The following is a 55469-nucleotide window of genomic DNA, read 5'->3' as shown; positions in this document are numbered from 1 at the left end:
CTGTGGGACACGCTCGCCGGCAACGTGTTCGTCGACGGGCGCGAGAACGCGGCGCCGATGACCGGACAGGGCCGTCAGTTCCTCGTGATGGACGCCCTGCTCGACGACGAGGCGTCGCCCTGGTGGGTCAACGACGAGCTCGGCGTGGACGGCATGACCGACATGCTGAAGCGCTCGGCGATCGACGCGTACGAGCGACTCGTCGACGCCCAGGGCGACAACCCCTCGCGGTGGAACTGGGGGAGCCTCCACGCCCTTCCGCTCGAGAACGGCAGCTTCGGCAAGTCCGGCATCGCGGCGATCGAGTGGCTCTTCAACCGCGGGCCGTTCCCGGTCGGCGGCGGCTCGTCCGTCGTGAACGCGACGGGGTGGGACCTGACCCAGAGCTTCTCGACCGTCACCGTGCCGTCCATGCGCATGATCGTCGACCTGTCGGACTTCGACGCCTCGCGCTGGAACCAGCTCACCGGCGAGAGCGGTCACGCCTTCCACACGAACTACATCGACCAAGTGGAGTCGTGGCAGAAGGCGGAACTGACGCCCTGGGCGTTCACGCCCGAGGCGGTCGAGGCGACCACGACCGACACCCTCGTGCTGAAGCCCTGAGGGTCAGGCCTCCCGCTCGATCACGTATCCGCCGTCGGCGAGCGCCTGCGCCATGAAGGCGGCGTACCACTGCGGCCACGCCTCGTCGTAGACCCCGCCGAGCTCTTCGCTCTCGAAGCGGCCGTGTGCCGCGGCCGTGCGGGTGAGGAGGTCCCTGAGCAGCGCTTCGGCGTCGGGGAGCGGCATCCGTGTCATCTTCGGCGTCCTCTCCTGCTCAGCGCCCGGGGGCGCGCGTGACGATCTGCTGGATCACCCATCCGTTGCCGTCGGGGTCCGCGAACGAGGCGAACGTGCCGTAGCTGTCGGCGGACGGGTGCGGGCCGGCGACGCGGTTGTCGGTGCCGGCCCAGTGGAACACGCCGTCGGCGTCGTGCCAGAGGTCGCTGACCTCCGCGCCCCGCTCGACGAGCTCGGCCCGCGCCGCGGCGATGTCGGCGGTGATGAGGTGCAGCCCCTGGGTCGAGCCCGGCTCGGCCGTCGTGAGCTTGTCGCCGAAGATGATCGACGCCGCCGAACCCGGAGGGGTCACCTGCACCACGCGGAGCCCGCGCTCCGTGCGGAAGTCGGCGTCCAGACGGAAGCCGAGGCCCTCGTAGAAGGCCTTCGAACGGTCGACATCCGCGACGGGGATGACGACGACTTCGAGCTTCAGGTCCATGGGATTCTCCTTCGATCGGTGCGTTACCGGTTAGAACGGTGACAACGGTGCCAGACATTCCCGTTACCTGTCAAAATGGTGATGTGATCCACGCCTTCCCCTGCGGCACGCTCAGCCTCGACTTCGTCGGCACGCTGCGCGCGCGCCGCAACGACGACCCCACCGAGAAGCTCGCCGACCCGTCCGACCTCGATGCGTGGTTCGTCGAGTCCGGCCTCGTGCCCCGGGCCGAGGCATCCGTCCCCGAAGACCTGGGGGAAGCGATCGAGGTGCGCGAGGCGATCTACGCGCTGGTGTGGTCGCGCCTGCACGACGAGCCCCTCCCGGCCGAGGCCGTCGAGAGGCTGAACACCGCCGCCGCGACCCCGCCGCTCACCGCTGCGCTCACCCCGGAGGGATGGCTGCGCTCGGGCACACCGCGCCAGGCGCTGTCGCACATCGCCCGCGAGGCCGTCGAGATCATCGGCGGCGAACAGGCCGCGCTGCTGCGCGAGTGCGCGCGACCGGAATGCACGCAGGTGTACCTCGACCACTCGCGGGGTCATCGCCGCGAGTGGTGCTCGATGGCGACGTGCGGCAGCCGGATGAAGGCCAAGGCCTATCGCGAGCGGCAGAAGGCCGGCTCGGCCTGACGCGTCAGCCGCCCGAGGCGGGCGGGGTGCGCTTGGATTCGGCGAGCTCGTCCACGTACAGGCCGGTCTCGTCGATGGTGCCGTTGCGGTAGGCCTGACGCCCCACCATGTGCGCCGAGAGCGGGGCGGTGGCGAGCTGGATCAGCACGACGGGCACGAGGAACGCCACGACCGGCCATGACCGCAGCGACAGCGCGATCGCGAGGCAGATGAGGATGAGCCCGAGCACCTGCGGCTTGGTGGCGGCGTGCAGGCGGGTCGGCACGTCGCGGAACCGCAGCACGCCGATCGCGGCGGTCAGGCACAGCAGCGCGCCGATGAGGATCAGGATCACGGCGGCGAGGTCCAGCATGGCGTCCATCAGCGGTCCTGATCCCTTCTCGCGACGAACCGGGCGATCGAGATCGATCCGAACACGCCCACGGCGGCGATGATGAGCAGCACCGGAAGCGTGCGCGTGTGGTGGTTGATCGCCATCTCGGCGCCGAGCACGCACATCACCAGGGTGAGGAGCACATCGGATGCCACGGCCCGGTCGAGGATCGACGGGCCGATGACGATGCGCCACAGCGTGAGCAGCGCCGCGACCGCGAAGATCACGTAGATCGCGAGCAGCAGCACGTTCATCGGGAACCCCCTCGGGCCACGGTGCCATGCGGAGCGGCATCCCGCATCGCCTGGAGCTGCGCGTGCGAGCCGACCGCCCGCACGATGCGCTCCTCCCAGTGGTGCACGCTGGCGCGCTGCTTCGCGACGTCGGCGTCGCCGCGCACCCCGATGACGTGGAGGTAGAGGATGCGGCGATCGCGGTCGGTGTCGACGATGAGAGAGCCGGGGATGAGCGAGCATGTCACGCCGACGTGGGTCATGATGAGGTCGTCGTCGGTGACGAGCTGCGCGGCGATGATCGCGGTCCCCGGCTGCCGGCGGAAGTCGAGCACCTGCCAGGCGACCGTGAGCGAGCCGAGCACGACCGCCACCAGGAACTCCACGACGAACACCAGGCCCCACCAGAGGTTGACGCGGCCGGACAGCTCGACGGGCGGCAGGCGGAAGATCCGTGTCACGACGAGGGCGGCGACGAGGCCCGTGAGGAACGCGAGCCAGGTGAACTGGCCCCACAGCAGCATCCACAGGGCGATGAGCCACACGAAGAACGGCAGCTGCCGCCACGCCGTCGTGAAGGCGCGACGGAGCCGGCTCTGGGGCAGGTCGGGGCTCACGGCGCCTTCTCCGTTCCCGCGGCGTCGTCTTCGAGCTGGGTCAGCGAGACCGGCTGCAGCAGCGCCTCGCCGATGCGCGTGCAGACGTCGTACAGCGGACCGGCGAAGATCGTGAGCGCGACCGTGATGGCCACCATGCCGGTGGTCGCGGCGGTCATGATCTTCGGGATGACGCGACGCTCGGTCTCGATGCCGGCCGCGGGCGCCGAGCCCAGGTACGAGATGCGCGCCTCGGTCTCGGCCGAGTCCTCGTCCTCGCGCCAGAACGAGAGGTTCCACGCGCGCATGAGCGCGTAGAGGGTGAGGAGACTGGTGAGGATGCCGCCCACCATCAGCACCATCATGATCGGCGTGCCCACCTGCGCGGCGGCGTCGAAGAGCGCGAACTTGCCGATGAAGCCGGAGAACGGGGGAAGCCCGCCCAGGTTGATCGCGGGGATGAAGTACAGCACCGCGATCACGGGGGCCGCCTTCATGAGGCCCTTGACCCGGAGGATCGACGTCGAGCCCGCGCGGCGCTCGACGAGGCCGACGGCGAGGAACAGCGTCGTCTGCACCACGATGTGGTGGACCATGTAGTAGATCGTCGCGCCGATCGCGGCGGGCGTCGCGATCGCGAGCCCGAAGATCATGTAGCCGATGTGACTCACGAGCGTGAACGACAGGATTCGTTTCAGCTCCGCCTGCGCGACCGCGCCGAGCACACCCACGATCATCGTCGCCAGCGCCACCCACATCAGCAGCTGGTTCACGTCGTTGTCGAGGAACAGCTCGGTCTCGGTGCGGATGATCGCGTAGACGCCGACCTTGGTCAGGAGGCCCGCGAACACCGCGGTGACCGGAGCGGGCGCCGTCGGGTACGAGTCGGGCAGCCAGAACGACAGGGGGAAGACGGCCGCCTTGATGCTGAACGCGAGCAGCAGCATCAGGTGGAGGATCAGCTGCGTCTCCTGCGGCAGCTCGCCCATGCGCTCGGAGATCTGCACCATGTTCACGGTGCCCAGGGCGCCGTAGATCATGGCGATCGCGGCGAGGAAGAGGATCGACGACACCAGCGACACGACGATGTAGACGACGCCGGTGCGGATGCGCGACTCGGTCGAGCCGAGCGTGATGAGGACGTAGGACGCGACCAGCAGGATCTCGAAGCCGACGTAGAGGTTGAAGAGGTCGCCCGCGATGAACGCGTTGAAGATGCCCGCGCCCAGGATCAGGTACGAGGGATGGAAGATCGAGACCGGCGTGTCGTCGTCGCCGTCGGCAGCACCCTGACCGACCGAGAACAGGAGGACCGCGAGCAGGACGATGCTCGACACCACCACGAGGAGGGCCGCGAGCCGGTCGACGTACAGCACGATGCCGAACGGGATCGGCCAGCCGCCGACCGAGACGGCGATCGGCTGGTCGCCGGCGTCGACGACGTACAGCAGGATCGCGGCGATGATGGTCACGGCGCTCAGCGTGACGACCGACACGACGACCTGGGTCCTGCGGTGCCGGCCCGCGATGAGCGCGATGGCGGCACCCAGCAGGGGCAGCGTGACGAGCAGCGGGACGAGGGCGGGCGCGATCTGGGTCATGCGTCGTCACCCCGATCCCGCGACTCCGGGGAGGGACGGTCCACCGGGGCGTCATCGCGGAGGCCCGCGAAGTCGCGCGCGCCGAGGATCGTGATCGGCGCGGTGTCGGTACCGACGAAGTCGGTGGTCGCGTCGTCGTCGGCGTCCTCGATCTCGGTCTCCTCGTCCATCGTCTCCTCGACCTCGGCGGCGCGCTCGCGCACCTCGAGGTCGGCCTCGTCGTCCGCCACGGTGTCGGCCTGGCCGAGCTGCCACGACCGGTAGATCAGGGCGAGGAGGAACGCCGAGACGGCGAAGGTGATGACGATCGCGGTGAGCGTGAGGGCCTGCGGGAGCGGGTCCGACATGTCGTCGACGGATGCCGAGCCGAAGAACGGAGCGACCCCCGGGCGGCCCATCACGATGAGCAGCAGCAGGTTGGTCGCGTTGCCGAGCAGCAGGAATCCGATGAGCACGCGTGTGAGGCTGCGCTCGAGCATGGCGTAGACGCCGCACGCGAACAGCACCGCCATCACGACGATGAGGACGAGGGAGACGTTCACGGCACCGTCACCCCCTCCTGCTCGCGCGCTTCCTGCGCCTGGCGGTCGACCTCGGCGCCGAGGCTGCGCAGCACGTCGAGCACGAGCCCGATGACCACGAGGTAGACGCCGATGTCGAACAGCGTCGAGGTGACGAATTCCACGTGACCGAGCAGCGGCACGTTCCACTCCCAGAAGTAGCTCGTGAGCGGCTGGTCGCCGAAGAACACCGGCACGATCGCACAGGCGACGGCGATCGTCATGCCCGTGCCCAGCAGGCGTCCGGCGTCGGTCGGTGCGGCGGCGCCGAGCTCGTAGCGGCCGCCCGCGATGTAGCGCATGACGAGCGCCATGCCCGCGACGAGGCCGCCGGCGAAGCCGCCGCCGGGCAGGTTGTGACCCGCGAAGAGCAGGTACAGCGACACGATGATGATCGTGTGGAAGAGGATCCGCACGATCACCTCCAGCATGATCGAGCGGTTCTCGGGCCGTACGCGCTGGCCGCCGACGAGCCACGCCATGCGGCCGCCGCCGGCGCCGCGCGGCTGGACGCCCTCGGCGGTCTCGACCAGCGGACGCCGCGTGCGGGTCGCCCCGGTGGGCAGCGACGAGATCGCGCGCGACAGCGTGTCGGCGCGGTGGGTGACGAAGACGAGGGACGCCACACCCGTCGCCGCGAGGATCAGCACGGACAGCTCGCCCATGGTGTCCCAGCCGCGCAGGTCGACGAGGGCGACGTTCACCACGTTCTTGCCGTGGCCCAGCTTGTATGCGAGGTCGGGGAAGGCGTCCGAGATCGGCTTCTCGACGCGGGCGCTGGTGGCCACGATCGCGACGAGCGCCATCGTGATGCCGACGGCCGCGCCCAGCACCGCGCGCGCGACCGGCCAGACCGAGGCGTTGTGCTCGCCCAGGCGCGACGGGATCCGGCGCAGCACGAGTGCGAACGCCACGAGCGTCACCGTCTCGACGAGGATCTGGGTGAGCGCGAGGTCGGGAGCGCCGCTCGTCGCGAAGAGCAGCACCATGCCGAGGCCGGTCACCGACACCAGCACGACTCCCGTGTACCGCTTGCGTGCGCGGATCGCGATGAGTCCGGCCGCGATCATGGCGGGCGCCACGAGCAGCTGCGTGGGCGTCTGGTAGGCGTCCAGCTTCGCCTGCCAGTCCTCGCTCGCGAGCAGCGCGGTCGCCTCGGCCGCCACGAACACGACGAAGATCGTGCCGACGTAGACGGGCAGCGAACCACGCTGCGTGAGGCTCGTCGTGACGACCGACAGGCGCGCGATGACGCGCAGCGCACCGTTGTAGACCTCGGCCGCGGTGAACGGGAGCAGGCGCTTCGCGGGACGCCAGCCCCGCGTCGCCCAGAACACCACGACGCCGATCGCGATCGTCGCGAGCGAGATCCACAGCGCCGGCTCGAGGCCGTGCCAGAGGGCGAGATGCGCGGGATGCTCGGGCGCGGGGACGCCGGGCGTCGAGACCGGCGCCTGGTCGGCGTACGGCGCGAACGCCTTGTCGAGCCAGGGCGCGGCGACCCCCGCGATGACGGTGAGCCCCGAGAGCACGATCGGCGCCACGAGGAATCCGATCGGCGGGTCGGGCCATTCCGTGTCGGGCATGCGGTCGCCGTTCGCCGCGCGCTTCGTCGAGAACGCACCCCAGAGGAAACGGATGCCGTATCCCGCGGTCAGCACCGAGCCGAGGGCGATTCCGACCAGCGCCACCATCCCCCACACCGCGCCGCCGAGGGCCTCATGCAGCAGCGCGGCGAGGGCGCCCTCCTTGGCGACGAAGCCGATGGTGGGGATGATGCCGATCATCGACGCGACGGCGATGATCGAGAACGTCGCCATGACCGGCGCCTGCCGGCCGACGCCCGAGAGCTCCGTCAGGTCACGGGTGGACAGCTGGCGGTCGATGACGCCGACGACGAGGAACAGCGCCGACTTGAACAGGGCGTGGCTCAGCAGCAGCGCGAGACCTGCCAGCGCAGCATCCCGAGTCCCGTACCCGAGCACGACGGTCAGAAGGCCCAGCTGGCTCACGGTGCCGAAGGCGAGCACGCGCTTGAGGTCGGTCTCGCGCAGCGCCTGGAAGCCGCCGAGCAGCATCGTGAAGACGCCCAGGGCGATCACGATCGGCCGCCACGGCGGGGCGATCGCGAAGACGGGCGCGAAGCGGGCGATGAGGTAGATGCCCGCCTTCACCATGGCCGCCGCGTGCAGGTAGGCGCTCACCGGGGTCGGCGCGGCCATGGCGCCGGGGAGCCAGAAGTGGAACGGGAAGATCGCCGACTTGCTGAGCGCGCCGACGAGGATCATCACGAGCGCGGCGTCGACGATCGGGCCCGAGGGTGCTTCCGCGAGGATCGTCGAGATGCTCGACGTCCCGGCATCGACCACGAGCAGCACGACGCCGATCAGCATGACGAGTCCGCCGAGCGTCGTCACGAGAAGCGCCTGGAGCGCGGCACGACGGCTCGCCGCGCGCTTGTTGTAGTACCCGATGAGGAGGTACGACAGGACGCTCGTGACTTCCCAGAACATCACGAGGACGACGAGGTCGTCGGTGAGGACGAGTCCGTACATCGCCCCGGCGAACGCGAGCAGCACCGCCGCGAACTGCCCGAGGTTCTCCTTCTTGCCGCGGAAATACCAGCGGCAGTAGATCATCACGAGCGCCCCGACGCCGGTGACGACCAGCGTCATGAGCCACGACAGCGTATCCATCCGCATCGAGAGGTCGATCCCGAGCGGAGGGATCCAGGCGTATGTCTCGAACGGAATGTCCCCGGCGAGCACCTGAGGGGTGAGCACGGCCGCGTAGACGAAGCCCGCGATGGGGAGGATCGCCGCGACGTAGAACGCGCGGGCGCCGATGCGCGCCACGAGCCACGGGAGGAGGATCGGGACGACCGCGAACGCGCCGAGAACGAGGAGCATTCGGGCCTCCTCGGGGTCGTCGGCAGGCGCAAGTCAGAGGAGGACGGCGCAAAGCCCAGGCGATCGGGGTGTCAGGAACCATCCTAACCGGCGCATCGCACCCGATCGCCCGGACGGCATACATCGCCCCTCGTTCGAGGGCGTTTCCGCCGGTCTCAGGCGAGCGCGGGTGCGGGTCCCGTGGTGTTGCCCTCGCGGAAGGTGCACGTGAACCGGATCGACGCCGCGGGGATGCCCTCCAGCATCGCGGCGACGGCAGCACCCGCGGCGCGGCCCTTGTCGGTGGCGGGCTGCACGAGGGTGGTCAGCTCGTACGGAGCGAGGCCGTCGACGACGATGCCGTCGAAGCCGGTGACGCTCACGTCCTCCGGCACGCGCAGCCCGGCCTCCTCCGCCGCACGGATCACTCCGGCGGCGAGCAGGTCGCTCTGCGCGATGACGGCGGTGGGCCGCCGGTCGGGGTCGGCGAAGATCTCGCGGCCGGCCGCGAACCCCTCGTCGATGAAGCTGCCCGCGGCCGCGTAGGCGGTCGCGTCGGGGAACACGTCGAGGGCGCCGGCGAGCCGCTCGCGGGTGACGTCCACGGTCACCGCGGTGTCGTCGTGCAGCCAGCCGCGCTGCCAGTCCACGCGGGCCGGCAGGGTAACGATGGCGATCTCGCGGTGACCGAGCGCGCGCAGGTGGCTCGCGGCCTGGCGCTGGGCCTCACGATTGTCGAGACCGATGCGCGGCACGTCGTCGCCGGCATCCCCCTCGATGACGACGACCGGGATGCCGCGTGCCTTGACGGTCTCGAGCGACTCGCGCAGCAGGCCGCTGCAGCCGATGAGCACGGCGGCGTCGAGCGGGGCGGTCGTGAGCGACGGGCCGCTCCCGGTGGGCTCGTGGTCGCGCAGGAGCAGCAGTCCCGCGCCGAGCGGGGTGACGGCGTCGGCGAGGCCGTCCATCATGAGCGTCTTCACGGGGTCGAGGAACGCGGTGCCCAGGTGCTCCTCGAACACCACGCCGACGATCCCCGAGCGCCCGCGGCGCAGCGAGGCGGCGCGCGGGTCGGGGCCGGTGTAGCCGAGGGCGGAGGCCGCGTCGAGCACCCGGCGGCGGGTCGCATCCGACACCGGGGTCTTGCCGCTGAACACCACCGAGGCGGTCGACGGCGAGACGCCTGCCTCGCGGGCGACGTCCGAGATCGTGGCGCGGCGGATGCCGGTGTCCTGACGGCTCATGCTGTCACGATCGTAGCCCGTCGCGGACCCGTGATGTCGAATCGATTCGGCCGTCTCGAATCGATTCGGTAGCATGTGCGGATGGACACCGCGCTCACCCGTCGGCAGCTGGTCGCCTGGCGCACCGCGATCTTCACGATCTTCCTCATCATGGGAGTCGGCTTCGCGTCGTGGGCGTCGCGGCTGCCGGCGGTCAAGAACGACCTGGGCATCAACGACCTCCAGGTGGGCGTCCTGCTGTTCGTCTCGGGTGTCACGTCGATCTTGGGCCTCTCCCTGGCCAACGTGATCGTGGCACGGTGGGGGGCGCGCCGCGGAATGTTCGCGACCATCATCACCTTCGCGCTCGGCGTCGTGGTGGCGGGCGTGGGCGTGGAGTTCGTACAGTCGTACGTCGTCGCCGCCATCGGTCTCGGGCTCATGGGCCTCGGGATGAGTGCCACCGACGTCATGATGAACGTCGAGGCGGCTGCGGTGGAGCAGGCTTTCGAACGCACGCTCATGCCGCTGTTCCACGCCTTCTTCAGCCTCGGCACCGTCGCGGGCGCCGGACTGGGCGTGGCGATGGCCGCCCTGGGGATCGGCGTCGGCTGGCACCTCGGCGCCGCCGGACTCCTCGTCGCCGTCGCGGGACTGCTGTCGCTGCGCGCCGTGCCCGTGCGCGAGAGCGTGCACGACGATCCCGCGACGAGCGTCACTCGCCGCGAGCGCTTCGCCGAGATCGCGGCGGTCTGGCGCGACCCGCGCACCTACGCGATCGGCGCGATCATGCTCGGCATGGCGTTCGCCGAGGGCAGCGCCAACGACTGGCTCTCGATCGCGATGGTCGACGGCCACGACCAGACCGAGGCGGTCGGTGCCATCGCACTGACGGTGTTCTCGGTCGCGATGACGACGTTCCGCATCCTCGGCGGCCCGCTCGTCGACCGGATCGGCCGCGTCTGGTCGCTGCGCATCCTGTCGATCGCGGCGGGCGTGGGCCTGGTCATGTTCATCCTCGCGCCGAACCTGCCGATCGCCTTCATCGGCATCGCGCTGTGGGGTGCGGGCGCATCGCTCGGCTTCCCGCTCGGCATGTCCGCGGCGGCGGACGACCCGAAGAAGGCTGCCGCGTCCGTCTCGGCCGCTGCGACCATCGGCTACCTGGCGTTCCTGTGCGGCCCGCCGATCCTCGGCTGGATCAGCCACGAGATCGGCATCCTGCCGACCCTGTGGATCATCGTCGCCCTCATCGCGATGTCGGGGCTCGCCTCCGGCGCCGCGAAGCCGATCGCCGGCTCGAAGGTCGGCGCGGGCCACGCCCACCACTGACGCTCTGAAGTCGGGGCTCACGCCTCGCCGGCGGCGATCGCGACCGCGTGCGATCGGCTGCGGGCTCCGAGCTTGGCCAGCACGCTGGAGACGTGGGTCTTGACCGTCGCCAGCGAGATCCCGAGCTCGTCGGAGATCTGCCGGTTGGACCGGCCGGTGCGCATCCCCTCGAGCACCTCGCGCTCGCGCTCCGTGAGCAGGTCGAGCTCGCCGGTCTCCCGCGTCGCCAGCGGCGAGCGCGGGATCAGCGCCAGGGCCCGGCGCGTGACGCGAGGATCGAGCATCCCCTCCCCGGCCGCCACCCGACGGACGGCTTCGACGAGGGTCGCGGCATCCGTCGTCTTCAGAAGGAAGCCGGCCGCCCCGGCGCGCAGGGCGCCCTCGACGAGCTCGTCCTCATCGAAGCTGGTCAGCACGAGGACCTGAGCCGAGCCCGCCGCGACGATCTCGCGCGTCGCGGTCACCCCGTCGGTGCCCGGCATCCGGAGGTCCATGAGGACGACGTCGGGGCGAAGCGCGGCGGCGTTGCGCACGGCGACCGCGCCGTCGGCGGCCTCGCCGATCACCTCGAGCCCGTGGCTCTCCAGCATCAGCCGCAGCGCCTCCCGGATCGCGCCGTGGTCGTCGGCGAGCAGCACCCGCGGTGCGGCCACGCTCACGCGTGAACTCCCGCCGGGATCGTGGCTCGCACCGACCACCCGGCATCCGACGGACCGGCCTCCAACGCGCCGCCGAGCGCCCGCGCACGCTCCTGCAGCAGCTCGAGCCCCCAGCCGGTGCCCGGCATCGGCACGCCGGTCGCGGGGCGTCCGCCGCGCGATTCGACGCGCACGCGCACCTCACCGTGATGCGATTCCAGCACCACGTCGACCGCCGCCCCCGCGGCGTGGCGCACGCAGTTGGCGAGGGACTCCTGCACGATCCGCGCGACCGCCAGCTCGACGGACGAGGGGATGTCGCCGGGAAGCGTGTCGTCCAGCGTCACCGTCAGTCCCTGCCGACGGGCGTCGTCCACGAGCTCCGGGATGGCGCCGCGGTGCGGCGACACCACCGGCGCGTCGCCGGTACGCAGCACCGCGATCATGGAGCGCAGCGCCTGGTGGGCTTCGAGGCTGGAATCGCGCACCGCGACGAGCGCCGCGCGGTCGGCGCCGGCTCCGGGATCCGTCGACAGCGCGGCCTCGGCCCGGATCGCGATCGCCGCGACATGGCCTGCCACGAGGTCGTGCAGCTCGCGCGCCATCTGCTCCCGCTCGCGGCGCATCGCCGCGTCGCGATCCCGTGCCGCCAGTCGTTCGGCATCCTCGGCTCGCCCTTGATGCAGCGCCACCAGCTCGTGCGCCTGTGCCACCGATGTCGCGTACCAGTAGTCCATGCCCGCGAGAGCGCCCAACTGCAGGGCGACGACGACCGCGACGCGCACGTCGTCGGCGGCGGCGAGGGCGACGACGCCGATCCCGGCGACGGCGATCACGATGCCGAGGAGGATGCGGCGCCGGCCTGAGGCCGAGGCGGCGCGCGTCGCGGCGTACAGCAGGTCGAGCACCACGACGAGCGTGACCACGCCGCCGACGGTCATCAGATCGATCGCGAACAGCACCAGGGCGACGCCGAGCAGGGCCAGCGGAGCGCGCGCACGGAACGGCACCAGGGCGCACGCGGGCAACGCGGTGGCCAGCGACCACCACGGCGACACCTCGGCGGGGAGCACCGAGAAGACGGTCCACAGCCCGACGATCCCGAGCGCCGCCAGCACGATCGCGAGAACGGCCATCCCGGCCGCGTCGGCGATCGATCGATGCTCGCGCACCCATTCGACGACGGATGCTGCGACGCGCCGCTCCGATCCGTTCACGCCTTCATGCAATCACGGGCGCCGGGGCGAGGCATCCGTCCAAAGGAGGAGGCCACCGCAGAACGACTCGTCCCTCCGCCCGATCCGCGCACGCCCGCACGGCGCGAGGCTGGCGTCATGGAACTGCTCGCCGACGCCCCGCTCGCCCTCACGCTCGGCGTCCTCGCCCTCCTGGACGGACTGAGCGTCGGAACACTGCTCGTGCCGATCTTCCTGCTGCTCGCCCCCGGACGGACCCCGGTCGGACGTGTGCTGCTCTATCTCGGCACCATCGCGACCTTCTACCTCGCCGTCGGCATCCTCTTCATGCTCGGTCTGGTGAATCTGGTCGACGTTGCGCAGGGCTTCCTGTCGTCGCCGGCGGGTCAGGTCGTCCGCCTGATGGCCGGTGCGGCCCTGTTGCTCGTCGCCTTCCTCATCGGGAGAGGCTCCACACCTGCGTCCGGGTCCCGGGCGACGGGCGAACACGTGCGGGTCTCACCGATCACCGGCATGCCCGTCGCCGGGGCGGTCCCCGCCCCTGTGGCCGCAGCGGCGGAGACCGCTCGGTCGGAGCCGTCGGCGCGTCTGGTGCGGTGGCGCGATCGCCTCCTCGCGCCCGAGGCCTCCGGCGGTGCGGTGATGGCCGTCGCGGTCGGTGCGGGAGTGGTCGAGGTGGCCACGATGCTGCCCTACCTCGTGGCGATGGGCATGCTCGCCGAGGCGCCACTCGGGATGCCCGTGCGGATCGCCGCGCTGGCGGGGTACTGCGCCGTCATGATCCTCCCCGCCGTCGTGCTGCTGGTGCTGCGCATCGTGGCGGCGCCGGCCGTCGAGCGGCCGCTCGGACGCCTCGCGGCGTGGATGGAGCGCACGGGCCGCGAGAACACCGCGTGGATCATCGGCATCGTCGGGTTCCTGGTGGCTCGAGGAGCCGCCACCGAGCTGGGTCTCTTCGACAGGCTAGGTGCGCTGCTCGGCTGATCTCCGAGCCGGCCGCCGCGTACCCGTGCGTCAGAGCCGGTCGGCCACCGTCGCAGCCACCGTGAGCCACGCGTCGCGGGTCTCGGGCGACAGCGCGTCGAAGTCGATCGGGCCGCCGTCGACGAGCGACGGATCGAACGGCGCGTTCACGACCGCCGACGTCACCTGCTCGAAGTGCTGCGACAGGCGGGACTCGAGCTTGCGGTCCGGGCGCGAGGACGGGGCCGTGAGCACGGTGACCGCCTCGTCGATCTTCCTGCCGAAGCCCTTCTCGCGCAGGCCGTCCAGCAGCCACGCGGCACTGGCCGCGGTGTCCTCGCGCACGGTCGAGACGATCACGAGCTGGTCCGCGGCGGCGACGGCGGCGACCCAGTTCGAGGCGCGCATGTTGTTGCCGGTGTCGACGATCATCAGGCGGTAGTAGCGGCGCAGCAGGGCGTGGAGCCGGTCGAACGCCGCCGCGTCGATCGTCGAGGAGGCCGCGGCATCCTCGTCCGAGGCGAGCACGTCGAAGCGGGCGTCGACCTGCGTGCGGACGTAGTGGTCGAGCGCCGCGAGGCTGGACCCGCGGAAGTTCGAGGCCTCGTCGAGGTCCTCGAGGAGGTCGACGGCGGTGCGGTGATGCGGTGCGTGCTGCGCGCGCCAGCCGAGCGTGCCGCGGGTCTCGTTGTTGTCCCATGCGAGCGTCGCTCCGCCGCGCAGCGTGCCGAAGGTCGCCGCCAGCAGCAGGGTGCTCGTCGTCTTGTGCGCGCCGCCCTTGGGGTTGAGCACGACGATCGTGCGGGGGGCGTCGAGCCGGCGCTGCACGCGCTTCTCGCGGTCGAGGCGCGAGCGCTCGACACGGCCCGGCGCCGGCGAGATCAGGCCGCCGGTCGCGCGCCGCACGGCGCCCTGCCAGCCGGTCGTCGCCCGGGGGCGCCCTCCGCCGCCGCGCGAGTCGAGCAGATCCTGCACGGTCGGTCGCGCGATCTCCTCCGCGACCGGCGCGAGCGACGGCACGGCAGGCACCGGCGTCGGCGCCGTGACCGGAAGGGCCGCCACCGGCACGGGAGCGGGCGCCGGGGCGGGCGCCGCCTCGACGGCCGCTTCCTCCAGCGCCTCGTCGTACGAGCCGTCCGGGTGGACCACGAGCGGCCAGCGCGACGAGCCCTCGACGAGGGTCGCGTGCGCCGGCTCGCCGGCGGATGCCGCGAGCTGACGGATCTCCTCGACCACACGGTCGCGCAGCGCAAGGCTGTCGGGGGCGACGACCTCGGCCACGTCGCTGCCGACATGGAGCTCGGCGACGGTGCTGGACAGGATGTGGACGGTCGCGTCGGGCAGACGTGAGTTCATCGGTTCTTCTCCGGACGAAAGGGGTGGCGTGGGGGGCCGGGGTCTCAGGGCCGCGCGGCGAGGCGCAGGCAACGAGGGCAAAGGCTATCCGACGAGCCTGCGGGCAAGCTGACGCGGGCGGCTAGGCTCTTCGGGTGCGTCTTGTCATCGCCCGCTGCTCCGTCGACTACACCGGGCGGCTCAACGCCCACCTCCCCCTCGCCACGCGCCTGCTGGTGCACAAGGGCGACGGCTCGCTGCTGGTGCACTCCGACGGCGGCTCGTACAAGCCGCTCAACTGGATGAGCCCGCCGTGCCGGCTGGACGTCGAGGTGCCCGACGAGGAGTCGGCGTCCGCCGGCGTGCTCGAGCACTGGCGCGTGACGCACGCGAAGACCGGTGACGCGCTGCTCGTGCGCATCTACGAGGTCATCCACGACTCGTCGCACGAGCTCGGCATCGACCCGGGCCTTCAGAAGGACGGCGTCGAGGCCGACCTGCAGCGCCTCCTGGCCGAGCAGGTCGACGTCATCGGCGAGAACCTGACGCTCGTGCGCCGCGAGTTCCCGACCGCGATCGGCCCGGTGGACCTCCTGCTGCGCGACCCCGAAGGCGGCACGATCGCCGTCGAGGTCAAGCGCCGCGGCGACATCGACGGCGTCGAGCAGCTCACGCGCTACCTCGAACTGCTCGGCCGCGACCCGCACCTCGCCCCGGTGACCGGCGTCTTCGCCGCCCAGGAGATCAAACCCCAGGCCAAGGTGCTGGCCGCGGACCGCGGCATCCGTTGCGTCACCCTCGATTACGAGGGCATGAAGGGCATCGAGTCCGGCGCCCCCCGCCTCTTCTGACGCTCCCCCGCTCGGCGCCTGGCGCCCCCTCACTCCCGGTGAGAGGGTTGTGTTGTGTCCTGTGGACGGTACATACTGTCGCGGAGACAGTTCTTTACCCGAACGGATGCTGCAGCAATGACGCTCGACGACTTCCGGCGTGAGATCGCCGAACCTGCCATCGAATTCCGCCCCGAGCTGCGTTGGTGGCTCGCCGAGGGCCTGCACAGCGACGCGACGCTGCGCCGCGAGATCGACGACGCTCATCGCCTCGGCTTCGGCGGCATGGAGTTCCTCGCCATGGACGAGGGCGCGATCGACCACGCGCGCTACGGCTGGGGCTCCGAGGAGTGGGTGCACGACTCGCAGGTCGTGGTCGAGGAGACCACCCGCCGCGGCATGTCGGTGAGCTTCACGTCGGGCACCAACTGGTCCAACGCCAACCTCCCGACGATCACGCCCGACGACCGCGCCGCCGCGCAGGAGCTCGACGTGGCGTCCGAGACGCTCGCTCCCGGCGAGCGCCGCTCCGGTCCGCTCCCCCGGATCGACCTCGCGGCACCCGCCGCCGCCCGCCACCTTCCCGGTGAGCGCGGCACGATCCGCGACCAGCACCTCGTCGCCGTCGTCGCGGCCCGCGTGGTCGACGCCGATGCGGGGGTGCTGGATGCCTCGTCGCTCACCGAGCTGACGGCATCCGTCACCGACGACACGCTGGAGTGGACGGCACCGGACGGCGACGGCGACTGGCGCCTCTTCTCCTACTGGCTGCACGGGACCGGTCAGACCGCGGAGCCCTCGGCATCCGTCAACTACACCGTCAACTACATCGACCGCGACGGCGTCGACGCCGTCATCGCGTACTGGGACGAGGTCGTGCTGACTCCCGAGCTGCGGGCGCAGATCGCGCAGAACCCTCGCGCGCAGATGTACATGGACTCGCTGGAGCTGTCGACGTTCGGCGCCGGCGGCCTGTTCTGGGGTCACACCGTCGTCGACGAGTTCCGCGCCCGCCGCGGCTACGACGTGGTGCCGTGGCTGCCGTTCCTCACGCGCGACGTGCCGTTCATGGCGGTCTCGACGGTCTACCACCACCAGCCCGCCGACGACGCCGACCGCGTCACGGTCGACAAGGTGCGCCACGACCTCGTCGTCACCTTCACCGACCTGTACATCGAGAACATGCTGCGGCCGTTCGCGGAGTTCCTGCACGGCGTGGGCATGACCCTGCGCGCCGAGATCAGCTACGGGCTGCCGTTCGAGCTGACCCGCCCCGGCCCCGAGGTCGACGGCATCGAGACGGAGTCGCTGGAGTTCGGCGCGCAGATCGACGCGTACCGGCTGCTCGCCGGCCCCGCGCACCTGTTCGGCAAGCAGTACTCGTCCGAGACGGGTGCCACCACCCGCAACCACATGCTCGACCACCGGTTCTACGACCAGATCATCGCGACCCAGCTCGCCGCCGGCATCACCAAGACCGTGCTGCACGGGTGGGCCAGCCCTGCCGGCGCCGAAGGTGTGACCGAGTGGCCGGGGCACGAGGGCATGTGGCCGATGTTCTCCGAGCGCTTCGACACGCGCCAGCCGGGCTCCGAGTTCTACCCCCTCTGGACCGCCGCCATCGGCCGGCTGCAGTACGCGCTCCGGCGCGGCCGGCCGCGCATCGACGTCGGCATCCTTCGCACCGACCACTTCACCGACAACCTCGTCGGGCTCTCGCTGACCGGCGAGGGCGGCGAGCGCATCCCCGACGAGGTCGCGTACGGCACGATGTGGATGCGCGACCGCGACAACTTCTGGTGGCAGGACCTCGGCATGCAGGACGCCGGCATCACCTACGAGTTCTTCGACGGGTCCCTGCTCCTCCGCGACGACGTCTCGTTCGACGGCGACGAGGTGCAGCCTTCCGGCCCCGGCTATCGCGCCCTCGTCGTGTACCAGGAGACCCTCGACGCCGACGTCGCCGCCCGCCTGCTCGAGTGGGCGCGCCGCGGCCTGCGGATGGTGGTCGTCGACGGGGCCCGCGAGGTGCAGTCACTGATGGAGGGGCGTCACAACACCCACGAGATCGCGGCGGCGCGCACCCCCGGTCTGGACGGACGCGACGACGAGCTCGCCGCGATCATGGGGGAGCTGCGACGGATGCCGGGGGTCCGCGTCGCCGCGCCGTCCGGCGTCGTGACCGCCCTGGACGAGCTCGGCGCGGGCGGCCGCGCGCGCTTCGAGACCGACGATCCGCACGTGCTCACCCACCTGCGGGAGGACGACGGCCTCGTGGTCCTGTACGCGTACCACTTCCTCTACGAGACGACCGAGCCCACCACGGTGCGCATCGCGCTCGAGGGCATGGGAGCGGTGCACCGCCTCGACGCCTGGATCGGCGAGCTGCGTCCGCACCGCGGCGCGCAGCGCGATGACGACCGCACCCTGGTCGAGCTCACGCTCGCCCCCGGCGAGGTCGCGATCGTGGTGTTGGACACGACGACGGATGCTGCGGACTCGCCCGCGCCGGCCGTCACCGAGGTCGCCCGGGCCGACGCGTGGCGACTGGTCGTCGAGAGCTGGGACGCCGGCGAGCCCGAGGTGCTCGAGGAGGACCGCGGGCTCGGCTACGTGTCGCGCGAGGTGCGCCCGACGACCGCCGTGACGCGGCTCGACGCCGGCGGCATCGAGCTCGCGCCGTGGTCGGAGATCGCGGCCGTCGGTCCCGATGTCTCCGGCGTCGGCGAGTACACCGCCGTCCTCGCCGTCCCCGAGGTCGCGGACGGCGTGCGATACCTCCTCGATCTCGGCTCGACCGGCGGCGGGCTCGGGTCCGTGCGGGTCGGCGACGGCCCCGAGCGCGGGTTCGACACCGCGCACCCGGTCGTCGACGTCAGCGGCAGCATCCGTCCCGGTGACAACGCGGTCACCGTCCGCGTCTCGAGTTCGCTGAACAACCGGCTTCGCGCCCGTGGATACTATGAGCGCATCCCCGACATCGGGGCGCAGTTGACCGGCGAAGAGCGCATGCAGCACGCGGTCGTGCGCGAGTACGGACTCCTCGGCCCGGTGCGGCTGGTGCGCGAGGAGTGACGACCGGAACCGAGCGAGAGGAACGAGCAGGCGATGGCCAGAGGTGACGTCGACACCGGCGCCTCGGCGGACTTGACCCCGGTCATCGCGCCCGACCCGCTCGACCTCCGGCTGTCGCTCGCCTCGATCGTGCACTGGGCCGACAGCACCGGGGTGCGCCGCGACGTCATGTCGCGGGTCGCGTTCCCGGTGGACGACATGGGCATGTTCCTCGTCGTCAACCAGCTCTCGTACAACGGCGCGATGCGACCCGTCGACCTGTCGCTGGCGCTCGGGCAGACCGCGACGAACATGAGCAAGATCGTCGGCCGCCTCGTGGGCGCGGGCCTGGTGGTGCGCGTTGCGGCGCCCGATGACGACCGCGGAGTGCTCGTCGCGCTCACCGACGAAGGCCGCCGCATCGGCGAGCGCATCATGTCGACGGCCGAGTCCAACATGAGGACTCTCCTCGCCGACTGGTCCCCCGCCGAGATCGAGGATCTGCGGCGCATGATGGCGCGCCTCGCCCGCGTGCACCGCTCCGTCTCGGAGCGGAGGGCCGCCTCCGCATAGGCTGGTCCCTATGCCGACCCGATCGCCGTGGACCTGTGTGCTGTGGGACGTCGACGGAACGATCGTCGACGCGTCCGACGGCATCCTCCGTCGCCTCACGATCGCCCTCGAGCACTTCGGCAAGCGTCCGCCGACCCGCGCCGAGCTCGTGCACTGGATCGGCCCGCCGATGTACGAGTCGTTCCAGGTGAACGTCGGCATGACGCCCGAGCAGTCGGCCGAGGCCGTCGCCTTCTACCGCACGCTCGGCAAGGCGGACGGGTACACGACGGGCGCCAAGCTCTTCCCCGGAGTGGGTGAGCTGATCACGGATGTCGCGGCCGCCGGCATCCCGCAGGCGACCGCCAGTTCGAAGCCCGAGGTGCAGGTCGTCGCCCTCATGGACCACTTCGACCTGTCGACCTCGCTCACCGCGATCGTCGGTGCGACGCCGGACGAGAAGACGCTCAGCGCGAAGTCCGACATCGTCGCCGAAGCGCTGCGACGCCTCGCCGCCGCGGGCGTCGACACGAGTCGTCCCGTGCTCGTCGGCGATCGGCACCACGACGTCGACGGCGGCGCGGCCCAGGGCGTGCCGGTGATCTTCGTGCGGTGGGGCTTCAGTTGGCCGCACGAGTCCGAGGGCGCGCAGGCGGTCGTCGACGACGTCGACCAGCTCCGTGCGCTCCTGCTGTTCGGCGAGCACGCCGACGAGGGTGCGGCCGCGACCGCCGGCGTCGCCGATGCCTGAGCTCGCCGCCGCGATCCTGGGGTGGCTCGTGCCCGCCCTGGTCGTGTTCGGCGTGACGGCGATCGCCGTCGCCGTCGTCGTGTGGGCCGTGCGCCGCGCGCGTCGCTCCCCGCGAGCCCGCGCCGCCGCCGAGCGGGAGCGAGCCAAGGCGGGCGCGACGCTCGTGAAGCTCGACGACGAGGTCGGCGAGCTCGACCTCGAGGTCGGCCTCTCCGGCGCCCTCTACGGCGGAGACGCCCCCGCCTCGCTGCGGCGGGCACGCCTCACGGCGCAGCACGTCCGGGACGACGCCTTCGAGGAGTACCGCGCGATCAGCGATCCCGCCGTCGCCCCCCACGAGGTGCAGCGGGTCTCCGCGCGCATCGAGCGCCGCACGGGCGAGGCGCTGGCGATCGTCGCCGCCGCCCGCAAGGAGCACGGCGCGTGGGTCACGGCGAACGTGTCCGCGGCCGGGCAGATCGCCGCCGCCCGCCGCCGCCTCGCCGAACTCCACGCGTCGATGGGCGATCCGGCCGCGCTCGTCGCCGAGCTGTCATCCCGCTTCGCCGAGGACGAGTGGCGGGATGCCTCGCGCTCGGCGCACGCCGCGCTCTCCGAGGTGACCGCCGCCGAGCGCCACCTCGACGCCGCCGCCACCCGCGCCGCCGACCCGTCGCTGAGCGCCCTCCCCGATCTCGCCGCCGCCGAACGGGCCCTCCGCCAGGCGGAGGCGGACGCCCGCAATCTCGAGGAGACCCACCGCCTCGTGCTGCAGGCGGCCCTGGCCGTGCCCGACGAGATCGCGTCGGCGCGCACCGCGCTGCGCCAGGCCTCCGTCACGCGCGAGCACCTCGATGCGCCCGACGCCGCGCGGCTGGGCGCGGAACTCCACGCCATCGACGCCGAGCTCAACCGCATCGAGACGGATGCTGCCCGCCACCCCACGCGCACGGTGGACGCCATCGCGCGCCTGCGCAGCCGGCTCGACCTCGCCCTCGGCGACGCCCGCACCTCGCAGCAGCGCCTGCGCGGCGCGCGCACGGCCCTCCCGGGCACCCTCGCCGCGGCGCGCGGCGCACTCGCGCAGGCCGAGGCATCCGTGTCCCGTTCGCGTGCCGGTGCCGATGCGCGCTCGCGACTGCTGTCGGCCCAGCGCGAACTCGCCCAGGCCCGCCAGGCGCAGGACCCCGTGGCCGCACTCGACGCCGCCCGCCGCGCGATGCGCGACGCCGAGGACGCGAAGGCCCTGGCCGACTTCGCCCGCCAGGCCGGCGCGCTCGGATAAGCGACAGCGGGAAGACCCCCCGCTACCCTGAACGCATGAGCGACGGGGCGACTCAGAGACCGAACCGCGTGCTCGCCGGGGTGGGGCGGATTCCGGCGACACTCACGATGATCGCGCTGGTCCTGGTGACCGGTGTCGTGTGGCAGGGACTGTGGCAGCCGTTCGAGGACTCCGATGTCTTCGACGCCGTCGCCTACGGACTGCCCGCGCTCGAGGCCGGCCGATGGTGGACGCCCTTCACCGGCACCTTCTTCGTCAATGCGCCGTGGGTCTACCCGTTCACGATCGCGAGCTTCGTCGGCATGGCGTACCTCGAGTTCCGGCGCGGCTGGCGCGTGGCCCTCGCCTACTACTGGGTCGGCCAGCTGTTCGCGATCTTCGCGACCGCCCTCGTGCTGTGGGGATGCTCGCTGGTCGCGTCGTGGGACTGGGCGCAGACCCAGGCCGCGGCGCTGGACGTCGGGCCGTCGGGCGGCACGTTCGCCTGCATCGCCGCGGCCGTCGGGCTCCTGCGGAGCCCCTGGCGCGTGCGCGCATGGCTGGTGCTGCTCGGGTATGTGTTCGTGGCGATGCTCTTCTGGGGCACCCTCGCCGACCTCGAGCACCTGCTCGCCGTACTGCTCGTGCTGTTCGTCGACCGGTCGCTGCGCGTCCAGCGCACCACGATGCGCGAGCAGCGCCTCATCGCCTTCATCGCGGTGCTGGTGCTCGGCGCCGTCGAGGTCATCACGATCCTCGTGCCGACCGACGGCCCCCTCGGCTCCACGGAACCCGCCTCGGGCGGCTTCTGGGACTTCGCGATCGACGTCGTGATCATCCTGATCATCGCCAACGGCCTGCGACGCGGGCGACGGTGGTCGTGGGTCCTCGCGGTCATCCTCGCCGGCTTCAACATCCTGACCGCAGTCCTCGTCGGGGTCGCCATCATCATCGCCTCCGAGGCCCAGGTCGAGGCGACGATCGACGGTGAGACCGAGTTGTCGCTGGCCAGCGGCGCGATGTGGCTGCTCATGCTCATCTACCTGATCCGGGTGCGGCGGGCGTTCCGGGCCCGGCGCCGGTCGCGCATCGGCCTGCAGCCTTCCCCGGCTGTCGAGGACGTGAAACGGATGCTGCACGCCCACGGTGGCGGCACGCTCTCGTGGATGACGACCTGGGAGGGGAACACCTACGCCCGCACCGCCGACAGCATCGTCGCGTACCAGCGGCGCGCGGGCGTGGCGCTGGCCCTCGCGGACCCGATCGGTCCGGACGCGTCGCGCGCGGCAGCCGTCGAGGAGTTCATCCACGATGCCGAGCGGGCGGGGCTGGTCCCGTGCTTCTTCAGCGCCGACGAGGCCACGCGGGCCGCCGTGCCGGCCTCGTGGCGCAGCCTGGTCGTGGCCGACGACACGATCGTGGACCTTCCCGGCCTCGAGTTCACCGGCAAACGGTGGAACTCGGTGCGCTCGTCGCTCAACCGGGCGGGGCGCGAGGAGATGACGTTCCGCATGACCCACCTCAAGGAGGAGTCGTGGGGCGTGCAGCAGCAGCTGCGGGCGATCTCGGAGATGTGGGTGGGCGACAAGGGCCTCCCCGAGATGGGGTTCACGCTCGGCACGCTCGTCGAGGCGGAGGACCCGGAGGTGCGCCTCGCCCTGGCGCTCGCGCCGAACGGCGACGTCGACGGGTTCCTGTCGTGGCTGCCGGTCCACGGCCCAGACGGTGTGGTCCGGGGATGGACCCTGGACCTGATGCGGCGGCGCGACGGCGGCTTCGGCCCGGTGATGGAGTACCTGATCGGCTCGTCGGCGAGGCTGTTCTCCGACGAGGGCGCCGAGATCATGTCACTCTCGGGCGCGCCGCTCGCCCACGACTATCCGCCGGACGCCGGCATGATCGCGGCGCTCAGCGACAGACTCGCCGACGCCCTCGAGCCGGTGTACGGGTTCCGGTCGCTGCACCGCTTCAAGGAGAAGTTCCACCCGCGGTACGAGACCATGTACCTGCTGTTCCGCGACGAGAGCGACCTCACGCGCATCGGCGGCGCCCTCACACGGGCGTTCCTGCCCGACGCGACGCTGCGTCAGTTCGCCGGAGCCGGGCTCGAGCTCGTGCGCGGCGACCGGGAGTGATGCTCGACCGGCGCACACGCGCGCGACGAAGCCGCGGCACCCACCAGTGGGATACCGCGGCTTCGACCGCGTGAAGCGATCGGTCCGCCGATCAGATCGGGCGGATGTTCTCGGCCTGGAGGCCCTTGGGTCCCTGCGCGATCTCGAACTCGACGCGCTGGTTCTCCTCGAGGGAGCGGTAGCCGCTCGACTCGATTGCGCTGTAGTGCGCGAAGACGTCTGCGCCACCCTCATCGGGAGCGATGAAGCCGAATCCCTTTTCCGAGTTGAACCACTTGACGGTGCCCTGCGTGCTCATTACTTGCCGTTCTTCGTTGATCTCGTCGCGATTGCGGCGATTGCAATCCAACGTAGTGAAGAGGCGGGCGCGCGGCGAGACCCAGTTGCGAAGGTGACACAAATGTTGCACAGCGTCTGTTGACGAGGCAGGGACCATCGTCCGCCCGGGCTGAGCTTGGCTCGAAAGCCCGGGCGTCGACGGATCCCCCCGGATAGGCCACGTCGTAACGTGGACAGGGAACATCGTACCGATATATCAGTGCAAGAGCGAGGCCGGTTTCCTCAGCGTTTCCGCATGTTCCGATGGGGTCCCACGGCCCCCTCGGCGGCCTCCTCAAGGCGCGCTCAAGCGGGTCTATGCACGTGAATCCTCCGGCGTACACTGGTGCCACTCATGAGTGCCCCCTTCGTCCCGCTCGAGCCGAGCCGCGCCGTCCTCGGAGACGAGGTTTACGCGCGCCTGGGGGAGGCGATCCTCGACGGGCGGCTCGCCCCCGGCGAGCGTCTGCGCGACCAGGAGCTGGCGGAATGGCTCGGCGTCTCGCGCACTCCGGTGCGCGAAGCACTGCAGCGACTGGAGCGGGCCGGCCTGGTCGAGGTGTCGCCCCACCGCTACACGCGGGTGTCGCACCCCAACCAGCAGAACGACACCGTTGAGCTCGTCGCCTTCAACATGGGCCTGGCCGTGCGCATGGCGTCGGCGCGCGCCGACGCCGACGCCCTCGGGCTCGCGCTGGAGCGCCTGGACGACGTCATCGCCGCGTCGCGCGCCAACGACCCGGAGGCCCTCGGGCTGGCAAGTCACGCGTTCTTCTCCGTCGTCACACGTGCGAGCGGGAACTTCGCGCTCCTGCAGTTCGTCCGCGAGTACGAGTTCGCCATCCGGCGCGACATGGTGGGCTGGCGGCCGTTCATCGAGTGCCCGATCGGCCGCACCGCCGCCTACGAGGAGTTCCGCGAGGCGTTCGCCTGTCGCGAGGCCGATCGCGCCGAATCCCTGCTCCGCAGCATCCACGGCCTGAACTGACACCCGCCCTTCCTCGGTGACGGATGCCGCGGCTACCGTGAAGCGCGTGAACCACATCGATCTGCGACCCCTGGACGACGACGACCTCGACGCCGTCTTCGAGATGATGCGCGACCGTGAGGCGATCGCGATGGCCGCATTCACCGCGGAGGATCCGGACGACCGCGCGGCCTTCGACGCGTGGATCGAACGGCAGCGTGGGATGGCCGACGTCCTCTCCTTCGTGGTCACCGAGAACGGCGGATTCGCCGGGACCGCGGCATCCTTCACCATCGACGGCGACCGCGAGGTCACCTATTGGATCGCCCGCCACGCCTGGGGCCGGGGCGTCGCGACCGCGGCGCTGCGCCACCTGATCTCGCGCGAGCCGATTCGGCCGCTGTTCGCCCGCGTGGCCGCCCACAATGCCGCCTCCATCGCCGTGCTCACGAAGGTCGGCTTCACCGAGGTGTCGCGCAACGTCGACTTCGCCCCGGGCGTCGGCCGCGAGATCGAGGAGATCGTCTTCGCACTGCCCCCGGCCCTCGACGGCGCGTAGCGCCAGGGAGGTGTGGGCGAAAAAGAAGAGGACCCCCTCTCGGGAGTCCTCTTCTGCGCTGTGCGCGAGGGGGGAGTTGAACCCCCACGCCCTTTCGGGCACTGGCACCTGAAGCCAGCGCGTCTGCCTATTCCGCCACTCGCGCGAGCCGTGGGATCCGGAGATCCCGCGAAACTCAACTTCCCGAGGATATCATGCGTCGCGGCCCCTTCCGAACTCACCTGGTCGGGAGTGCGATCCATCACGGGTACAGCCTGTGCAATTAGCATGTAGCAACCGGCACCCCCCTCAAGAGGAGCTCCGTGGGACTACTTGACAGCTTCGAGAAAGGTCTGGAGCGCGCAGTCAACAGCGCGTTCGCCAAGACCTTCCGCAGCGGCATTCAGCCTGTCGAGATCGCATCGGCCCTGCGCAGCGAACTCGACAAGAAGGCGGCGGTCGTCAGCCGCGACCGCATCCTCGCGCCGAACACGTTCACGGTGCGCCTGTCGCCCGCCGACGACGACCGCATCTCGGCGCTCGGCGATGCGCTCCTGCACGAGCTCGACACGCTCGTCCACGCGCACGCCAAGGCGCAGGGGTACTCGTTCGCCGGTCCGGTGACGATCGCGATCCGCCGCGACGAGGAGATGTCGACCGGCACCCTCCGCGTCGAGTCGTCGACGGCGCAGGGCGGCCGTGTCTCGTGGCGCGGCGTCGTCGACGTCGAAGGCCGTCGCATCCCCTTGACGAAGTCGCGCACGGTCATCGGCCGCGGCAGCGACGCCGACATCACGGTCGCCGACTCGGGCACCAGCCGCAAGCACGTCGAGATCCTGTGGGACGGCGAGCGCGCCATGGTGCGCGACCTGGGCTCGACCAACGGCACGATGCTCGACGGCCGCAAGGTGACCGAGGCGGCGCTCCCGCCCGACGCGACCGTGCGCATCGGCCGCACCGACATCGTGTTCCGCGTCGTCGCGCAGGCGAGCGCGCCGCGGCCCGCAGCATCCGTCGACGATGCCACGCGGGCGTTCGACGCGCAGGAGAGGGGCCCGCTGGCATGAGCGAGCTCACCCTGCTGCTGCTGCGCATCGGGTTCCTGGTGCTGCTGTGGGCGTTCGTCTTCGCCGTCGTCTACTCGCTGCGCGCCGACCTGTTCGGCGTGAAGGTGAGGCGGATGCCGGATGCTGCCGCCGCCGCAGCGGCCGCGCCCGTGGCGTCGGCTGCCGCCGCGTCGTCCGTCACCGCGCCCGTCGCTCCGGCGGCGCCCGCTCCGGTGGCCAAGCCCGGCGGACCTGCCACGACCGCCACCGCGTCGCGCATCGTCATCACGAGCGGACCGAAGACCGGGCTCGAGCTCCCGCTGGGGAACGAGCCGCTCACGATCGGCCGCTCGAGCGAGTCGGGACTCGTCGTGCGCGACGACTACACATCGAGCCACCACGCACGCCTGGTGCTGTGGGGCGACCAGTGGATGATCCAGGATCTCGACTCGACGAACGGCACGTGGCACGACGGTGCCCGTGTGACCGCCCCGGTCCCCGTGAACCTCGGCGCCCCGATCAAGGTCGGCGCGACGACGTTCGAGCTGCGGAAGTAGCGGGCGGACCCCTCGCACATGGTCTTCCAGGGCTCGAGCGCCGCGATCTCGCACACCGGCAAGGTGCGCTCCAACAACCAGGACTCCGGGTACGCCGGCTCCAACCTGTTCGTCGTGGCCGACGGCATGGGCGGACACGCCGGCGGCGACGTCGCGTCGAGCCTCGCGATCTCGCGTCTGGAGGGTCTCGACCGCCCGTTCGACTCGACTTCCGAGGCGGAGCGGGCGCTGCGCGACGCGATCTCGGATGCCGCGGTCGACCTCGTCGACACGGTCGGCGTCCGGCCGGAGCTGGCCGGCATGGGCACCACGGTCAGCGCGCTGATCATGGTGGACGACTACGCCGTGATCGCCCACATCGGCGACTCGCGCATCTACCTGTACCGCGACGGCGCCCTCACGCAGATCACCACGGACCACACCTTCGTGCAGCGCCTCGTCGACTCGGGCCGCATCACGCCCGAAGAGGCGCGTTACCACCCCCGCCGCTCGGTCCTCATGCGCGTGCTCGGCGACATGGACACCGATCCCGAGCTCGACACGTTCATCATGCCGACGCAGCCGGGCGACCGCTGGCTGCTGTGCTCGGACGGCCTGTCGGGCGTGGTCGACGACCCTCACACGTCCAAGGCTCTCGGGCTGGGTCTCGCCCCGGGCCGCACGGCCGACAACCTGCTGAAGCAGGCGCTGGACGGCGGCGCCCCCGACAACGTCACGATCGTCATCGTCGACGTCGGCGGGCAGCATCCCCTCTTCTCGGGAACACCTACCATCGTGGGCTCCGCGTCCAACCCGGTCGGCGTCGAGGTGCCCGCAGCCGCGCCGCGGCGTTCGAGCTGGCTGCACCCGAACCGCCAGGCGGCGAACGAGCCGACCCACTTCGAGCCGGCCCCGGAGTTCCTCGAAGAGCTCATCGAGGAGGACCGTCGCCGGGCACGTCGCCGCCGCGTCGGCTGGATCGCCGGCGTCGCCCTCGTGCTCGTGATCATCGCCGGAGCCGCGTGGATCGGCTACCAGTGGACGCAGACCCGGTATTACGTCGGCGCCGACGAGGACACCGTCGTCATCTACCAGGGCGTGCAGCAGAGCATCGGGCCGATCTCGCTGTCGACCCCGTACGAAGACACCGGGATCCCGCTCGATTCGCTCTCGGACTTCGCCCGTGCGACGGTGGAGCAGACCATCTCGGCGAACTCCCTGTCGCACGCGCGGCAGATCGTGTCGGGAATCAGCGACCTGGCGGGAGGCGGCGGATGAGCGCCTCCACAGGCACGCCGACCGACGCGGTCTCGACCGACACCGCTGTGGTGCGGGCGCTGCGCCGCATCCGGGTCCCGCAGACGCAGCGCAACCGCGAGCTGGCGCTGCTGATCTTCGCGTTCGCGATCAACGGCTCGGCGATCGCGCTCGTGCAGCTCGGCTCCGAGGGCGTGATCGACTGGACGTTCCTCGTCTACTGCGGCGGGCTCACCGCCCTGGTCATCGCGCTGCACATCCTGCTGCGCCTGCGCGCCCGCGCCGCCGATCCGTTCGTGGTCCCGATCGCGACGCTTCTCACCGGGCTCGGTCTCGCGATGATCTACCGGCTCGACCTGTACTGGGACCGCCACGGGTGGGACGCGTTCTCGACGCGGCAGCTCGCCTGGGCGGCGATCGCGCTGGTCGCGGCGATCCTCGTGGTGATGTTCCTCAAGAACTACCGCGTGCTGTTCCGCTACACGTACATCTTCGGGTTCGTCGGCATCGTGCTGCTGATCCTGCCCGTGATCCCGGGCCTCAGCGGCGGCGGCAACGCCGACGTGTGGGTCGACTTCGGCTTCTTCACGTTCCAGCCGGGCGAGCTCGCGAAGATCGCACTCGGCATCTTCTTCGCGGGCTATCTCGTCCGCACGCGCGAGAGCCTGACCTCGACGGGCACGCGCTTCCTCGGCATGACCTGGCCGCGCGCCCGCGAGCTCGGCCCGCTGCTCGTGATCTGGCTCGTGTCGCTCGGCATCATCGTGCTGCAGCGCGACCTCGGAACCGGTGTGCTCATCTTCGGCATGTTCGTCGCGATGCTCTACGTCGCCACGGGCAAGACCAGCTGGGTGCTCATCGGCGTCGTGCTCGCGGTGTCGGGCGCTTTCCTCGCGTCGCGGATCCTGCCGTACGTCGGCGCGCGTTTCAACAACTGGCTCGACGCGTTCAACCCGGAGTTGATGGACAACTCGAGCTACCAGCTCGTCAACGGCATCTTCGGCATGGCGAACGGCGGGCTGCTCGGCACCGGGCTCGGCCAGGGACGGCCGTACCTCACGCCCGTCGCGGAGAGCGACTACATCCTCCCGGCACTGGGCGAGGAGCTCGGGCTCATCGGCGTCTTCGCGATCCTGTGCCTGTACATGGTGTTCACGAGCCGCGGCATCCGCATCGGCCTCGCCGGGCAGGACGACTTCGGCAAGCTCCTCGCGACCGGCCTCTCGTTCACGATCGCGCTGCAGGTCTTCATCATGGTCGGCGGTGTCACACGCCTCATCCCGCTCACCGGCCTCACGACACCGTTCCTCGCGGCCGGTGGCTCGTCGCTCGTGGCGAACTGGATCATCGTCGCCCTGCTGCTGCGCATCTCGGATGCCGTCCGCAGCCGGCCGAGGGTGGTGATCGGCTAGATGACCAAAGAACTCCGCCGGCTCAGCATCCTGATGCTGATCATGTTCCTCGCGCTGTTCGGGTCGACGAGCTGGATCCAGGTGATCCAGACCGACGAGCTCGCCGCGAACCCCGCGAACCGCCGGGCGCTCTACGACTCGTACGAGGTCCAGCGCGGATCCATCATCGCGAGCGGTTCGGCCATCGCGTCGTCGGTGCCGTCCGGCGACCTCTACAGCTGGCAGCGCGTGTACACGGATGCCGACATGTGGGCGCCGGTCACCGGCTACATCAATCCCGCCCTGAACTCGGCGACCGGCATCGAGCAGGCGATGAACCAGGAGCTCAGCGGCACGGCGGGATCGCAGTTCCTGTCGCGCGTGGAGCGCATCTTCACCGGGCAGCCGCCGCGCGGCTCGAACGTCGTGCTGTCGCTCGACGCCGACGTGCAGCGCGCGGCCTACGAGGCGCTGGGCGACCTGCAGGGCGGCGTCATCGCGATCGAGCCGTCGACGGGCCGCATCCTGGCGATGGTGACCAGCCCCAGCTACGACACGAACGTGCTGGCCTCGCACGCCACCGGCGAGGTGAACGCCGCGTACGACGCGTTGGTCGCCGACCCCGGCAAGCCGCTGTCGAACCGCGCGATCGCGGGCGACCTCAACCCGCCGGGATCGACCTTCAAGCTCGTCGTCGCCTCCGCGGCGCTCGCCTCGGGCGACTACACGCCCGCGTCGACGCTCCCGAACCCCGCGACCTACCAGCTGCCGCAGTCGTCGAGCGTGGTGCACAACGCGAGCGGCGGCACGTGCGGCGGCGGCGACACCGTCACCCTCGCCGACGCGCTGCGGCTGAGCTGCAACATCCCGTTCGCGGAGCTCGCCGTCGAGCTCGGCGACACCGCGATCCGCGAAGAGGCAGAGAAGTACGGCTTCAACCTGTCGTTCGAGCTGCCGCTCATCTCCACGCCCTCGGGCTACCCGCGCACGATCCAGGACGACGCGCAGACCGCGCTGAGCGGCTTCGGCCAGGGTCAGGTCACGGCGACGCCGCTTCAGATGGCGATGGTGTCGGCCGGCATCGCGAACGGCGGGATCGTGATGAACCCGCGCATGGTGGATCGTGTGATCGGCCCGGATCTGTCCGTTCAGAAGACCTTCGACGACAGTGAATTCGGGCGTGCCCTCGACACGGGACTGGCGGACGAGCTGGTGGCGATGATGGTCGCCAATGTCAGTGACGGTGCTGCGTCGGGTGCAAGAATAGACGGGGTCGACGTGGCCGGAAAGACGGGTACCGCGGAGAACACGGGCGATGAGCCGTACACGCTCTGGTTCACCGGGTTCGCACCCGCCGACAACCCCGAGGTCGCCGTCGCCGTGGTCGTCGAAGACGGCGGCAGGCAAGGACAATCGGGCAGCGGCAATACCATCGCCGCTCCTATCGCGAAGAAGGTCATGGAGGCGGTGCTGGGACGATGAGACCGACGCAGGGCGTGACCTTCGGCGGCCGATACGAACTCGATTCGCGCATAGCGATCGGCGGCATGGGCGAGGTGTGGGAGGCGACAGACCACGTCATCGGACGAACTGTCGCCATCAAGATCCTCAAAGACGAGTACATGGGGGATCCGGGCTTCCTGGAGCGCTTCCGCGCCGAGGCCCGCCACGCGGCGCTCGTCAACCACGAGGGCATCGCCAGCGTGTTCGACTACGGCGAGGAGAACGGCAGCGCCTTCCTCGTGATGGAGCTCGTCCCCGGCGAAGCGCTGTCGACGATCCTCGAGCGCGACGGCTCCCTGTCGACCGACAAGACGCTCGACATCGTGGCCCAGACGTCCGCCGCACTGCAGGCCGCGCACGCTGCGGGCCTCGTGCACCGCGACATCAAGCCCGGGAACCTCCTCATCACGCCCGACGGGCGCGTGAAGATCACCGACTTCGGCATCGCGCGCATCGCCGACCAGGTGCCGCTGACCGCCACGGGCCAGGTCATGGGCACGGTCCAGTACCTGTCGCCCGAGCAGGCGTCGGGCCACCCGGCTTCACCGGCCACCGACATCTACTCGCTCGGCATCGTCGCGTACGAGTGCCTCGCAGGCAAGCGCCCGTTCACGGGCGAGTCGCAGGTCGCGATCGCGATGGCACAGATCAACGAGCAGCCGCCCGCGCTGCCCGCGACGGTCGCCGTCCCGGTGCAGAACCTCGTCATGGCGATGATCGCCAAGAAGCCCGAAGAGCGCCCTGCTTCGGCTGCCGCCGTCGCGCGCGCCGCCACGGCTCTCCGCCGCGGTGATGTCGCGGCCGCCGCCGCGGCCGTCCCGGCGATCGCGGGCGCCGCGGCCGCAGGCGACGCCGCCACGCAGCTGCTCGCCTCCGGCTCCGACACCTCCGCGGCCACGCGCCTCATGCCCGCGCCGGGCGAGGAGCCGGTCGAGGAGACGACCGAGAAGAAGAAGCGCAGCCCGTGGACGTGGCCGCTGATCGCGCTCATCGCGCTGCTGCTGCTCGTGCTGATCGGGACGATCTGGGCCGTGGTCGCGAACTCCGGCAACGAACCCGAGCCCGACCCGACGAAGACGTCCGCGTCGCCCTCTGCGACGCCGACCGACACGCCGACACCGACGCCCACCACGGCGAACGTCGTCGCTGACGACTACGTCGGGCAGGACTGCGCCACCGCATCGGCCGCGCTCGACGCGATCGGACTCGGCGCGAGCTGCCAAGAGGGCAACGCCGCGCCCGACGAGGGCAGCGTGGGCAAGATCTACAGCGTCTCGCCGACGGGCAACGTTCCGAAGGGCACGATCATCGAGCTGACGGCATACGCCGGGCAGACCCCGATGCCGGCGCCCTCCACCCCGTCGTTCCAGGGATCGCCGGCGACGGTCGAGCCCGGCGGCACCCTGACCGTGATGTGGGACGGCTACGCCTGCCCGTCCGGCACCGGCTCGGTGAGCTCGTACACCTTCACGGTGCAGAACGGCACCATCGCCAACGGCCCGAACTTCCCGCAGAACGCGCGCAACGCGACCGTGACCGCGGGCGACACGGCCGGTCAGACCGTGATCGTTACGTACACCGTCACCTGCAGCGGCGGCACGGCCGGAAACCGCACGTCGGGCGCTTCCGGCGAGGCGACCGTCCTGATCGAGGCCGCGGCTCCGATCCCGACGCCCACGCCGTGAGCTTGGCTGAGTGAGTCCTCCGAGCGGGTCGTACGGCACGTGCGACCCGCTCGGGCTCGGCTAGTGTGGCTGATGTTCCAGGCAGGGAGTGACCGTGACAGCTGAGCCGCGCGTGCTTTCGGGGCGCTATCGCATCGATGAGCCGATCGGCCGGGGTGGCATGGCGAGCGTCTATCGCGGCTACGACCTCACGCTCGGCCGCGAGGTCGCGATCAAGATCCTCGACCGCGAGCTCGCCGACGACAACGCGTTCCGCACGCGGTTCCGCCTCGAGGCGCAGGCTGCCTCGCGCATGGCCCATCCGACGATCGTGCGCGTCTACGACGCCGGCGAGGACTCCCTGACGGCTCCCGACGGCACCGTGCGTCCGGTGCCCTTCATCGTCATGGAGCTCGTCAAGGGCCGGCTCCTCAAGGAGATCATCTCCGCGGGCCCGGTTCCGGTGACGGATGCCGTGCGCTACGTCGACGGGATCCTCGAGGCCCTCGAATACTCGCACCGCGCCGGTGTCGTGCACCGCGACATCAAGCCGGGCAACGTCATGGTCACCGACGCCGGCCAGGTGAAGGTGATGGACTTCGGCATCGCGCGCGCGGTGTCGGACTCGTCGTCGACGGTCGCCGAGACGACGCAGATCCTCGGCACCGCCGCCTACTTCTCGCCCGAGCAGGCCAAGGGCGAGCCGGTCGACGCCCGCGCCGACGTGTACTCGACGGGCGTGGTGCTGTACGAACTCCTCACCGGGCGTCAGCCGTTCCGCGGCGAGTCGCCCGTCGCGGTGGCGTACCAGCACGTCAGCGAGGCGCCGGTGCCGCCGTCCGAGGTCAACGACACGGTGCCCCGGGCACTGGACACCGTCGCCCTGCGCGCCCTCGCGAAGGACCCGTTCCAGCGCTACCAGGACGCCGCGGGCTTCCGCGAGGCACTCGACGCGACGGTCGACGGCCGGCAGCCCTCCAAGCGCCAGGTGGGCGCCCTCACGAGCGAGCTGTACGGGCCCAATCCGCGGCAGGCCGCCGAGACCGCGCGGTCGCTCCGCCAGCTCAGCACCGACACCACGATGAAGCGCACGCAGGCCGGTCCGCCGGTGGCGTGGATCTGGGCGGGCGTGGCGCTGCTCGCCGTACTGCTCATCTCCCTGCTGTTCTGGGTGCTCACGATCCAGCCGCGCGACGACCTCCCGGGCAACGTGCGCGAGGTGCCGGACGTGTCGGGCATGACCTACGAGCGCGCGAACGACACTCTCGCCGAGTCGGACCTCCGCGCGATCCGCGTGGACGAGGAGAGCACCGACGTCGCGGCGGGCAACGTCATCCGCACCGATCCCGAGGCGGGGACCTCCGTCACGCCCGATCAGCAGGTGAAGGTCTATGTGTCGACCGGGCAGCAGATGTCGACCGTTCCGACGCTCACCGGCCTCGGACAGGATGCGGCGACCTCGGCCATCACCGGCGCCGGGCTGCAGCTGGGCACCGTCACGCAGCAGAACGACAAGGATCTCGCGGCCGGCACGGTGATCTCGAGCAACCCCGTCGACGGAGCCAGCGTGCCCACCGGCACGATGGTGAACCTCGTCGTCGCCTCGGGCCGCGTGGCCATCAACGACGTGCGCGGCTACACCGTCGATGCGGCGACTCGTGAGCTCGAGAACCTCGGCCTCACGGTGATCCCGGCGGAGGACGCGAGCTGCGCGGGCTCCACCCCGCCGACCGTGTCGTCGCAGTCCCTCACGCCCGGGGATGTCCCGGTCCACTCCGAGATCACCCTGACCTACTGCACGGGCGCCTGACCCGCAGGGCTCGCGACCCCGGGCTTCAGCGCCTCGGGCTCAGCGCAGCGCCGCGGGCCGCGGCATCCGTGTATCCGATCGAGGCGAGCCAGTTGCCGAGCAGGCGATAGCCGCCCTCGGTCAGCACGCTCTCGGGGTGGAACTGCACCCCGAGGATCGGCGCGGTCCGGTGGGCGACGCCCATGATCACCCCGCTCGCGGTGCGACTCGTGACGACGAGGTCGTCGGGGAGCGTCTCGGGCACGATCGCGAGGGAGTGGTAGCGCGTGGCTGTGAACGGGTCGGGCAGCCCGGTGTACAGGAGCGAGCCGTCGTGGTGCACGAGCGAGGTCATGCCGTGCATGAGCTCGGGCGCGTGATCGACCGTGGCTCCGTACGCCTCGCCGATCGCCTGATGACCGAGGCAGACACCGAGGAGAGGGATGCCGCCCGCCGCTGCCGCGCGGACCACCTCGATCGACGCGCCGGCGTCGGCGGGCGTGCCGGGGCCGGGGGAGACGAGGACACCCGGCCGGCCTGCGACGTCGCGTGACGGATCGGTGAGGGCGTCCGCCTCGACGAGGTCGGTGTCGGCGCCGAGCTCGTGAAGGTACCCGATCAGGGTGTGCACGAAGCTGTCGTGGTTGTCGACGACGAGGATCGGCGCCGACGGGGAGCGGTCGGTCACGACGACAGCGACGTGGGAGTCGACGCCGCGGGCAGGGTGACCGTGACCTCCTGCGGGTTCACGAACTGACTGACCCAGGGGAAGGCGTAGAAGAGGAGTCCGTACAGCACCGCGGCGATCAGCACGAGCAGGATGAGGACCCGCACCCACCACGGGCCGGGGAGGATCCGCCACAGACCCGCGTACATCAGGCCACCGCCTGGAGGGAGGTGGGCTCGCCGGCCGAGCGGGGGGTGAACGACTCGAACACGCCGTACGCCACGATGCGCTCGGTCATCGCGTACATCGGACTGCAGCTGGTCAGCGTGATGTAGGCGGTGCCTGCGGGGACGTCCATCTGCTGCGGCACGGGCAGGAGCACCTCGACCGCGTTGGGCTTCACATACTCGAGCGTACGGAACCGGTAGGTGTACCAGCCCTCCTGCGTCTCGACGACGATCGCGTCGCCGACGTGCAGATCGGCGATGCGGTTGAAGGGCTTGCCCCATGTGGTGCGGTGTGCGGCGAGGGCGAAGTTGCCCGCCTCGCCCGGCATCTTGGTGCCGGGGTAGTGGCCGATCCCGATGGGGTCGAGGGTGCGGGCGCGTGTCACGCCGCCCGCCATCTGCACGGCGTAGTCCGCACCGAAGCGCGGGATCCGCATGATCGCGAAAGTCTGGCCGTCTGCGGGCTCGGCCAGCACGGGCGGAGGGGCGGTGACGGGCACGGCGTCGGGGTCGGTGCCCGCGTCGGTCGGCGCGGGCGCGGCCTCGGAGTTCTGCTCGTCGAACTGCGCCTGCCACTCCTGCGACAGCTCGGTGCCCTCGGCGTTGCGCTCGGCGCCGTAGATGAGATCGCCCACCCAGAGCTGCCACACGACATAGAGGAGCACGATGATGCCGGCGGTGATGAGGACCTCGCCGATGACGCCGACGACCGACGTGCGCCGGCGCGGGGTTCGGACCCCGCGGGCAGCTCGCCTCGGGCCGGGCAGCACGTCATCCACAGGTGGATTCTAATCAGGGCGGGCTGTGGCGTGGCTGGCAGTTAGACTCTTGTGCATGGCACGACCCGGCAAAGACGACGACTCGCTCGTCGAGCGCGCAGAAGGCGAAGCCGCACCCAACCCGGTGTGGTTCAAGCCGATCATGATCGGACTGATGCTCATCGGTCTGGTGTGGATCCTCGTCTTCTACTTGAGCGGCATGGCGTTCCCGATCCCCGACATCGGGGCATGGAACCTCGTCATCGGCTTCGGCATCGCCTTCATCGGCTTCCTGATGACGACGCGCTGGCGATAAGCGACACTTCGAAAGAGAAACCCCGGTCTACGACGACCGGGGTTTTTCCATGTCCGGATGCTGCGGATCCGACCGATCCGGAGTTGTTAACAAGTCTGTTAACACCTGTGAATTACACCGGTGTGATTCTCCCCAGGGTGTGGATGGACCTGTGGATAACTCTGTTCAGAGGATCACGATCGCCGGGAAGAAGACCGGCACGAACAGGAGCGCCACGAGTCCCGCGCCGACGGCGACGAGCAGCCCGATCTGCAGCCCGCGCTGGCGTACGGCGCGCGTGCGCGTGTAGATGAATGCCACGAGCAGACCGACGACGAGCCCGCCGACGTGCGCCTGCCACGACACATTGAATCCGGGAATGAACCCGATCACGAGGTTGATTCCGAGCACGAGCGCGATGCCGGCGATGTTCGCGCCGATGTGCCGGCCGATGACGAGGAGCGCGCCGAAGAGGCCGAAGATGGCTCCGGATGCCCCGACCACGGGCGTCGTGAACGACAGGAGTGTGACGGCGACCGAGCCGCCGAGTGCGCTCAGGAGGTAGAGCGTGAGGAAGCGCCAGCGGCCGAGGAGCGGCTCGAGGCTGCGTCCGATCATCCACAGGGCGAGCATGTTGAGTCCCACATGCCAGATGCCCGAATGCACCAGAGCGACGGTGAGCAGACGCCAGGGCTGGGAGGTGCCCCGGAACTCGGGGTAGAGCAGCGGTGCCCAGTAGTACAGCGCGTCCTGGATGGCGCCGCCGACGCCGGGGATGAGCGTGAGGAGATAGACGAAGGCCGTGATCGCGATGATCGAGTAAGTCACGATGGGCCGGCCGGACGAGGCCGACATCGCACGAGGGCGCGACCACCGCCGTTCGGCCTTCTTCTGCGCCGGCGACTGCGCCTTCTGCTGATCGCGCAGGCACTCCGGGCAGATGACCCCGACGGCGCCCTGCGTCTGGCACTCCGGGCAGATCGTGCGCAGGCACCGCTGGCACAGCACGAAGCTCTGCCGGTCGGGATGCCGGTAGCAGAAGTTGTCGCGGTTGCGCTGGAAGTCCTGCGTGCTCACGGGGGACCCGTCTCTGTCTCGCCTGGGCTCAGGGATGCGGATGGCCCGAGGCAGCGGTCGCCGCCCCGGGCCGGATGACGCTCGCGCTCAGACGGCGGCGACGTCGATCGACTCGATGACGACGGGCTCGACCGGGCGGTCGCCCGCGGCGGTCGGCACCTCGGCGATCGTGTCGACGACGGCCTTCGATGCGTCGTCGACGACCTCGCCGAAGATCGTGTGCTTGCCCTGCAGCCACTCCGGGCCGCGGCCGCCCTGGCCGGGGACGGTGATGAAGAACTGCGAGCCGTTGGTGCCCTCGGGCTGGCCGGTGATCGCGTTGCGGCGCAGACCCGCGTTCGCCATGGCGAGCTTGTAGGGAGCGGTGAAGGTGAGCTCGCCGCTGATCTCGTCGTTGAAGTTGTAGCCCGGGCCGCCCACGCCCTGACCGAGCGGGTCGCCGCCCTGGATCATGAAGCCCGAGATGATGCGGTGGAAGATGACGTCCTTGTACAGCGGGCCTTCGCCCGGCTTGCCGGTCGCCGGGTGCGTCCACGCCTGCGAACCGTCGGACAGGCCGATGAAGTTCTGCACGGTGCGAGGAGCCTGGTCGCCGAACAGGTTGACGACGATGTCGCCGTAGTTGGTGTGGATCGTTGCGACAGCTGTGTGAAGCGGCATTTCTACATTGTCTCAGAGTTCCCTGCAACCCCTCCCGTCTCAGCGGTGGTCTGGCAAGATGATGAAGAGACCGACATCCCCACCACAGGGAGGGCAACCGTGAGCGTCAGCCGCAAGCGCAAGAAGGAACTCGAGAAGCTGCAGAAGCAGGCCGGAAACCTCTGGGAGGCCCAGCAGGTTCTGGTCGGGGAGGCCGCGACCGTCGCCCGAGAGGCGAGCCGTCAGCTCGGTCACTACGGTCGCGAGCAGGTCAAGCCGCAGATGCAGGCCGGGTACGACAAGTACGCCGCCCCCTATGTCGACAAGGGCAAGAAGGTCGTGAACAACACGGTCATCCCCGCAGCGGGCGCCGTCGTCGGCTCCGCGCTGTCGGTGTGGGACGCCGCCAACGAGCAGCGCTCGCACCTCGCCGCCGGACGCGGGTTCACCGTGCCGTCGTCGTGGGCGAAGGGCGCGCCGGTTCCGGCGAAGAAGGGCATCGGCGCCGGCGGCGTGATCGCCATCATCCTCGGCATCGCCGCCGCGGTGGGCGTGCTGTACGCCGCGTGGCAGACGCTGCGCGCCGACGACGAGCTCTGGGTCGCAGACGACCCGCTGCGCGCACCGGATGCCTGAGCCCACCACGGGTGAGGCTCTGACGGGCGTCGACCGCGTTCGCGCGGCGGCGGCCGAGCGCGGCCTCGAGGTCGAGATCCGGGAGCGTCCGGCGGCGAACAGCCTGCCGGAGGCTGCCGCGATCCTCGGCATCCCGCCGTCGGGCATCGTGAAGACGCTCGTCGTCAAGCGCAGCGACGACACCTACCTGTTCGCCCTGATCCCCGGCGACCGGGCGATCTCATGGCCGAAGCTCCGCGCCATCGTCGGCGTGAACAAGCTCCAGCTGCCGGATCCTGCCCGTGCTCTCGCGGCGACGGGCTACGAGCGGGGGACCATCGTGCCGCTCGGCAGCACGCACGACTGGCCGATCTACGCCGACGCCGAGATCGCGGGGCAACGCATCGCGATGGGGGCCGGCGCTCACGGCTACAGCATGTTCGTCGACGCCGACGCGCTCATCGCCGCCTACGGCGCGACGGTCGCCGACATCTCGCAGCCCATCGACTGACGGCATCCGGCATCCCTCAGTCCGGAGACGGCAGCTCGATCCCCGCCATCTCGAGGGCGATGTCGACGAGCTTGACACGTTGCAGCGCTCGGACCTCGGGGAGCGTGAACCACTCGGCGCGATCGGTCGACCCGTCGGTCTCGTTGCGCAGGCGCCCGCCGGTGATGCGGGCGCGGTAGACGATGCGCAGCGTGTGCAGCGGAAGGTCCGCGCCCGGCTTGAGGCGGCGCCCCGGCGGGATCACGCGGGAATGGATGCCGAGGAGCCCGTCGATCTCGACCCGGTAGCCGGTCTCTTCCTTGACCTCGCGGCGCGCGGCGCTCTCGGGGTCCTCGCCGGCCTCGAGGCCGCCGCCGGGCATCGTCCACGCGGCGCGACGACCCTCGTTCCAGTGCGCGAGCAGGAGGCGGTCGTGATCGTCCACGATCACCGCGTAGGCCGCGACGCGCAGGTCCATGCTTCACCCTAACTGCGCGGAGCTCGTGGAAGAACGCAGAAGCCGGTCCCTCTCGGAACCGGCTTCGTGTCTGTGGAGCCTAGGAGATTCGAACTCCTGACATCCTGCTTGCAAAGCAGGCGCTCTACCAACTGAGCTAAGGCCCCGGGGCTTACGGTGGGGCTACCAGGACTTGAACCTGGGACCTCTTCATTATCAGTGAAGCGCTCTAACCGCCTGAGCTATAGCCCCGTTTGACTGCGGAAACTGCGCTCCGCAACCTCCAAGACTTTACCCGACGAATCGCGAATCTCCGAATCGGGCTGGTTGACTGGGCCCGTGACAGAGATTTCCCATCCTGGTGAACCGCACGGGGTCCGGCTGGGGGAGCGCCTCAACTGGCTCCGCGCCGGTGTTCTGGGCGCGAACGACGGCATCGTCTCGGTCGCGGCGCTGGTCGTCGGCGTCGCGGGCGCGACGACCGACACCGCTGCGCTGTTCACCGCCGGCATCGCCGGCCTGGTGGGCGGTGCCATCTCGATGGCGCTCGGCGAGTACGTCTCGGTGAGCAGCCAGCGCGACTCGGAGCGGGCGCTGATCGCCAAGGAGCGCGGCGAGCTGCGCGACATGCCCGAGGAGGAGCTCGACGAGCTCACCCAGCTCTACCGCGACCGGGGCCTGTCGGATGCGACGGCACGTCAGGTCGCCCTCGAGCTGACCGCACACGACGCGCTGTCGGCCCACCTCGAGGTCGAGCTGCACATCGACCAGAACGACCTCGTAAACCCGTGGCATGCGGCGATCTCCTCAGCCATCTCGTTCACGCTCGGTGCGCTGCTGCCGTTCCTCGCGATCCTGCTCCCACCGCCCGAGTGGCGCGTGCCGATCACCTTCGTGGCGGTGCTCATCGCTCTGGCCGTCACAGGAACGGTCTCGGCGCACCTCGGCGGCGCTCCGAAGGGTCGCGCCGCGATCCGCCTCGTCATCGGCGGCGCGCTGGCCCTCGTCGCGACGTGGCTCATCGGCACCCTGCTCGGGACCACGGTGGTCTGACCCGCAAACGCCGAGCGCCGGCATCCGGGATCGAATCCACGGATGCCGGCGCTGCGGCGTTATGCGTCAGTTCGAGGTGAAGCCGACCAGCAGGCCGCCCGTCACCTTGACCGCGAGGTTGTAGATGCCCGCGATCACGGCGCCGAGCACCGTCACGACCACGAGGTTCAGGATGGCGACGACGGCCGAGAAGGCCAGCACCTGCGGGAAGCTCACGAACTGCGACAGCAGGATGCTGCCGTCGGAGAAGCTCGAGAAGAACTCGTCGGCCTTCGCGATCAGGCCGGTGGTCTGCACCACCAGGAAGACCATCACGAATGCCACCACCGTCACCACCGCGATGGCGATCGCGGCGAGGAAGGACAGCTTCACCGCGGACCAGAAGTCCACGTACACCAGACGCAGGCGAACCTGCTTGGCGCTGGTCTTGTGACTCGATTTCTTGGCGAGCTTGTCGGCTACCGTGCTCATGCGTCAGTGCTCTCTTCGGGGGTCGGGGGCGAGGCATCCGATCCGAGGGTGTCCGTCGACTGGGGAGTCTCGGACGACGGTGCTGCGTCGGCGCCGTCGGTGGCTGCATCCTCGGATTCTTCTGCGAGGCCCCGTTCGCCGTTGCGCGCGATCGCGATGATGCGATCGTCGTCGCTGGAGCGGGCGAACACGACACCCATCGTGTCTCTACCCTTGGCGGGGACCTCGGCCACGGCAGAGCGTACCACCTTGCCGCTGGCAAGAACCACCAAGACCTCGTCGTCCTCGGAGACGATGAGACCGCCCGCGAGATCGCCACGATCCTCGCTCAGCTTGGCCACCTTGATGCCCAGTCCGCCGCGGTTCTGCATGCGGTACTGATCGACCGCGGTGCGCTTCGCGTACCCGCCTTCGGTCACGACGAAGACGTACCCGTCGTCGGCTGCGACGGATGCCGACAGCAGGCTGTCGCCGGCGCGGAAGTCCATTCCCTTCACGCCCGAGGTCGAGCGGCCCATGGGGCGCAGCGCCGAATCGGTCGCCGAGAAGCGCAGCGACATGCCGTGGCGGCTGATGAGAAGGATGTCGTCGCCCTCATCGACCAGCAGAGCGCTGACGACCTCGTCGTCGGGTCCGACCTCGGCCTCGTCACCCTCGTCGGCCACCTGCCCGCGGAGCTTGATCGCGATGATGCCGCCCTGGCGGTTGGTGTCGTACTCGGTCAGGCGCGTCTTCTTGACGAGGCCGCTGCGGGTTGCGAGCACGAGGTAGGTCGCCACCGAGTAGTCGCGGATGTCGAGGATCTGGGCGATCTCCTCATCGGGCTGCAGCGCCAGAAGGTTGGCGACGTGCTGGCCCTTCGCGTCGCGCCCGGCCTCCGGCACCTCGTACGCCTTCGAGCGGTACACGCGGCCCTTGTTCGTGAAGAACAGCAGCCAGTGGTGCGTCGTGGTGACGAAGAAGTGCTCGACGACGTCGTCGGCGCGCAGCTGCGCACCCTTGACGCCCTTGCCGCCGCGGTGCTGCTGGCGGTAGTTGTCGCTGCGCGTGCGCTTGATGTAGCCGGCGCGCGTGACCGAGATGACCATCTCCTCTTCGGGGATCAGGTCTTCCATCGACATGTCGCCGTCGAATCCGTGGAGGATGTGCGTGCGGCGCTCGTCGCCGAACTTGTCGACGATCGCGGTGAGCTCCTCGCGGATGATGTCGCGCTGGCGCTGTGGCGTGGCGAGGATCTCGCGGTAGTCGGCGATCTGCAGTTCGAGCTCGGCGGCCTCGTCGATGATCTTCTGCCGCTCGAGGGCCGCGAGGCGGCGCAGCTGCAGCTGGAGGATCGCGTCGGCCTGCGCTTCGTCGACGTCGAGGAGCTTCTGCAGACCCTCGTTCGCCTCCTGCGCGTTGGGCGACCGGCGGATGAGCGCGATGACCTCGTCCAGCGCGTCGAGCGCCTTCAGATACCCGCGCAGGATGTGCATGCGCTCTTCGGCCTTGCGCAGGCGGTAGCTCGTCCGGCGGACGATGACGTCGATCTGGTGCTCGAGCCACAGAGTGACGAAGCCGTCGAGCGACAGCGTGCGCGGCACGTTGTCGACGATCGCCAGCATGTTGGCGCCGAAGTTCTCCTGCAGCTGGGTGTGCTTGTACAGGTTGTTCAGCACGACCTTGGCGACGGCATCCCGCTTCAGCACCACCACGAGGCGCTGCCCGGTGCGGTCCGAGGTCTCGTCGCGGATGTCGGCGATGCCGGTGATCTTGCCGTCACGCGCGAGGTCGCCGATCTTGACCGCGAGGTTGTCGGGGTTGACCTGGTACGGCAGCTCGGTGATGACGAGGCAGGTGCGGCCCTGGATCTCTTCGATCGACACGACGGCGCGCATCGTGATCGAGCCGCGGCCGGTGCGGTACGCCTCGCGGATGCCCTTCGTGCCGAGGATCTGCGCGCCGGTCGGGAAGTCCGGGCCGGGGATGCGCTCCATGAGCGCCTCGAGCAGCTCTTCGCGCGACGCCTCGGGGTGCTCGAGCGCCCACAGTGCGCCGGCGGACACCTCGCGGAGGTTGTGCGGCGGGATGTTGGTCGCCATGCCGACCGCGATGCCGACGGAGCCGTTGACGAGCAGGTTCGGGAAGCGCGCCGGGAGCACCGACGGCTCCTGGGTCTGACCGTCGTAGTTGTCGTGGAAGTCGACGGTCTCTTCTTCGATGTCGCGCACCATCTCGAGCGCGAGCTGAGCCATCTTGGTCTCGGTGTACCGCGGGGCGGCGGCGCCCATGTTGCCGGGCGAGCCGAAGTTGCCCTGACCCTGCGCGAGCGGATAGCGCAGCGACCACGGCTGCACGAGACGGACGAGGGCGTCGTAGATCGCGGTGTCACCGTGCGGGTGGTACTGACCCATGACCTCGCCGACGACGCGCGCGCACTTCGAGAACGACTTGTCGGGACGGAACCCGCCGTCGTACATGCCGTAGATCACGCGGCGGTGCACCGGCTTCAGGCCGTCGCGCACGTCGGGGAGCGCGCGGCCGATGATGACGGCCATCGCGTAGTCCAGGTAGCTGCGCTGCATCTCGAGCTGCAGGTCCACCTGGTCGATGCGGCCGTGGTCGTGCTCGGCGTTCACGTCGGGACGTTCGTCTTCTGCCATGTCTTCTATCTCGTCTTCTTTGTGAACCGCGGTGTCTTGACCCGACGTGGGGTCAGATGTCGAGGAAGCGGACGTCCTTGGCGTTGCGCTGGATGAACGTGCGGCGCGACTCGACGTCCTCGCCCATCAGCACCGAGAAGATCTCGTCCGCCGCGGCCGCGTCGTCGATGGTCACCTGGCGGAGCGTACGCGTGGAGTGGTCCATCGTGGTCTCCCACAGCTCCTTGGCGTTCATCTCGCCGAGACCCTTGTACCGCTGGATGCCCTCCTTGGGGATCCGCTTGCCGTTCGCGAGGCCGTCGGCGAGCAGCGCGTCGCGCTCCTTGTCGGAGTAGACGTACTCGTGCGGGGAGTTGGTCCACTTCAGGCGGTAGAGCGGCGGCATCGCGAGGTACACGAAACCCGCCTCGATGAGCCCGCGCATGTAGCGGAACAGCATGGTGAGCAGCAGCGTCGTGATGTGCTGGCCGTCGACGTCGGCATCCGCCATCAGCACGATCTTGTGATACCGCGCCTTGTCGATGTCGAAGTCCTCGCCGATGCCCGTGCCGAAGGCCTGGATCATCGCCTGGACCTCGCGGTTGCCGAGCGCCTTGTCGAGGCGCGCGCGCTCGACGTTGAGGATCTTGCCGCGCAGCGCCAGGATCGCCTGGGTGTGCGGGTCGCGGCCCTGCACCGCCGAGCCGCCGGCCGAGTCTCCCTCGACGAGGAAGATCTCGCTGATCGACGGGTCCTTGCTGGTGCAGTCCTTGAGCTTGTCGGGCATCGCCGCGGACTCGAAGACGCTCTTGCGGCGCGCGGTCTCGCGCGCCTTGCGGGCCGCCATGCGCGCGGTCGCGGCGTCGACGGCCTTCGTGATGACGCGCTTGGCCTGCACCGGGTTGCGGTCGAGCCAGTCGGCGAGCTGGTCGCCGACGACCTTCTGCACGAACGCCTTCGCCTCGGTGTTGCCGAGCTTGGTCTTGGTCTGCCCCTCGAACTGCGGCTCGGAGAGCTTGACCGAGATCACCGCGGTGAGACCCTCGCGGATGTCGTCGCCGGTGAGGTTGTCGTCCTTCTCCTTGAGGAGGTTCTTGTCGCGCGCGTACGCATTGATGCGCGTGGTCAGCGCAGCGCGGAAGCCCTCTTCGTGGGTGCCGCCCTCGTGGGTGTTGATCGTGTTCGCGAAGGTGAAGACGTTCTCGGTGTAGCTCGACGTCCACTGCATGGCGAGTTCGAGCGAGATGTGGCGGACGGTGTCCTCCGACTCGATCTCGATGATCTCCTCGTTCACGACGTCGGCGTGGCGCACCTTGTTGAGGTATTCGACGTAGTCGACGAGACCGCGCTCGTAGTGGAAGTCGTCGAACGGCTGACGCTCCTCGGAGCCTCCGCCCTCGGCATCCGTCACGTACGTCGACTCGGGGCGCTCGTCGGACAGGGTGATGCGCAGCCCCTTGTTGAGGAACGCGGTCTGCTGGAACCGGGTGCGCAGCGTGTCGTAGTCGAAGTGGACCGACTCGAAGATCGTGTCGTCAGGCCAGAACTGGATGATCGTTCCGGTCTCTTCGGTGGGCTCACCCTTCGCCAGCGGCGCCTGCGGCTGCCCGCCGTCGCGGTAGGACTGGCGCCAGACGTGCCCCTGGCGCTTCACCTCGACCTCGAGGCGCGTCGACAGCGCGTTCACGACCGACGAACCGACGCCGTGGAGACCGCCCGACACCGCGTACCCGCCGCCGCCGAACTTTCCGCCGGCGTGGAGCACGGTCAGCACGACCTCGACGGTCGACTTGCCCTCGGTGCGGTGGATGTCGACCGGGATGCCGCGGCCGTTGTCGACGCAGCGGATGCCGCCGTCGGGCAGGATCGTGACGTTGATCGTGTCGCAGTAGCCGGCGAGGGCCTCATCGACGGAGTTGTCGACGATCTCGTAGACGAGGTGGTGGAGGCCGCGCTCACCGGTCGAGCCGATGTACATGCCGGGGCGCTTGCGGACGGCCTCGAGACCCTCGAGCACCTGGATGGCGTCTGCCCCGTAGTCGCTGGGAGTTCCGTTGGGAGCCGGAGCGGGCGTTTCGGGTTCCTCGGAAACGTTATCGGGGTTGTCAGACGTCATCTTCGCGAGGGCTCCAAATCCTTCGACACGGGCCCTGACAGTCTATCGGGTAACGGCCCGATCACAGCGCTCTACGCCCCTGTAAGGGGATGAAATTCGCCTGGATGCCTCCCGACGTGGCTTATCCGTAGGTATCGCGCGGACCGCGCCCTGGAATCGTTCTGGGACCCCATTTCCAGGAGGGGACGTCCGGCCCGATGAAGCGGACCGCGTTCACACCCGCTTCCGGGTACCGGCGGACGATCTCCGAGAGGATCTGCGCGCGCATCAGCTGGAGCTGCTTCGCCCACGCCGTCGAGTCGGCCTGGATGGTGAGCGTCCCGTCCGAGAACGCGACCGGGCGGGTGTGCTTCGCGGTGTCCTCGCCGGCCACCTGATCCCACGCACGGACGACGTCCTCCCGCGCGAGCTGAGGGTCCCAGCCGGCCTCGCGGGTGAGATCGGCGAGCACGTCGCCGACGCCGCGAGGGTCGCGCCCCGGGGCGAACGGGATGTTCTCGTCGTCCTCGGTGCGCCGGCGGCGCTTGCGGTACGACCGGGCGGAGGGCTCGAGTCCGCGCAGGCGCAGGTACGTCGCGATCGTCTCCGGGACGGCCGTGCGGTCGAGCGGCTTGGCTTTCTGCGGGACGGATGCTGCGTCCCCGTGCTGTCCGGCCCCTGAGCCTGTCGACGGATCAGGCATCACCGGCCTCCGCGTCAACGGGTCCGACGATGCGGCCGGCTTCGACGCGCACCATCCGCGCGCGGAGCTCGCCGGGGACATCGCCCTCGACGGCTGCGGTGACCACGACCTGCTCGTAGTCGGCCGCGAGGTGCGCGAGGCGTGCGCGACGGTCGGTGTCGAGCTCGGCGAAGACGTCGTCGAGGATCAGCACCGGGTCGCCGAGGCGCGAATCCGCCCGCAGCAGCTCCGCCGACGCGAGCCGGAGCGAGAGCGCGACCGACCACGACTCGCCGTGCGACGCGTACCCCTTCACCGGAAGTCCGCGGATCCGCAGCAGCAGGTCGTCGCGGTGCGGTCCCACCAGAGTGAGGCCGCGCTCGAGCTCGGACGTGCGCTTCGCCGCGAGCGCCTGACGGAAGAGCTCGGCGATGCGGGTGGTCGAGGCATCCGTCCGTCCGTCATCGGAAGTCTGGCCGGGCGACGCGGGGGAACCCGAGCCGCTGTCGCCGTCTTCGCCGGTGTCGGCGCCCGCGACAGAGAGCGCCCACTCGATCTCGGGGTTGTGGTCGGCGCCGGCGATCGCCGTGTAGGCCGCGGCGAGCGGGGTCGCCAGGTCGGTCGCGAGGGCGAGGCGCGCCGCGATGAGCTGGGTGCCGAGCGAGACGAGCTTGTCGTCCCAGACATCGAGGGTCGAAAGGGCGTCGCCGCGGATGCCGCGCGCCTTCGCCGACTTGAGGAGCGCGGTGCGCTGCTTGAGCACGCGGTCGTAGTCGGCCAAGACTGCGGCCATGCGGGGAGTGCGCTGCACCAGGAGCTGATCGGCGAAGCGGCGGCGCGCGGACGGATCGCCGCGCACGATCTGCAGATCCTCGGGGGCGAAGAGCACGACCTGCGCGTAACGGGGAAGCTCCGCCGGTTTCACCGGGGCGCCGTTGACCCGCGCCTTGTTGGAACCCTGGCGATTCACCTGCGCCTCGAGCTGCACGCGACGCTCGCCGTGGGCCAGTCGCGCGCGGATGATCGCGGCATCCGCCCCGTCACGCACCATGGGCGCGTCGTTCGAGACCCGATGCGAGCCCAGAGTCGCGAAGAAGCCGATGGCCTCGGCGAGATTCGTCTTGCCCTGACCGTTGCGGCCCACGAACACGTTGGGACCGGGCCCGAGCTCGACGTCGGCGGCCGCATAGTTGCGGAAGTCGACGAGACTCAGGTGCTCCACGATCACCGGACAAGCCTCACGATCGACTCCGACGACGGGCTGATCAGCGAAGGAGCAGGTTGGGCTGCAGCAGGTAGCGGAACGAGTCCGAGCCGGCGCGGTCGACCGAGGTCTGCGGGGTGATGAGCACGGGGCTCAGCTTGTTCGCGTTGTCGCTCGAGGTGAACGTGATGCGCACGAACTCGCTCTTCACGGCGCCGAGCGACTCGAGCAGGTACTGCGGGTTGAGACCCAGGGTGACCTCGTCGCCGCCGAGCAGCGTCGCGTCGACGGACTCGGTGGCGCGAGCCTGCTCGGTGCCCGAGGCATCCATCGACACGCTGTCGGACGTGAAGGTGAACCGCAGCGGGGCCGAACGGTCCAGGACGAGCGACACACGGCGCACGGCCTCGGCGAGCTCGGCGGTGTTGACGACCGCGTGGTGCTCGGTCTGCTCGGGGAACAGGCGCCGAACCGGCGGGAAGTTGCCCTTGATGAGCAGCGACGTCACGGTCTTGTTGCCGGCGGTGAAGGCGATGATCTCGCGGTCGCCCGACCCGGAGAAGGCGATCGAGATGTCGCCGCCGTGCGCGAACGTCTTGCCGACCTCGGTCAGGGTGCGCGCGGGCACGAGTGCGGTCGTCGACTCGTCGCTCGCGGCGGTGCCGCCGTCCCACGGGATCTCGCGGAGCGCGACGCGGTAACGGTCGGTGGCGACCAGGCTGAGGCTCGTTCCCGAGACCTCGAGCTGCACGCCGGTGAGCACAGGGGTGACGTCGTCGCGGGACGCGGCGAACGCGACCTGCGCGATGGCGGTGGCGAAGTCCTCGGAGGGGACGAGGCCGGAGTCGCCGGTGACCTCGGGGATCGCGGGGTACTCCTGCACCGGCATCGACGCGAGGGTGAAGCGCGCGGAGCCGCAGGTGAGCAGGATGCCGCCGTCTTCGTCGACCTCGATCTGGATCGGCGCGTTCGGCAGACGGCTGGCGATGTCGGAGAGCAGCCGGCCGTGGACGAGGATCGTGCCCGGCTCGTCGACGGTCGCCTCGATCGTGGTGCGCGCGGACGCTTCGTAGTCGAACGCGGCGAGCGAGAGGCCTTCAGCGGATGCTTCGATCAGCACGCCCGCGAGGATCGGCTGAGGGTTGCGCTGCGGCAGGAGTTTGACGACGAACGATACGGCTTCGCTGAACACATCGCGATTGACGTGGAACTTCACGAACGCTCCCTCTGCAGCGGGCCCTTCGACTGCGGGCTCGGGGTTCTCATGCTAGTGCCAGCCTCGGAGATTGCCAGTCCGCCTTGTCGTCTCGGGGCTTGTCCACCGCAAAGGTGATCGGACGGGTTTCATCACAAAGATTTCTTGTCATGGTGTTAACGGCTGTGGAAACTGTGGACAACTGCCGCGTTGCCAGTCGGGAGACGGAAACCACACTCTTGTGAGTTGTGGAGACGCTCCGGAGAGCGCCTGGAAAGACGAATGACAAAACCTGTGGATTCCGCAATCCATCCACAGGTCTCCCCCGCTCGTTCACAGCAGTTTCCGTAGCTTGGGAGAGTTATCCACAGGTTTTCCACACTGTGAAGAACCGAAATGATGGCCCTGCTCACCGCGCGTGTCAAGAACTTCTTCGGGCATATGCGACGAGGGGCCAGCGCGTCGTGACGCACTGGCCCCTCGAGGGGTGTAGAGGACGGTTCAGCGACCGTTGCGGCCCAGCTGGGCGGTGATCTCGGTCACCTGGTTGTAGATCGAGCGGCGCTCCTTCATGAGCTCGCTGATCTTCTTGTACGCGTACATCACGGTGGTGTGGTCGCGGTTGCCGAACAGCTGCCCGATCTTGGGCAGGGACAGACTCGTGCGCTCACGACAGAGGTACATGGCGATCTGACGCGCGGTGGCGACGGACTGCGACCGGCTCGACCCGTAGAGGTCATCGACTGTGAGCTTGAAGTAGGCCGCGGTCGCCGTGATGATGTCGGTCGGCGAAATGACGTTCGCGTCGTCCTGGTCGACGATGTCGCGCAGCACCGTCTGCGCGAGCGACATGTCGAGCGTCGAGCGGTTGAGGCTCGCGAAGGCCGAGACGCGGATCAGTGCGCCCTCGAGCTCGCGGATATTGCTCGACACGACGGTCGCGATGTACTCCATGACCTCGTCGGGGATGTGGAGTCGCTCGGACTGCGCCTTCTTGCGGAGGATCGCGATACGCGTCTCGAGGTCGGGCGCCTGCACGTCGGTGATGAGGCCCCACTCGAACCGGCTGCGCATGCGGTCCTCGAAGCCGGTGAGGTGCTTCGGGGGCACGTCGCTCGTGATCACGACCTGCTTGTCGTGATCGTGGAGCTGATTGAACGTGTGGAAGAAGGCTTCCTGCGTCTCGGCGCGGCCCTGCAGGAACTGGATGTCGTCGATCAGCAGGATGTCGACATCCCGGTAGCGCGCCTGGAACGCCGAGCCGCGGTTGTTGGCGATCGAGTTGATGAAGTCGTTGGTGAATTCCTCGCTCGACACGTACCGCACGCGGATGCCGGCGTAGAGGCTCAGCGCATAGTCGCCGATCGCGTGGAGGAGGTGGGTCTTGCCCAGACCCGAGTCGCCGTAGATGAAGAGCGGGTTGTACGCCTTGGCCGGCGCCTCGGCGACCGCGACCGCCGCGGCATGGGCGAAGCGGTTGGACTGCCCGATGACGAAGTTGTCGAACGTGTACTTCGGGTTCAGTCGCGTATCGCTGCGCGAGACGGATGCTGTGTCCACCGGTTCGTCGAGCGGCGGGCGTCCGACCGGCGGCCCGGACTGCAGTCCGACGGGCGACGCGATCGGCGCCGCGGTGGACTGGACCGGGATCGGTGCGGTGAGGTGCACGTCGGCGAGATCCGGGTTCACGACGACGCGGAAGTTCGACGCGGGGTCCTGGACGTCCTGGCCGACGCGCGTCAGAGCCTCGAGGATCGGCGCGCGCATGCGCTTGGTGAACTGAGCCGCGGTCAGATCGTTGGGGACGTCGAGATAGAGCGTCCCGCCCATCACTCCCTGCGGAACTGCCAGGCTGATGAAGCCGTGCAGCTGCGGCGTGATGCGATCGTCTCGCACGAGTTCGTCCAGAACGGCCGTCCAGACCGGTACATCTGGAACTTCGTGCGGTGTCATGGCCCCCCCGGGTTGTTGATGATTCCACCGGAGGCCGCGGAAACGTCGGTCCAGGCCTGTGGATAACTGCCGGAGCCACGCTAGTCAGGAGGCGTCGCGTGAGCAAACTCCACTGTAGAACCGGCCTGCGTGTCGGTGCCAGGGTCGATCGCCTCGCCGGTGCATAATGACACGTTCTGCGCTCGGTTTGAGTTCTCGGGCAACTCGACGTAGCCTTAATCGGTTGACTTATGCCCTCGTGGCAGTCGCCCCTGTACACACGTCCCCGGTCTCGAGCGTCCCGGTGACACCTGATCGGAAGTAGTCCCCATGAGCAAGCGCACCTTCCAGCCCAACAACCGTCGTCGCGCCAAGAAGCACGGCTTCCGCGCCCGCATGCGCACGCGTGCCGGCCGTTCGATCCTGTCGGCTCGCCGCGCCAAGGGGCGCACCGAGCTCTCGGCCTGAGCCGAGCGGTGCTCGCGAGGCCGCACCGACTCACCCGCGGATCGGAGTACAAGGCCGTTGTCCGTCGGGGTCGTCGGTGTGCCGGAGCGCACACCATCACCTACGTGAACCGCGTCGTGACCGATGGTCCGGCGCGGTTCGGCTTCATCGTGAGCAAGCAGGTCGGTGGCGCCGTCGTGCGCAACACCGTACGTCGCCGGCTGAAGGCGCTGTGCTTCGAGTCCATCGACTCGGTCGCGCCCGGCAGTGAGGTCGTGATCCGCGCACTGCCCAGTGCGGCATCCGCATCTTTCGATGATCTGCGCAGCGACGTCGTGAAGTGCCTCGCACGGAGGGCCGCATGAGCGTTCTTCCCGCCTACGCGTTCGGAGACGCCGAGTTCGCGGCATCCGATTCCCTGCGCAGCATCCCTCTGCTCCCCCGCAACGCGCTGCTCGCGCTGCTGCACGGCTACCGCGCCACGATCTCGCACACCTATGGCGACGTCTGCAAGTACTACCCGTCGTGCTCGGCCTACGCCGTCGGCGCGGTGCAGCAGCACGGCGCCGTCGTCGGTTCGGCGCTGACCGCGGCGCGCATCGCACGCTGCCACCCCTGGGCCGTCGGCGGCGTCGACGACGTGCCGCCCCGCAAGAACTTCCGGCACGCGCTGACCCGCCACGGGTTCGTCGTGCCTGCCCCCACCGGAAAGGACTGATCCTCCACATGGATCTCTTGTCAGCCCTCGCCTCGACGCCGTCGCCGTCCGCTCCGGCGACGAACGGCGGTTTCGATCTCTTCGGGATCATCCTGTGGCCGCTCAAGTGGGCGGTCGAGGCGGTGCTCGTCTTCTGGCACTGGCTCTTCACCGCGATCGGGCTTCCGCCGGCGGACGGCATCACGTGGGTGCTGGCGATCGTCGGTCTCGTGATCGTCGTGCGCTCGGCGATGATCCCCCTCTTCGTTCGGCAGATCAAGAGCCAGCGCAAGATGATGGAAATCGCTCCTGAACTGCGGAAAGTCCAGGAGAAGTACAAGGGCAAGAAGGACCAGCTCTCTCGCGAGGCCATGAGCCGCGAGACGATGGCGCTGTACAAGAAGCACGGCACCACACCGGTCTCGAGCTGCCTGCCGCTGCTCGTGCAGATGCCTGTCTTCTTCGCGCTGTTCAGCGTGCTCAACGACGTCACCAAGCACTACGCCGCCGGCACCGGTGGTGTGGGTCTGCTCAGCGCAGAGCTCACGGCCGAGTTCTACAACGCGAAGCTGTTCGGCGTCGCGTCGCTGCACGAGACGCTCATCCAGGCATGGCAGGCGGGCAACACCCCGGCGATCATCATCCTGGTCACGCTCGTCGTGCTGATGATCGCGTCGCAGTTCTTCACGCAGCTGCAGATCATCTCGAAGAACCTCTCCCCCGAGGCGAAGACCGGCCAGGCCTACCAGATGCAGCGGATCATGCTGTACATCCTGCCGCTGGGCTTCATCTTCTCCGGTGTTTTCTTCCCGCTCGGTGTCGTCATCTACTGGTTCGTGTCGAACCTGTGGACCATGGGCCAGCAGTTCCTCGTCATCCGCGAGATGCCGACCCCCGGCTCCGACGCGGCCAAGGCGCGCGAAGAGCGTCTCGCGAAGAAGGGCAAGGCGATCGATGCCTCGGGCAAGGTCGTCCCGATGGAGAAGTACGTCGCCGAGCAGCAGCGCCTGTACGAAGAGGCCGAGCGCGCGAAGGCCTCGGCGCCGAAGCGTCAGCAGCCCGTGAGCAAGCAGCGCGCGAAGAAGCAGGGTCAGAAGCAGCCCGGATCCGGCCAGAAGCAGGGCGGCCAGGTCTCCGGTGGAACCGACCAGGGTAATCCCGGCACCGGCTCCGCTTCCTGAAGCTCCCGACCGACGTCACACACGAGGATCACGCCATGACCACGTCCCCTGAGTACGCCCCTGTCGACACGCGCGAAGAGCGGGTCCCCGCGACCGTCGCCCAGCTCGAGGAGGAAGGCGACGTCGCCGCCGACTTCATCGAGGGTCTGCTCGACATCGCCGACATCGACGGCGACCTCGATCTCGATGTGCGCGCGGGCCGCGCGTACGTATCGGTCGAAGCGCCGTCCGGCGGATCGGTCGACCTGATCGCAGCACCCGACACCGTTCAGGCGCTCCAGGAGCTGACGCGCATCGCGGTGCAGAACCGCACCGGTCGCTTCTCGCGCCTGATCCTCGACATCGGCGGCTCCCGCGACGCTCGCCAGAACGAGTTGACCGCTCTCGTCGACCGCGCGATCGCGCGGCTGGATGATGGTGCCTCGCAGGCGTCGTTGCCGGCGATGTCGAGCTATGAGCGCAAGGTCGTCCACGACATCGTCGCCGAGCGCGGCTTCGTGTCCGAGTCGTACGGCGAGGGCGCCGACCGCCACACGGTGATCCGTCGCGGCTGAGCCGCGCGTTTCACGTGGAACAGGCGTACTGAGCTTGTCGAAGAATCGATGATCGCGATCGAGCAGGAACCCGCGGCCGCCGCCGAGATCTTCGGCGACCGCATCGACGTCGCGCGGAAGTTCGCCGAAGCGCTCGGACAGCACGGTGAGGAGCGCGGGCTCATCGGGCCGCTCGAACCGCCGCGCCTCTGGTCGCGCCACATCCTGAACAGCGCTGTCATCGCTCCCCTGTTCTCCGGACGCGTCGGTGACGTGGGGTCGGGCGCCGGGCTTCCGGGGCTCGTGCTCGCCATCGCGCGTCCGGACGTCGAGTGGGTCCTGATCGAGCCGATGGAGCGCCGTGTCGCGTGGCTGTCGGAGCAGGCCGAGTCGCTCGAGCTCGACAACCTCGAGGTGCTGCGCGCACGGGCCGAGGATTGGAAGCGCGGTCCTTCGCTGGATGCCGTCACCGCCCGTGCCGTGAGCGCGTTGCGCACCCTGGTCCCGATCACCGCTCCCCTGGTCCGCGACGGCGGCGAGCTCATCCTCCTCAAGGGGACGAGCGCGACGAACGAGATCGATGCGGCCGAGAAGCAGCTCCGCAAGTTCAAGGTGACGAACCCCCGCGTCGAGATCGTCGGCGAAGGGCTGCTGCCCGAACCGTCGCGCGTGATCCGCGCGACCGTACGCTGACGGCTGGCCGCCGGCAGCTCCGCTTTCGCGGCGTTCGGGGCCTACCGCTTCGAGGCGGCCGGGACCCCCGCCTAGACGCGGGTTTCGTGGCCGAGGTTGAGTGTATTCGTTGTCAGAGCTCGTCGGTCAGACGGCTGCTCAGTTGATCCGGCGCTCCGCAGATCGCCCGTCGGCGCGGTATCCTCGTGAGCTCTCGTTCCGTGGAACGCGTCGGCATAGTCCCGACGCACCGGGCATGTTCCACGTGAAACAGCTTCGTTGCGTTCCGACTGGCGCCTTCCCAGTCCTCACGCGGGGTTGGTGACCGACGAGGGTCACGCTCTCACCCGGGCCGGTCGGGCGATGGAGTGAGCATGGAGCTGCATCGTCGAGCGGCTGCCGGGCGTGTGCGCACGACCTGCGGGATCGGCTACGTTGGCGCTGCTTGTCGCGGTTGCACCCTGGGGAAGCCGTGGCCGCACGTAGATGGGCCAGGCAGCAACGAATGCCGATGTTGGCGCGCGACGATCTGCCGGCTGGACCGATTCGGCACCGCAGACACTCCTCGTACTGACGGTGTCGTCGCGAAGAGCAGCCCCGGCAGTACATCCCTGCGGTCCTTCCAAGGAGACGCCGCGCGAGTCGCAGGAAGAGCGAGTGTTTCACGTGAAACGGTGCGCCCGGTATTCACGAATCCCCTCCGTGTCCGCCTGGTGCGGCCAAGACGGCAGCGCTCGTGGTCGCAGGTACGTTGGATGACCACTTCAGAGTTCCCTTCACCCGAGGCTCACTCCCCTGCCGCCGAGGACTCTGATGGAAGTGCGCACAGAGCGCCACCGTCCTCCGGTTTCAGCGGTGGCTGTATCGAGCGGTAGCGAAGGTGACCACGACGTAACACCCGCTGCATTTGTGTCGCTGCCGGCGGTGGGAGCTGCGTCCCTCAGCCGATCGTTTTGTGCGCTGCGACTTTCCGTCCCGTTATGCCGAGACCGCAGTTCGCCATGCGACGTCGTTGGCGCCGGAACCGAGCGATGCCGCGGTCGAGCATCAGGC

The 55469-nt window shown here is 69.7% G+C and carries 55 protein-coding genes and 3 tRNA genes (1 of these 58 cut by a window edge); 29 read left to right on the top strand and 29 right to left on the bottom strand.

From position 1 onward, the window contains the following. A protein-coding gene (locus tag ACFVSU_RS11705; protein WP_387142617.1) for a penicillin acylase family protein crosses the window boundary here: on the top strand, window positions 1–606 show its final stretch. The gene continues 1998 nt to the left of window position 1, outside the view; 606 of the gene's 2604 nt are visible here — the last part of the coding sequence; its start codon lies off the left edge, out of view; its stop codon occupies window positions 604–606. A 3-nt stretch (window positions 607–609) separates the two neighbouring features. Here ACFVSU_RS11705 and ACFVSU_RS11700 read toward each other — a convergent pair whose 3' ends face one another. Together ACFVSU_RS11700 and ACFVSU_RS11695 are read right to left on the bottom strand one after the other, a co-directional pair. Further along, entirely contained in the window at window positions 610–792 is a 183-nt protein-coding gene (locus ACFVSU_RS11700; RefSeq protein ID WP_387142614.1) for a hypothetical protein, read from the bottom strand. 28 nt (window positions 793–820) lie between these two features. Then, the gene (locus tag ACFVSU_RS11695; protein WP_387142611.1) at window positions 821–1264 is read right to left on the bottom strand and encodes a VOC family protein; all 444 of its coding nucleotides are present in this window, start codon (window positions 1262–1264) and stop codon (window positions 821–823) included. 83 nt (window positions 1265–1347) lie between these two features. Here ACFVSU_RS11695 and ACFVSU_RS11690 point away from each other — a divergent pair, with 83 nt between their 5' ends. Further along, window positions 1348–1896: a CGNR zinc finger domain-containing protein gene (locus ACFVSU_RS11690; RefSeq protein WP_387142608.1), complete on the top strand. Its 549-nt coding sequence runs from the start codon at window positions 1348–1350 to the stop codon at window positions 1894–1896. Window positions 1897–1900: 4 nt separating this feature from the next. On the opposite strand, the gene mnhG is transcribed toward ACFVSU_RS11690, so the two are convergent. The 7 genes from mnhG to ACFVSU_RS11655 all read right to left on the bottom strand — a co-directional run bounded on the left by mnhG (window position 1901) and on the right by ACFVSU_RS11655 (window position 9391). Continuing rightward, a complete protein-coding gene (mnhG, locus tag ACFVSU_RS11685; RefSeq protein WP_310286911.1) occupies window positions 1901–2257 on the bottom strand; it encodes a monovalent cation/H(+) antiporter subunit G in 357 nt (118 codons plus the stop codon). Next, the gene (locus ACFVSU_RS11680) at window positions 2257–2523 is read right to left on the bottom strand and encodes a monovalent cation/H+ antiporter complex subunit F (protein ID WP_220288949.1); all 267 of its coding nucleotides are present in this window, start codon (window positions 2521–2523) and stop codon (window positions 2257–2259) included. Before ACFVSU_RS11680 ends, mnhG begins: the two co-directional genes overlap by 1 nt. Continuing rightward, on the bottom strand, window positions 2520–3119 hold the full coding sequence (locus ACFVSU_RS11675) for a Na+/H+ antiporter subunit E (RefSeq protein ID WP_387142603.1): 600 nt from the start codon (window positions 3117–3119) through the stop codon (window positions 2520–2522). The genes ACFVSU_RS11680 and ACFVSU_RS11675 overlap by 4 nt, the downstream gene beginning before the upstream one ends. Beyond that, entirely contained in the window at window positions 3116–4699 is a 1584-nt protein-coding gene (locus tag ACFVSU_RS11670) for a Na+/H+ antiporter subunit D (RefSeq protein WP_387142600.1), read from the bottom strand. The genes ACFVSU_RS11675 and ACFVSU_RS11670 overlap by 4 nt, the downstream gene beginning before the upstream one ends. Continuing rightward, the gene (locus ACFVSU_RS11665) at window positions 4696–5241 is read right to left on the bottom strand and encodes a Na(+)/H(+) antiporter subunit C (protein ID WP_387142598.1); all 546 of its coding nucleotides are present in this window, start codon (window positions 5239–5241) and stop codon (window positions 4696–4698) included. The genes ACFVSU_RS11670 and ACFVSU_RS11665 overlap by 4 nt, the downstream gene beginning before the upstream one ends. After that, window positions 5238–8168, bottom strand: coding sequence for a Na+/H+ antiporter subunit A (locus ACFVSU_RS11660; protein WP_387142595.1), 2931 nt, complete (start codon window positions 8166–8168; stop codon window positions 5238–5240). The genes ACFVSU_RS11665 and ACFVSU_RS11660 overlap by 4 nt, the downstream gene beginning before the upstream one ends. A gap of 155 nt (window positions 8169–8323) precedes the next feature. Further along, window positions 8324–9391, bottom strand: coding sequence for a LacI family DNA-binding transcriptional regulator (locus ACFVSU_RS11655; protein WP_310286905.1), 1068 nt, complete (start codon window positions 9389–9391; stop codon window positions 8324–8326). 81 nt (window positions 9392–9472) lie between these two features. Here ACFVSU_RS11655 and ACFVSU_RS11650 point away from each other — a divergent pair, with 81 nt between their 5' ends. Then, window positions 9473–10702 carry an MFS transporter gene (locus tag ACFVSU_RS11650; RefSeq protein ID WP_375870217.1) on the top strand — a complete coding sequence of 410 codons (1230 nt, stop codon included), beginning with the start codon at window positions 9473–9475 and terminating at the stop codon, window positions 10700–10702. Window positions 10703–10719: 17 nt separating this feature from the next. Here ACFVSU_RS11650 and ACFVSU_RS11645 read toward each other — a convergent pair whose 3' ends face one another. Then, entirely contained in the window at window positions 10720–11355 is a 636-nt protein-coding gene (locus ACFVSU_RS11645; protein WP_387143496.1) for a response regulator, read from the bottom strand. 2 nt (window positions 11356–11357) lie between these two features. After that, the gene (locus tag ACFVSU_RS11640) at window positions 11358–12557 is read right to left on the bottom strand and encodes a sensor histidine kinase (protein WP_387142590.1); all 1200 of its coding nucleotides are present in this window, start codon (window positions 12555–12557) and stop codon (window positions 11358–11360) included. A 117-nt stretch (window positions 12558–12674) separates the two neighbouring features. On the opposite strand from ACFVSU_RS11640, the gene ACFVSU_RS11635 reads away from it, so the two are divergent. After that, the gene (locus ACFVSU_RS11635) at window positions 12675–13520 is read left to right on the top strand and encodes a GAP family protein (RefSeq protein WP_387142587.1); all 846 of its coding nucleotides are present in this window, start codon (window positions 12675–12677) and stop codon (window positions 13518–13520) included. 30 nt (window positions 13521–13550) lie between these two features. On the opposite strand, the gene ACFVSU_RS11630 is transcribed toward ACFVSU_RS11635, so the two are convergent. Further along, on the bottom strand, window positions 13551–14855 hold the full coding sequence (locus ACFVSU_RS11630) for a MinD/ParA family protein (protein ID WP_387142584.1): 1305 nt from the start codon (window positions 14853–14855) through the stop codon (window positions 13551–13553). Window positions 14856–14989: 134 nt separating this feature from the next. On the opposite strand from ACFVSU_RS11630, the gene nucS reads away from it, so the two are divergent. From nucS to ACFVSU_RS11600, 6 genes are all read left to right on the top strand, one after another. Further along, entirely contained in the window at window positions 14990–15685 is a 696-nt protein-coding gene (gene nucS / locus ACFVSU_RS11625) for an endonuclease NucS (RefSeq protein WP_045302045.1), read from the top strand. A 117-nt stretch (window positions 15686–15802) separates the two neighbouring features. Continuing rightward, window positions 15803–18739: a glycosyl hydrolase gene (locus ACFVSU_RS11620; RefSeq protein ID WP_387142580.1), complete on the top strand. Its 2937-nt coding sequence runs from the start codon at window positions 15803–15805 to the stop codon at window positions 18737–18739. A gap of 33 nt (window positions 18740–18772) precedes the next feature. Continuing rightward, window positions 18773–19291, top strand: a complete 519-nt coding sequence (locus tag ACFVSU_RS11615) for a MarR family winged helix-turn-helix transcriptional regulator (protein WP_387142577.1) — start codon at window positions 18773–18775, stop codon at window positions 19289–19291. Between the two features lie 10 nt (window positions 19292–19301). Next, window positions 19302–20021 (top strand): HAD hydrolase-like protein, encoded by a 720-nt coding sequence (locus ACFVSU_RS11610; RefSeq protein ID WP_387142574.1) that lies wholly within the window; start codon window positions 19302–19304, stop codon window positions 20019–20021. Then, on the top strand, window positions 20014–21285 hold the full coding sequence (locus tag ACFVSU_RS11605; protein ID WP_387142571.1) for a hypothetical protein: 1272 nt from the start codon (window positions 20014–20016) through the stop codon (window positions 21283–21285). Before ACFVSU_RS11610 ends, ACFVSU_RS11605 begins: the two co-directional genes overlap by 8 nt. 35 nt (window positions 21286–21320) lie before the next feature. Then, window positions 21321–23399: a bifunctional lysylphosphatidylglycerol flippase/synthetase MprF gene (locus ACFVSU_RS11600; protein ID WP_387142568.1), complete on the top strand. Its 2079-nt coding sequence runs from the start codon at window positions 21321–21323 to the stop codon at window positions 23397–23399. Between the two features lie 91 nt (window positions 23400–23490). Here ACFVSU_RS11600 and ACFVSU_RS11595 read toward each other — a convergent pair whose 3' ends face one another. Continuing rightward, the gene (locus ACFVSU_RS11595) at window positions 23491–23697 is read right to left on the bottom strand and encodes a cold-shock protein (RefSeq protein ID WP_137845695.1); all 207 of its coding nucleotides are present in this window, start codon (window positions 23695–23697) and stop codon (window positions 23491–23493) included. Window positions 23698–24072: 375 nt separating this feature from the next. On the opposite strand from ACFVSU_RS11595, the gene ACFVSU_RS11590 reads away from it, so the two are divergent. Further along, the gene (locus ACFVSU_RS11590; protein WP_387142564.1) at window positions 24073–24705 is read left to right on the top strand and encodes a GntR family transcriptional regulator; all 633 of its coding nucleotides are present in this window, start codon (window positions 24073–24075) and stop codon (window positions 24703–24705) included. A 46-nt stretch (window positions 24706–24751) separates the two neighbouring features. Then, window positions 24752–25243: a GNAT family N-acetyltransferase gene (locus ACFVSU_RS11585; RefSeq protein WP_387142561.1), complete on the top strand. Its 492-nt coding sequence runs from the start codon at window positions 24752–24754 to the stop codon at window positions 25241–25243. Between the two features lie 61 nt (window positions 25244–25304). On the opposite strand, the gene ACFVSU_RS11580 is transcribed toward ACFVSU_RS11585, so the two are convergent. Continuing rightward, a tRNA-Leu gene (locus tag ACFVSU_RS11580) sits at window positions 25305–25388 on the bottom strand. A 157-nt stretch (window positions 25389–25545) separates the two neighbouring features. Between ACFVSU_RS11580 and ACFVSU_RS11575 the strand changes: the two genes are divergently transcribed. From ACFVSU_RS11575 to pknB, 7 genes are all read left to right on the top strand, one after another. Continuing rightward, the gene (locus ACFVSU_RS11575; RefSeq protein WP_387142558.1) at window positions 25546–26289 is read left to right on the top strand and encodes an FhaA domain-containing protein; all 744 of its coding nucleotides are present in this window, start codon (window positions 25546–25548) and stop codon (window positions 26287–26289) included. After that, a complete protein-coding gene (locus tag ACFVSU_RS11570; RefSeq protein ID WP_387142555.1) occupies window positions 26286–26825 on the top strand; it encodes an FHA domain-containing protein in 540 nt (179 codons plus the stop codon). Before ACFVSU_RS11575 ends, ACFVSU_RS11570 begins: the two co-directional genes overlap by 4 nt. A gap of 18 nt (window positions 26826–26843) precedes the next feature. Beyond that, window positions 26844–28082 (top strand): PP2C family protein-serine/threonine phosphatase, encoded by a 1239-nt coding sequence (locus ACFVSU_RS11565; RefSeq protein WP_387142552.1) that lies wholly within the window; start codon window positions 26844–26846, stop codon window positions 28080–28082. Continuing rightward, complete coding sequence (locus ACFVSU_RS11560; RefSeq protein ID WP_387142549.1) at window positions 28079–29473, top strand: FtsW/RodA/SpoVE family cell cycle protein; 1395 nt, start codon at window positions 28079–28081, stop codon at window positions 29471–29473. Before ACFVSU_RS11565 ends, ACFVSU_RS11560 begins: the two co-directional genes overlap by 4 nt. Then, entirely contained in the window at window positions 29474–30934 is a 1461-nt protein-coding gene (locus ACFVSU_RS11555) for a penicillin-binding transpeptidase domain-containing protein (protein WP_310286875.1), read from the top strand. Further along, a complete protein-coding gene (locus ACFVSU_RS11550) occupies window positions 30931–32640 on the top strand; it encodes a serine/threonine-protein kinase (protein ID WP_387142545.1) in 1710 nt (569 codons plus the stop codon). The genes ACFVSU_RS11555 and ACFVSU_RS11550 overlap by 4 nt, the downstream gene beginning before the upstream one ends. Window positions 32641–32734: 94 nt before the next feature. Beyond that, the gene (gene pknB / locus ACFVSU_RS11545; RefSeq protein WP_387142543.1) at window positions 32735–34429 is read left to right on the top strand and encodes a Stk1 family PASTA domain-containing Ser/Thr kinase; all 1695 of its coding nucleotides are present in this window, start codon (window positions 32735–32737) and stop codon (window positions 34427–34429) included. A 25-nt stretch (window positions 34430–34454) separates the two neighbouring features. Here pknB and ACFVSU_RS11540 read toward each other — a convergent pair whose 3' ends face one another. The 3 genes from ACFVSU_RS11540 to ACFVSU_RS11530 are packed head-to-tail and all read right to left on the bottom strand — an operon-like array spanning window position 34455 to window position 36081. Continuing rightward, the gene (locus ACFVSU_RS11540) at window positions 34455–35096 is read right to left on the bottom strand and encodes an anthranilate synthase component II (RefSeq protein WP_387142540.1); all 642 of its coding nucleotides are present in this window, start codon (window positions 35094–35096) and stop codon (window positions 34455–34457) included. Further along, window positions 35093–35284: a hypothetical protein gene (locus tag ACFVSU_RS11535; protein WP_387142537.1), complete on the bottom strand. Its 192-nt coding sequence runs from the start codon at window positions 35282–35284 to the stop codon at window positions 35093–35095. The genes ACFVSU_RS11540 and ACFVSU_RS11535 overlap by 4 nt, the downstream gene beginning before the upstream one ends. Beyond that, a complete protein-coding gene (locus ACFVSU_RS11530) occupies window positions 35284–36081 on the bottom strand; it encodes a class E sortase (protein ID WP_387142534.1) in 798 nt (265 codons plus the stop codon). The genes ACFVSU_RS11535 and ACFVSU_RS11530 overlap by 1 nt, the downstream gene beginning before the upstream one ends. A gap of 55 nt (window positions 36082–36136) precedes the next feature. On the opposite strand from ACFVSU_RS11530, the gene ACFVSU_RS11525 reads away from it, so the two are divergent. Beyond that, on the top strand, window positions 36137–36376 hold the full coding sequence (locus ACFVSU_RS11525; protein WP_045301992.1) for a cell division protein CrgA: 240 nt from the start codon (window positions 36137–36139) through the stop codon (window positions 36374–36376). A gap of 165 nt (window positions 36377–36541) precedes the next feature. On the opposite strand, the gene ACFVSU_RS11520 is transcribed toward ACFVSU_RS11525, so the two are convergent. Beyond that, a complete protein-coding gene (locus ACFVSU_RS11520) occupies window positions 36542–37432 on the bottom strand; it encodes a rhomboid family intramembrane serine protease (protein ID WP_387142530.1) in 891 nt (296 codons plus the stop codon). Window positions 37433–37519: 87 nt separating this feature from the next. Then, on the bottom strand, window positions 37520–38092 hold the full coding sequence (locus tag ACFVSU_RS11515) for a peptidylprolyl isomerase (protein ID WP_387142527.1): 573 nt from the start codon (window positions 38090–38092) through the stop codon (window positions 37520–37522). 99 nt (window positions 38093–38191) lie between these two features. Between ACFVSU_RS11515 and ACFVSU_RS11510 the strand changes: the two genes are divergently transcribed. Beyond that, entirely contained in the window at window positions 38192–38707 is a 516-nt protein-coding gene (locus ACFVSU_RS11510) for a DNA helicase (protein ID WP_387142525.1), read from the top strand. After that, the gene (locus ACFVSU_RS11505; protein WP_310286861.1) at window positions 38700–39197 is read left to right on the top strand and encodes a YbaK/EbsC family protein; all 498 of its coding nucleotides are present in this window, start codon (window positions 38700–38702) and stop codon (window positions 39195–39197) included. The genes ACFVSU_RS11510 and ACFVSU_RS11505 overlap by 8 nt, the downstream gene beginning before the upstream one ends. A gap of 16 nt (window positions 39198–39213) precedes the next feature. On the opposite strand, the gene ACFVSU_RS11500 is transcribed toward ACFVSU_RS11505, so the two are convergent. From ACFVSU_RS11500 to ACFVSU_RS11490, 3 genes are all read right to left on the bottom strand, one after another. Continuing rightward, window positions 39214–39654: an NUDIX hydrolase gene (locus ACFVSU_RS11500; RefSeq protein ID WP_387142521.1), complete on the bottom strand. Its 441-nt coding sequence runs from the start codon at window positions 39652–39654 to the stop codon at window positions 39214–39216. A gap of 73 nt (window positions 39655–39727) precedes the next feature. Beyond that, window positions 39728–39800: transfer RNA gene (locus ACFVSU_RS11495), tRNA-Ala, on the bottom strand. A gap of 11 nt (window positions 39801–39811) precedes the next feature. After that, window positions 39812–39885 (bottom strand) — tRNA-Ile (locus tag ACFVSU_RS11490). Between the two features lie 87 nt (window positions 39886–39972). On the opposite strand from ACFVSU_RS11490, the gene ACFVSU_RS11485 reads away from it, so the two are divergent. Further along, window positions 39973–40686 carry a VIT family protein gene (locus tag ACFVSU_RS11485; RefSeq protein WP_387142518.1) on the top strand — a complete coding sequence of 238 codons (714 nt, stop codon included), beginning with the start codon at window positions 39973–39975 and terminating at the stop codon, window positions 40684–40686. Window positions 40687–40752: 66 nt separating this feature from the next. On the opposite strand, the gene ACFVSU_RS11480 is transcribed toward ACFVSU_RS11485, so the two are convergent. The 7 genes from ACFVSU_RS11480 to dnaA form a co-directional block, all read right to left on the bottom strand. After that, window positions 40753–41157 (bottom strand): DUF3566 domain-containing protein, encoded by a 405-nt coding sequence (locus ACFVSU_RS11480; RefSeq protein WP_045301979.1) that lies wholly within the window; start codon window positions 41155–41157, stop codon window positions 40753–40755. After that, a complete protein-coding gene (gene gyrA, locus ACFVSU_RS11475) occupies window positions 41154–43799 on the bottom strand; it encodes a DNA gyrase subunit A (RefSeq protein WP_387142515.1) in 2646 nt (881 codons plus the stop codon). The genes ACFVSU_RS11480 and gyrA overlap by 4 nt, the downstream gene beginning before the upstream one ends. Before the next feature lie 52 nt (window positions 43800–43851). Then, the gene (gene gyrB, locus ACFVSU_RS11470; protein WP_387142512.1) at window positions 43852–45894 is read right to left on the bottom strand and encodes a DNA topoisomerase (ATP-hydrolyzing) subunit B; all 2043 of its coding nucleotides are present in this window, start codon (window positions 45892–45894) and stop codon (window positions 43852–43854) included. Between the two features lie 121 nt (window positions 45895–46015). Further along, a complete protein-coding gene (locus ACFVSU_RS11465; RefSeq protein WP_387142509.1) occupies window positions 46016–46576 on the bottom strand; it encodes a DUF721 domain-containing protein in 561 nt (186 codons plus the stop codon). After that, complete coding sequence (gene recF, locus ACFVSU_RS11460) at window positions 46569–47783, bottom strand: DNA replication/repair protein RecF (RefSeq protein WP_387142506.1); 1215 nt, start codon at window positions 47781–47783, stop codon at window positions 46569–46571. The genes ACFVSU_RS11465 and recF overlap by 8 nt, the downstream gene beginning before the upstream one ends. A gap of 37 nt (window positions 47784–47820) precedes the next feature. Beyond that, entirely contained in the window at window positions 47821–48975 is a 1155-nt protein-coding gene (gene dnaN, locus ACFVSU_RS11455) for a DNA polymerase III subunit beta (protein ID WP_387142503.1), read from the bottom strand. Between the two features lie 480 nt (window positions 48976–49455). After that, on the bottom strand, window positions 49456–50907 hold the full coding sequence (dnaA, locus tag ACFVSU_RS11450; protein WP_310286846.1) for a chromosomal replication initiator protein DnaA: 1452 nt from the start codon (window positions 50905–50907) through the stop codon (window positions 49456–49458). A 309-nt stretch (window positions 50908–51216) separates the two neighbouring features. On the opposite strand from dnaA, the gene rpmH reads away from it, so the two are divergent. The 6 genes from rpmH to rsmG are packed head-to-tail and all read left to right on the top strand — an operon-like array spanning window position 51217 to window position 54437. Next, window positions 51217–51354 carry a 50S ribosomal protein L34 gene (gene rpmH / locus ACFVSU_RS11445; RefSeq protein ID WP_005054680.1) on the top strand — a complete coding sequence of 46 codons (138 nt, stop codon included), beginning with the start codon at window positions 51217–51219 and terminating at the stop codon, window positions 51352–51354. Window positions 51355–51362: 8 nt separating this feature from the next. Then, window positions 51363–51698 carry a ribonuclease P protein component gene (gene rnpA, locus ACFVSU_RS11440; protein ID WP_056365562.1) on the top strand — a complete coding sequence of 112 codons (336 nt, stop codon included), beginning with the start codon at window positions 51363–51365 and terminating at the stop codon, window positions 51696–51698. Continuing rightward, window positions 51695–52051, top strand: a complete 357-nt coding sequence (gene yidD / locus ACFVSU_RS11435) for a membrane protein insertion efficiency factor YidD (RefSeq protein ID WP_045301961.1) — start codon at window positions 51695–51697, stop codon at window positions 52049–52051. The genes rnpA and yidD overlap by 4 nt, the downstream gene beginning before the upstream one ends. Before the next feature lie 8 nt (window positions 52052–52059). Continuing rightward, window positions 52060–53211 (top strand): membrane protein insertase YidC, encoded by a 1152-nt coding sequence (gene yidC / locus ACFVSU_RS11430; protein ID WP_387142496.1) that lies wholly within the window; start codon window positions 52060–52062, stop codon window positions 53209–53211. 35 nt (window positions 53212–53246) lie between these two features. Next, on the top strand, window positions 53247–53765 hold the full coding sequence (locus tag ACFVSU_RS11425; protein ID WP_056365571.1) for a R3H domain-containing nucleic acid-binding protein: 519 nt from the start codon (window positions 53247–53249) through the stop codon (window positions 53763–53765). Between the two features lie 48 nt (window positions 53766–53813). Then, window positions 53814–54437, top strand: coding sequence for a 16S rRNA (guanine(527)-N(7))-methyltransferase RsmG (rsmG, locus tag ACFVSU_RS11420; RefSeq protein ID WP_387142493.1), 624 nt, complete (start codon window positions 53814–53816; stop codon window positions 54435–54437). The last annotated feature ends 1032 nt before the right edge of the window (window positions 54438–55469 follow it).

The sequence above is a fragment of the Microbacterium sp. NPDC058062 genome (assembly GCF_042885375.1).
Classification (GTDB): domain Bacteria; phylum Actinomycetota; class Actinomycetes; order Actinomycetales; family Microbacteriaceae; genus Microbacterium; species Microbacterium trichothecenolyticum_C.
This window is presented reverse-complemented; position numbering and strand designations above follow the sequence as displayed.

What these genes read in the sequence shown, in the direction of transcription:
- ACFVSU_RS11560 (WP_387142549.1), top strand. Translation starts at nt 28,079, where the DNA reads ATGAGCGCCTCCACAGGCACGCCGACCGACGCGGTCTCGACCGACACC.
- ACFVSU_RS11620 (WP_387142580.1), top strand. Translation starts at nt 15,803, where the DNA reads ATGACGCTCGACGACTTCCGGCGTGAGATCGCCGAACCTGCCATCGAA.
- ACFVSU_RS11680 (WP_220288949.1), bottom strand. Translation starts at nt 2,523, where the DNA reads ATGAACGTGCTGCTGCTCGCGATCTACGTGATCTTCGCGGTCGCGGCG.
- ACFVSU_RS11660 (WP_387142595.1), bottom strand. Translation starts at nt 8,168, where the DNA reads ATGCTCCTCGTTCTCGGCGCGTTCGCGGTCGTCCCGATCCTCCTCCCG.
- ACFVSU_RS11550 (WP_387142545.1), top strand. Translation starts at nt 30,931, where the DNA reads ATGAGACCGACGCAGGGCGTGACCTTCGGCGGCCGATACGAACTCGAT.
- ACFVSU_RS11505 (WP_310286861.1), top strand. Translation starts at nt 38,700, where the DNA reads ATGCCTGAGCCCACCACGGGTGAGGCTCTGACGGGCGTCGACCGCGTT.
- ACFVSU_RS11555 (WP_310286875.1), top strand. Translation starts at nt 29,474, where the DNA reads ATGACCAAAGAACTCCGCCGGCTCAGCATCCTGATGCTGATCATGTTC.
- ACFVSU_RS11650 (WP_375870217.1), top strand. Translation starts at nt 9,473, where the DNA reads ATGGACACCGCGCTCACCCGTCGGCAGCTGGTCGCCTGGCGCACCGCG.
- ACFVSU_RS11570 (WP_387142555.1), top strand. Translation starts at nt 26,286, where the DNA reads ATGAGCGAGCTCACCCTGCTGCTGCTGCGCATCGGGTTCCTGGTGCTG.
- gyrB (WP_387142512.1), bottom strand. Translation starts at nt 45,894, where the DNA reads ATGACGTCTGACAACCCCGATAACGTTTCCGAGGAACCCGAAACGCCC.
- ACFVSU_RS11525 (WP_045301992.1), top strand. Translation starts at nt 36,137, where the DNA reads ATGGCACGACCCGGCAAAGACGACGACTCGCTCGTCGAGCGCGCAGAA.
- ACFVSU_RS11635 (WP_387142587.1), top strand. Translation starts at nt 12,675, where the DNA reads ATGGAACTGCTCGCCGACGCCCCGCTCGCCCTCACGCTCGGCGTCCTC.
- ACFVSU_RS11630 (WP_387142584.1), bottom strand. Translation starts at nt 14,855, where the DNA reads ATGAACTCACGTCTGCCCGACGCGACCGTCCACATCCTGTCCAGCACC.
- ACFVSU_RS11425 (WP_056365571.1), top strand. Translation starts at nt 53,247, where the DNA reads ATGACCACGTCCCCTGAGTACGCCCCTGTCGACACGCGCGAAGAGCGG.
- ACFVSU_RS11565 (WP_387142552.1), top strand. Translation starts at nt 26,844, where the DNA reads ATGGTCTTCCAGGGCTCGAGCGCCGCGATCTCGCACACCGGCAAGGTG.
- rpmH (WP_005054680.1), top strand. Translation starts at nt 51,217, where the DNA reads ATGAGCAAGCGCACCTTCCAGCCCAACAACCGTCGTCGCGCCAAGAAG.
- ACFVSU_RS11480 (WP_045301979.1), bottom strand. Translation starts at nt 41,157, where the DNA reads ATGAGCACGGTAGCCGACAAGCTCGCCAAGAAATCGAGTCACAAGACC.
- ACFVSU_RS11595 (WP_137845695.1), bottom strand. Translation starts at nt 23,697, where the DNA reads ATGAGCACGCAGGGCACCGTCAAGTGGTTCAACTCGGAAAAGGGATTC.
- ACFVSU_RS11500 (WP_387142521.1), bottom strand. Translation starts at nt 39,654, where the DNA reads ATGGACCTGCGCGTCGCGGCCTACGCGGTGATCGTGGACGATCACGAC.
- ACFVSU_RS11590 (WP_387142564.1), top strand. Translation starts at nt 24,073, where the DNA reads ATGAGTGCCCCCTTCGTCCCGCTCGAGCCGAGCCGCGCCGTCCTCGGA.
- rsmG (WP_387142493.1), top strand. Translation starts at nt 53,814, where the DNA reads ATGATCGCGATCGAGCAGGAACCCGCGGCCGCCGCCGAGATCTTCGGC.
- ACFVSU_RS11465 (WP_387142509.1), bottom strand. Translation starts at nt 46,576, where the DNA reads ATGCCTGATCCGTCGACAGGCTCAGGGGCCGGACAGCACGGGGACGCA.
- ACFVSU_RS11605 (WP_387142571.1), top strand. Translation starts at nt 20,014, where the DNA reads ATGCCTGAGCTCGCCGCCGCGATCCTGGGGTGGCTCGTGCCCGCCCTG.
- gyrA (WP_387142515.1), bottom strand. Translation starts at nt 43,799, where the DNA reads ATGGCAGAAGACGAACGTCCCGACGTGAACGCCGAGCACGACCACGGC.
- ACFVSU_RS11610 (WP_387142574.1), top strand. Translation starts at nt 19,302, where the DNA reads ATGCCGACCCGATCGCCGTGGACCTGTGTGCTGTGGGACGTCGACGGA.
- ACFVSU_RS11670 (WP_387142600.1), bottom strand. Translation starts at nt 4,699, where the DNA reads ATGACCCAGATCGCGCCCGCCCTCGTCCCGCTGCTCGTCACGCTGCCC.
- yidC (WP_387142496.1), top strand. Translation starts at nt 52,060, where the DNA reads ATGGATCTCTTGTCAGCCCTCGCCTCGACGCCGTCGCCGTCCGCTCCG.
- ACFVSU_RS11655 (WP_310286905.1), bottom strand. Translation starts at nt 9,391, where the DNA reads ATGAGCCGTCAGGACACCGGCATCCGCCGCGCCACGATCTCGGACGTC.
- ACFVSU_RS11600 (WP_387142568.1), top strand. Translation starts at nt 21,321, where the DNA reads ATGAGCGACGGGGCGACTCAGAGACCGAACCGCGTGCTCGCCGGGGTG.
- dnaA (WP_310286846.1), bottom strand. Translation starts at nt 50,907, where the DNA reads ATGACACCGCACGAAGTTCCAGATGTACCGGTCTGGACGGCCGTTCTG.
- yidD (WP_045301961.1), top strand. Translation starts at nt 51,695, where the DNA reads ATGAGCGTTCTTCCCGCCTACGCGTTCGGAGACGCCGAGTTCGCGGCA.
- ACFVSU_RS11615 (WP_387142577.1), top strand. Translation starts at nt 18,773, where the DNA reads ATGGCCAGAGGTGACGTCGACACCGGCGCCTCGGCGGACTTGACCCCG.
- ACFVSU_RS11515 (WP_387142527.1), bottom strand. Translation starts at nt 38,092, where the DNA reads ATGCCGCTTCACACAGCTGTCGCAACGATCCACACCAACTACGGCGAC.
- ACFVSU_RS11535 (WP_387142537.1), bottom strand. Translation starts at nt 35,284, where the DNA reads ATGTACGCGGGTCTGTGGCGGATCCTCCCCGGCCCGTGGTGGGTGCGG.
- mnhG (WP_310286911.1), bottom strand. Translation starts at nt 2,257, where the DNA reads ATGGACGCCATGCTGGACCTCGCCGCCGTGATCCTGATCCTCATCGGC.
- ACFVSU_RS11700 (WP_387142614.1), bottom strand. Translation starts at nt 792, where the DNA reads ATGCCGCTCCCCGACGCCGAAGCGCTGCTCAGGGACCTCCTCACCCGC.
- ACFVSU_RS11695 (WP_387142611.1), bottom strand. Translation starts at nt 1,264, where the DNA reads ATGGACCTGAAGCTCGAAGTCGTCGTCATCCCCGTCGCGGATGTCGAC.